This window comes from Trinickia sp., from assembly GCF_036503415.1.
In the GTDB taxonomy this organism is placed as follows: domain Bacteria; phylum Pseudomonadota; class Gammaproteobacteria; order Burkholderiales; family Burkholderiaceae; genus Trinickia.
On sequence record NZ_DASXWY010000209.1, the window covers coordinates 1 to 46,455 of the forward strand.

At 63.1% G+C, this 46,455-nt stretch carries 30 protein-coding genes and 1 pseudogene; 16 read left to right on the forward strand and 15 right to left on the reverse strand.

Annotated features, from left to right (window positions below; genetic code table 11):
* The 3 genes from pbpC to VGL01_RS24165 all read right to left on the reverse strand — a co-directional run.
* A partial coding sequence (gene pbpC, locus VGL01_RS24155; RefSeq protein WP_331573892.1) for a penicillin-binding protein 1C occupies window positions 1-1,860 on the reverse strand: 1,860 nt, incomplete at its 3' end.
* Window positions 1,861-1,903: 43 nt separating this feature from the next.
* Entirely contained in the window at window positions 1,904-8,059 is a 6,156-nt protein-coding gene (locus VGL01_RS24160) for an MG2 domain-containing protein (protein WP_331573894.1), read from the reverse strand.
* 248 nt (window positions 8,060-8,307) lie between these two features.
* Window positions 8,308-8,742 carry a hypothetical protein gene (locus VGL01_RS24165; RefSeq protein ID WP_331573896.1) on the reverse strand — a complete coding sequence of 145 codons (435 nt, stop codon included), beginning with the start codon at window positions 8,740-8,742 and terminating at the stop codon, window positions 8,308-8,310.
* 184 nt (window positions 8,743-8,926) lie between these two features.
* Here VGL01_RS24165 and VGL01_RS24170 point away from each other — a divergent pair, with 184 nt between their 5' ends.
* Together VGL01_RS24170 and VGL01_RS24175 are read left to right on the forward strand one after the other, a co-directional pair.
* Entirely contained in the window at window positions 8,927-10,054 is a 1,128-nt protein-coding gene (locus VGL01_RS24170; RefSeq protein WP_331573898.1) for a hypothetical protein, read from the forward strand.
* A gap of 180 nt (window positions 10,055-10,234) precedes the next feature.
* The gene (locus tag VGL01_RS24175) at window positions 10,235-10,861 is read left to right on the forward strand and encodes a LysE family translocator (protein ID WP_331573900.1); all 627 of its coding nucleotides are present in this window, start codon (window positions 10,235-10,237) and stop codon (window positions 10,859-10,861) included.
* Window positions 10,862-10,925: 64 nt separating this feature from the next.
* Here VGL01_RS24175 and VGL01_RS24180 read toward each other — a convergent pair whose 3' ends face one another.
* A complete protein-coding gene (locus VGL01_RS24180; RefSeq protein ID WP_331573902.1) occupies window positions 10,926-11,213 on the reverse strand; it encodes a DUF1488 domain-containing protein in 288 nt (95 codons plus the stop codon).
* Between the two features lie 557 nt (window positions 11,214-11,770).
* Here VGL01_RS24180 and VGL01_RS24185 point away from each other — a divergent pair.
* The 3 genes from VGL01_RS24185 (at window position 11,771) to VGL01_RS24195 (ending at window position 16,140) form a co-directional block, all read left to right on the forward strand.
* Window positions 11,771-12,136 (forward strand): DUF2946 domain-containing protein, encoded by a 366-nt coding sequence (locus VGL01_RS24185; RefSeq protein ID WP_331573904.1) that lies wholly within the window; start codon window positions 11,771-11,773, stop codon window positions 12,134-12,136.
* A 78-nt stretch (window positions 12,137-12,214) separates the two neighbouring features.
* Window positions 12,215-14,620, forward strand: a complete 2,406-nt coding sequence (locus tag VGL01_RS24190; protein ID WP_331573906.1) for a TonB-dependent receptor — start codon at window positions 12,215-12,217, stop codon at window positions 14,618-14,620.
* Between the two features lie 11 nt (window positions 14,621-14,631).
* On the forward strand, window positions 14,632-16,140 hold the full coding sequence (locus VGL01_RS24195) for a PepSY domain-containing protein (protein ID WP_331573908.1): 1,509 nt from the start codon (window positions 14,632-14,634) through the stop codon (window positions 16,138-16,140).
* Window positions 16,141-16,167: 27 nt separating this feature from the next.
* Here the strand turns inward: VGL01_RS24195 and VGL01_RS24200 are convergent, their stop codons facing one another.
* The 3 genes from VGL01_RS24200 to VGL01_RS24210 form a co-directional block, all read right to left on the reverse strand.
* Complete coding sequence (locus tag VGL01_RS24200; protein ID WP_331573910.1) at window positions 16,168-17,460, reverse strand: HipA domain-containing protein; 1,293 nt, start codon at window positions 17,458-17,460, stop codon at window positions 16,168-16,170.
* Entirely contained in the window at window positions 17,450-17,737 is a 288-nt protein-coding gene (locus VGL01_RS24205) for a transcriptional regulator (RefSeq protein ID WP_331573912.1), read from the reverse strand. The genes VGL01_RS24200 and VGL01_RS24205 overlap by 11 nt, the downstream gene beginning before the upstream one ends.
* A 208-nt stretch (window positions 17,738-17,945) precedes the next feature.
* Window positions 17,946-18,596, reverse strand: a complete 651-nt coding sequence (locus VGL01_RS24210; protein ID WP_331573914.1) for an HD domain-containing protein — start codon at window positions 18,594-18,596, stop codon at window positions 17,946-17,948.
* A 101-nt stretch (window positions 18,597-18,697) separates the two neighbouring features.
* On the opposite strand from VGL01_RS24210, the gene VGL01_RS24215 reads away from it, so the two are divergent.
* From VGL01_RS24215 to VGL01_RS24235, 5 genes are all read left to right on the forward strand, one after another.
* A complete protein-coding gene (locus VGL01_RS24215; protein ID WP_331573915.1) occupies window positions 18,698-20,110 on the forward strand; it encodes a PLP-dependent aminotransferase family protein in 1,413 nt (470 codons plus the stop codon).
* A 116-nt stretch (window positions 20,111-20,226) separates the two neighbouring features.
* The gene (locus VGL01_RS24220; protein WP_331573917.1) at window positions 20,227-20,649 is read left to right on the forward strand and encodes a cupin domain-containing protein; all 423 of its coding nucleotides are present in this window, start codon (window positions 20,227-20,229) and stop codon (window positions 20,647-20,649) included.
* Between the two features lie 12 nt (window positions 20,650-20,661).
* The gene (locus VGL01_RS24225) at window positions 20,662-21,117 is read left to right on the forward strand and encodes a carboxymuconolactone decarboxylase family protein (protein WP_331573919.1); all 456 of its coding nucleotides are present in this window, start codon (window positions 20,662-20,664) and stop codon (window positions 21,115-21,117) included.
* 226 nt (window positions 21,118-21,343) lie between these two features.
* The gene (locus tag VGL01_RS24230; protein WP_331573949.1) at window positions 21,344-22,879 is read left to right on the forward strand and encodes an MFS transporter; all 1,536 of its coding nucleotides are present in this window, start codon (window positions 21,344-21,346) and stop codon (window positions 22,877-22,879) included.
* Between the two features lie 176 nt (window positions 22,880-23,055).
* On the forward strand, window positions 23,056-24,099 hold the full coding sequence (locus VGL01_RS24235) for a fatty acid desaturase (RefSeq protein WP_331573921.1): 1,044 nt from the start codon (window positions 23,056-23,058) through the stop codon (window positions 24,097-24,099).
* Between the two features lie 46 nt (window positions 24,100-24,145).
* Here VGL01_RS24235 and VGL01_RS24240 read toward each other — a convergent pair whose 3' ends face one another.
* Both VGL01_RS24240 and VGL01_RS24245 read right to left on the reverse strand, forming a co-directional pair.
* A complete protein-coding gene (locus tag VGL01_RS24240) occupies window positions 24,146-25,879 on the reverse strand; it encodes a bifunctional diguanylate cyclase/phosphodiesterase (RefSeq protein ID WP_331573923.1) in 1,734 nt (577 codons plus the stop codon).
* On the reverse strand, window positions 25,876-27,015 hold the full coding sequence (locus VGL01_RS24245) for an extracellular solute-binding protein (protein WP_414720340.1): 1,140 nt from the start codon (window positions 27,013-27,015) through the stop codon (window positions 25,876-25,878). The genes VGL01_RS24240 and VGL01_RS24245 overlap by 4 nt, the downstream gene beginning before the upstream one ends.
* A gap of 758 nt (window positions 27,016-27,773) precedes the next feature.
* On the opposite strand from VGL01_RS24245, the gene VGL01_RS24250 reads away from it, so the two are divergent.
* Window positions 27,774-28,496 carry a GlcG/HbpS family heme-binding protein gene (locus tag VGL01_RS24250; RefSeq protein WP_331573927.1) on the forward strand — a complete coding sequence of 241 codons (723 nt, stop codon included), beginning with the start codon at window positions 27,774-27,776 and terminating at the stop codon, window positions 28,494-28,496.
* Between the two features lie 861 nt (window positions 28,497-29,357).
* On the opposite strand, the gene VGL01_RS24255 is transcribed toward VGL01_RS24250, so the two are convergent.
* Complete coding sequence (locus VGL01_RS24255) at window positions 29,358-29,486, reverse strand: hypothetical protein (protein WP_331573929.1); 129 nt, start codon at window positions 29,484-29,486, stop codon at window positions 29,358-29,360.
* 1 nt (window position 29,487) lies between these two features.
* Here VGL01_RS24255 and VGL01_RS24260 point away from each other — a divergent pair, with 1 nt between their 5' ends.
* Together VGL01_RS24260 and VGL01_RS24265 are read left to right on the forward strand one after the other, a co-directional pair.
* On the forward strand, window positions 29,488-31,542 hold the full coding sequence (locus VGL01_RS24260) for a hypothetical protein (protein WP_331573931.1): 2,055 nt from the start codon (window positions 29,488-29,490) through the stop codon (window positions 31,540-31,542).
* Window positions 31,543-31,684: 142 nt separating this feature from the next.
* Entirely contained in the window at window positions 31,685-32,389 is a 705-nt protein-coding gene (locus VGL01_RS24265; protein WP_331573933.1) for a glutathione S-transferase N-terminal domain-containing protein, read from the forward strand.
* An 18-nt stretch (window positions 32,390-32,407) separates the two neighbouring features.
* Here the strand turns inward: VGL01_RS24265 and VGL01_RS24270 are convergent, their stop codons facing one another.
* Entirely contained in the window at window positions 32,408-32,917 is a 510-nt protein-coding gene (locus tag VGL01_RS24270; RefSeq protein WP_331573935.1) for a DUF1269 domain-containing protein, read from the reverse strand.
* A 231-nt stretch (window positions 32,918-33,148) separates the two neighbouring features.
* Here VGL01_RS24270 and VGL01_RS24275 point away from each other — a divergent pair, with 231 nt between their 5' ends.
* Both VGL01_RS24275 and VGL01_RS24280 read left to right on the forward strand, forming a co-directional pair.
* On the forward strand, window positions 33,149-33,589 hold the full coding sequence (locus tag VGL01_RS24275; protein ID WP_331573937.1) for a hypothetical protein: 441 nt from the start codon (window positions 33,149-33,151) through the stop codon (window positions 33,587-33,589).
* Window positions 33,590-34,126: 537 nt separating this feature from the next.
* Window positions 34,127-35,668, forward strand: coding sequence for a porin (locus VGL01_RS24280; RefSeq protein ID WP_331573939.1), 1,542 nt, complete (start codon window positions 34,127-34,129; stop codon window positions 35,666-35,668).
* On the opposite strand, the gene VGL01_RS24285 is transcribed toward VGL01_RS24280, so the two are convergent.
* The 3 genes from VGL01_RS24285 to VGL01_RS24295 form a co-directional block, all read right to left on the reverse strand.
* Window positions 35,656-37,500, reverse strand: a complete 1,845-nt coding sequence (locus tag VGL01_RS24285; protein ID WP_331573941.1) for an ABC transporter ATP-binding protein — start codon at window positions 37,498-37,500, stop codon at window positions 35,656-35,658. The genes VGL01_RS24280 and VGL01_RS24285 overlap by 13 nt on opposite strands.
* Before the next feature lie 414 nt (window positions 37,501-37,914).
* Window positions 37,915-41,685, reverse strand: coding sequence for a DUF748 domain-containing protein (locus VGL01_RS24290; RefSeq protein ID WP_331573943.1), 3,771 nt, complete (start codon window positions 41,683-41,685; stop codon window positions 37,915-37,917).
* Between the two features lie 12 nt (window positions 41,686-41,697).
* Window positions 41,698-43,161, reverse strand: a complete 1,464-nt coding sequence (locus tag VGL01_RS24295) for a DUF1254 domain-containing protein (protein WP_414720341.1) — start codon at window positions 43,159-43,161, stop codon at window positions 41,698-41,700.
* 396 nt (window positions 43,162-43,557) lie between these two features.
* On the opposite strand from VGL01_RS24295, the gene VGL01_RS24300 reads away from it, so the two are divergent.
* On the forward strand, window positions 43,558-45,873 hold the full coding sequence (locus tag VGL01_RS24300) for a heavy metal translocating P-type ATPase (RefSeq protein WP_331573947.1): 2,316 nt from the start codon (window positions 43,558-43,560) through the stop codon (window positions 45,871-45,873).
* A 39-nt stretch (window positions 45,874-45,912) separates the two neighbouring features.
* Here the strand turns inward: VGL01_RS24300 and VGL01_RS24305 are convergent.
* Window positions 45,913-46,455 (reverse strand): annotated as a pseudogene (locus tag VGL01_RS24305) (hypothetical protein); the annotation flags it as partial.

The following is a 46,455-nucleotide window of genomic DNA, read 5'->3' on the forward strand; positions in this document are numbered from 1 at the left end:
GGGCTCGATATTGCGCTCGAAGCTCACGCGCGCTTGCACGACGCCTTTCGGCGGACGAGGCGCCGCGCTCGGAACCCGTCGATGCAAATACCCGACAATCGCCGCCCAGATCGGCGAAGCGCCCGTCACACCGGATACGTCCCACATCGGCTCGCCATCGGCATTTCCGACCCAGACACCCACCGTATAACGCGACGTGAACCCGACGGTCCAGTTGTCACGCATGTCCTTGCTCGTGCCCGTCTTCACCGCCGAAAAAAACCGCGTATGCAGCGGACTGTCGAAGCCGAACGTGCGCGTCCTGGCATTGTTGTCGGACAGCACCGTCGTCACGACGTAGCTCGCCTCGGCGCTGAGCACCCGCGTTGCCGCCTGTGTCGAGCGCGGGTCCGGCGGTTGGGCGCAACCGGGCAAATCGCAGGTAGGCGCGACGATCCCACCGTTGGCCAGCGCGCGATAAGCGTTCGTCAGCGAGAGGAGCGTCACGTCCGCGCTGCCGAGCGCGAGCGAATAGCCGTAATAGTCGCCGCTTTCGGTGAGCGGCAAACCCAGCGCGCTCAGCGTCATGGCGAAGCGATGCGGCGTCACCATCACGAGCGTGCGAACGGCCGGCACGTTCAGCGAGGAACCGAGCGCAGTACGCACGCTGACCCAGCCTTTGAAATCCTTGTCGTAGTTTTGCGGGATATAAAGACCACCGCCCGCGGCCAGATCGAGCGGTGCGTCGTCGAGCAACGATGCCGTCGTGAGTCGCCGCTCGGCGATCGCCTGCGCATAGAGAAACGGCTTCAGGGTCGAGCCGGCCTGGCGCCTCGCCAGCACCGCATCGACGTCGCGCGCCCCCGAGAACGCACCCGACGAACCGACCCAGGCCAACACCGCGCCCGTCGCGTTATCGAGTACGACCGCCGCGGCATCGTGCACGTTGCGCGGGTGAGCCGGTGCATTGAGCTCGACGATCGTGCGCGTCAGTATCTCGTTCGTGAAGCGTTGAAGTTTCGCGTCGAGCGTCGTGACGATTCGGGCACCCGCGCCCGGATGCGTCTCATTGGCGACGCGACGCGCAAAATGCGGCGCAAGCATCTGCGTTTCGGGCGAAACCGACAGCACGGCCGGAGCCGGCCGCGCGAAGGCGAGTTGCACGAAGCCGCCGAGGGTAGCGCAGCCCGAGGGTGCCTTCATATCGCGCAGAATGCGGCAGGCGCGCGCGGCAACCTTGGCGGGCGAAGCATTCGGCGAGCGAATCAACGCGGCGGCAACGGCCGCCTCGCGTTCGTCGAGACCCGAAGGCGCCTTGCCGAACAGCGTGATCGAAAGCGCGGACAGCCCGATCGTCTCGCCCCGAAACGGCACGAGGTTCAGGTACGCCTCGAGAATCTGATCCTTGCGCCAGCTCCGTTCGAGCCAGAGCGCGCCGACTGCCTGCTTCGCCTTTTCCGTAACGTTTCGGTGTCCTGAACGTTGCCGTTCGTCATCGAGCAGCCCCGTGAGCTGCATCGTGACAGTGGAAGCCCCGCGCGTGCGCGTATTCCACAGATTGCCCCACGCGGCGGCCGCGGCACCGCGCCAATCGACGCCGCTATGTTCGTAAAAGCGCTTGTCCTCGGACACGACGATCGCCTCGCGCAAGGCGGGCGAGACGTCGGCGAGCGCCACCCACTCGCCGCGCCGCTCGGTATCGTCGATTCGCGTGCGCTGCAGCGGCACGCCGTCGCGCGATACGAGCACCCAATCCGAACTGCGCCACTGGCTGCGCACGGTCTCGAACGACGGGAGCGCGTGCGCGGCAAGCGGCATCGCGAGCGTCAGCACGACGAGCGGGCGAACCATCGCAACGCGCCACGCTTTCAACCTGAACATATTGCCCTCGATCGCGTGCCGACGCATCGTCCCTCGCTCCCCGTCATTTCGCCGGCGCGGGCGGTTGGACGACGACCGCTGCATTCGGCAAGACGCCAAAACTCGACGGCGCGTAAAGCGCTTCGACACGCGTCGGCGGCAGGCCGAACGTACCGACGTTGTTGAGCCGGACCGTGTATTCGACGGAGAACTTGCCCTTAGGCACATAGCTGTAATAGGCACGATAGCCATCGTAGCCACGTTCGACGAAATCAGGCCATGCGCCGCGTTGCGCCTTTTCTCCCACGGTGGCGGCCTCCGAATCGCGCCCGAGGCCCGAGCCGAGAATCGTCGCGCCGGCCGGAACGGGGTCATCGACGACAACCCATGTCATGTCCGTCTGGGCATCGATATCCAGATGCACCCGCACGATGTCGCCGCGAGTAGTGACGCCTTTGACCGCGGGATCGACAGGCGTCACCGTCTTCGCGATCCGATAGCCCGCGGCGAACGGCGCCTTCAGCTCGACGGCGGCCAGGCTCTCGACGGTGGCCCACGGCTTGCCGGTCCCCTCATGCGTGAGCGTCAACGGGACCGGTGCGCTGCGCGCCTCGGGCGGCCACGCCAACAGCTGAGCGCGCGTATCGGCCGTTTTGGTGGCAGCCGTAGCCGCCGAAGCCGTCGCTTGCACCGCCGATCGCGCCGAAACCGACGATCCCGCCGTTGCCGCGGCAGCGGGCTGGCCCCATGCGACGGTACTCGCGTTCGGCCCGAACTCCAGCTTCGTCTTCCCCGTCACGGCGACGCTTTCGAACGCGCGCGAAAACCGCTCGACGGCAAACGAGCCGAGCAGGTTCGCCGTCGTCGTCTGCCATGCCCCATGCTGTTGCAACGCAAGCAGACCGGCGAGAAGTCGCGGCATGTCGTCTTTCCAATCGGGTTTGTCGACGAACGTCAGCACCGTGCGTGCCGCATTGCTCTCGGGGCCCTCCATCAGCCACCAGAGGTCGTCGGTGTCGGCCGTCGAAAAAGTCAGGCGCGTGCCCTGGTAGGTGAGACGCGAGCGAACGATCTGCTCCACCTGCGCGAGCTTTTCGTCGCGCCGCGCGATGTCTTTCACCCGCGACAGGATCGCGTAGTAGTCGAGCACCGCGGACGTCGGCCATTGGTTCGGCGCGATCTCGATCGAATCGAGCATACCCGCCCGCGCGAACCCGTAACGGGACAGCGCTTCGATCGCCGCCAGCTTGCGCAGGTCGAGATCCTTGCGCGGCGCCCACGTATTGCGCTCGATCCGCCCTTCCACGAAATTGACGAGCCCGCCCTCGAGCTTGGCGCGCAGATCGTCGGGCAGCGCGAAACGCGCATCGAGCCTCGCTGCTTCGTCGCTCGCGTCGAGCAAGTAGGCCGTCAACGTCGTGCTGCCGGTATTACCGCTGTCGTCGCTAGGCGGGAAGTAGTTGGCAAGGCCGTCGCGGTCCAGGTAGACAGGCATCCTGGCCACGACAGCCTGCCATTGCGCCGCATCGCGCAGGCCGAGCGCGCGCGAGGTTTGCTGCTCCAGACACCTGTACGGATAACGCTCGAACCATCGGCGCACGCCGGGCATGCCGTCGGAAAGCTTCGATTGCAGCGACACGGCTATGCCGCCGCGCAACGCGCCCGCCTGCGTGGCGGTGGCATTCGGCGGCGCGGCGACCGGCAGCGAATAGGTACCGTCGATCTGAGCGAGCGTCGCCTGCTGCACCGTCACCGGTATCGCCGCATCCACCCGTTGCATCACTTTCAAGGCATCCGAAGCGTGCGGCCCGCCTTGTTCCGTGGCTCCGATACTCCATGTCAGCGCGGCAGGCGTCGCCTCGGCGGTGCCGTCCGGCGGCGTCACGAGCCACGCGACCTCGCGTGCCGAGTCGGGTCCGACCTGCACGGTCTGCGGGGGCAAATCGAGACCCTTCACGCTCGGCGTGACAACGACGCTCATCGCGCGCGTAGTCGTGTTGCGCACGGTGAACTGCGCACGAAAGCGGTCGCCCTCGCGCACGAGCGGCGGCAACCCTGAGATCAGCTGCAGATCCTGAGTACTCCTGATTGATGCGGCGCCCGTGCCGAACGTGCCGTCGCCCACGGCCGCGATTGCGACGATGCGAAAGCTCGTGAGCGAATCGTTGAGCGGCACGTCGACGAATGCCTCTCCGTTCGCATCGAGCGTCACGCGCGGATTCCACAGCAGCAGCGTATCGAAGAGCTCGCGCGTCGCGCCATGCCCCCCGCCTCCACCCGCGGGCACCGCCTTGCGTCCGAAATGGCGACGCCCGACGATCTCCATCTGCGCCGTGGCCGTCTCCACCCCGTATGCACGCCGCTGCAGCATGGCATCGAGCACGTCCCAGCTTTCGTTGGGCATCAACTCGAGCAGCGCTTCGTCCACGGCCGCAACGGCGATCTGCGTGCCCGCCGGCGCCGCCTTGCCGCCCGGCATCCGCACGCGCAGCTTCACATGCGCCTTGCCGCGCACCGTATAGGACTTCGCATCCGGCGTGACGGTGACCGCGAGCTTGTGAGCCGCGGTGCCGACCTTGATCTCGGTCAGGCCGTATCGGAATGCCGGTTTCGACAAATCGACGAGCGGCGTCGGCGCTTCATACCGCCTGCCTTCGTACCAGAACGCCCTCGCCCATTCGAGCGGCGCTTTCCAGCCCCACGTGAAAAACGAATACCAGGGCACTTCATGAATCCGCCCGCGCAGCGCCAAGACCGAGACGTAGACGTTCGGTCCCCATGCCGGATTCACTTTCAGCGTGACGGTCGGATCCTTGCCGTCGAGCTTCACGACGTGCGTTTCGATAATGCCTTCCCGCTCCACGGCAACGAGTGCCGTGGCGAAGCGAAACGGCATGCGCACTTGAAAGCGGGCCGTCTCGCCGGGTTCGTAAGCGGTCTTTTCCGGCAATACGTCGATGCGATCGGTGTTCTCTCCTCCGAACCAGAGTTCGTCTTCGCGCGTGACCCAGATCGATGTCGAGGCCGTCGACGCGTTGCCGTCGCCGTCTTTCGCCGTCACGACGAGATCGACATTGCCGGCTTCCTTGATCTTGGCATCGCAGCTCATGAGGCCATGGTCGTCGCTCTTGCCGCTGCAGAGCGTGCCGAGGTCCTTGGTCTCGGTGCGATTGTCATAGGCATAGAAGCCGCCGACCATGCGCTTGCGCGACGAGATCGTGATCCGCGCAATACCGCGTACCTCGAGCGGCACGCCGGCACGGGGCTTGCCTTGAAGGTCGACGGCGAGCGCCTTGATCGGCACCGCATTGCCGACGGACACCCATTGCCCGGACTTCACGCCCGCCACGACGGCGGCGGGCCAGAGCGTTGCATTGCCGCTGATCGTTTGGACCTCGCCATTCGGGTCCGCGAACGTGGCCTCCAAGACGAGGCTCTTCGGCCCATCGACGGACGGGATGTCCTTCAGCGCGAGACTGCCGGCGCCGTTGCGATCGAGCGTCACGGGTTGCTTGTCGGCAATCAGCTTCGAACCGTCGTCGCCCGAATCGCGTGCGCTGGCCTCGTCGTCCGACGATTCCGATGTGCCGGCATCGTTGCGGGGCACATAGGGCTCGAAGCTGAACTCCGGATAGGTGTCGGCAAATGTCGGCGACGTGCGCCGGGTCAACGCGGAGACCTGTACCGGCAAGCCCGATGCGCCGCCACCGGACGTGTACTCGATCTGCAAGGCAAGCGGTGCCGACTTGGCCGCCACGAGGGGATGAGACTTCTCGTCGCGCACGGCGATCGTGCCTTTGAATACCGGCAGCCGAAATTCCTCTACGCGGAAGCTGCCCGATGCGTAGCTGGGGCCAGCGTGCTCGCCCGAATCGTCGTCACTGTCTTCGCTATCGGTGGCTTCGTCGCTGTTCTCGCGGTTGCCGGCACTGTCGTCTTGGCCGTTCTTCTTGCCGGCATCTTTCGAGGCGTTTGCGGCGGGATCGACATCGTCCAGCGAGACGCTGTATTCCCCGAGCTTTGCCGAGGCCGGAATGGCGAACGTGGAATCCGCCGTATGATCGGCTGTCCATTTGAGCGGCATGCGCCACGTCTGTCCGCTGCCAAGATGACGAATCGTCACGCGCGACGGATAGCGCTTGGGAAAAGCGAGACCCTGCATGGTCTCCACGCGGATCATATGCTTCATCGAAACCGTCTCGCCCGCGCGCAGCAGCGTCCGATCGAAGACCGTATGGGCGCGTACCGTCTCTTGCGCGCTCGTATCGGTGGGCACGTTGAAGCGCCAGGCCTCGATGCCGCGATTCCAATCCGATCGAACGAAGGCCATATCGCGGCCTGTTTTCGGATCGTCGACGCGGGCCGATATGAACAGGCCCTCGAAGCTGTCGTCCCGGCATTTCGCGCGAGCGTCGAGCGGCCCATCGGTCTTCATGACTCCGTTGACATCGGTCCTGCCCGAAGCGAGTTCGTCGCCGTTGCAATCGCTCACGCGAATATCGGCATTGGGCACCGGCTGCCCACGATCGAGCGTGGTCACCCATACGACGCTGTTCGCGCGCCCACGCTTGAAATGCACGCCCAGATTCGTCACGAGCACCGCGGTACGCACGTACATCGGCGCCTTCTTGCCCAGGAGCGACGCCCCCAGTGCGGGCGAGGCCAGTTCGATGACGTAAAAGCCGGGCTTCGCCACGGGAATGCCGACTACTTCGAACGGACGCAACGTCTTCGGGTCCGCTTTAGGCAGCGTCAGCGTTTCGATGTTCTGTTGACCGGCAAGCAGCGAGAGCGAGCGCAGGTCGATTTGCGGATTCTTGCGATCCTGCTTGGCGTCGTCGGTGCCGCCGGTGCGCGGGATCGTGACCGGATGCGGATTGTGCGTCAGCAGCTCGGGCATATGCTCATCGATCCACTTGCGGTCTTCGGTGAAGCCGTCGAACCGGTCGACGTTGCGCATCCAGCGTCGAATGTCGCGATCGGCCTCGACGCGCATCTTCGCGAACTGCGCATTGCCCGCGTTGAGCCCATCGACGTGCAGGTCCGCCTCGACATTGCGCAGCGTGATCGGCACGAGCGCCGGCGTGTCCGGCTCCGCATAGCGCTCGATGATGCCGAATGTCCCCGATGAAAACTTCGCGAGCGGCGGCATGGGCGCCGTCATGGTTTTGAGCGGGAAAAGATCGGCGTTGGCCAGCGCCCGGCCGCTCACGTCCTTCAAATTGGAGGGCGCACGGATGATCAGCTCCGCTCGCTCGGGCAGCGGCGCCGCGAATTCGACCGTGTTCGTTTGCGGATCGTTGTTATCGGGCGAGAACGACGGCTTCATGTCGCCGTTCGGGCCTTTCATACGGAACGCCTCGGCATCGGCTCGCGAGATCGGCGCATTGAACTGCAGCCGGACCGGCCGCAAGGGAGTACAGGGTGCTTTGGCGTTTTCGCGCTCGCAGCTGAAGCCGGCCGAAAAAGGTTCGCGCACCGTATAGTCGAAGCGGCGTTCGACATCGTTGACGAGGCCGCTCAGGCTCGCGATCCCTTTGCCGTAGACGAGTTGCGCGTTCGTACCGGACGGCAGCGCCTGCTGGCATTGCAAGGTCAATACCTGCGCCGCTTCCTTTTGCAGCACAAATCGCTTCAGAAGCGCGGCGCGTGTCGCCGCATCGACGTTCTTGACCGGAATGCGGTTGCCCAGCCCGCTCGATTCGCACCAGATGTTCCGTTGCACCGAGTCCGCCGTCGCCGGGCCGTTGAGCCGCAGCACGAACGCCTGATCCTCTTCGATCTCGCCGCCCGACGGCTCGATCGATTTGACGGACGGCCCGCCCGTTTCGAACGTGAAGTGCTTGGGGCCTTTCAGCGCATTGCCTGCTGCCGATTTCAGTCCGTCGCCCAGATCGACGGTGCACGACACGCCCGGCGGCAAATCGGCGTTGAAATCCCAGGCCCAGGTCTTCTCGTCTATCCAGCGCGCGTGGCCGGCGCTGGCCGAGGGATCGTTGCACTTGACGCGTGCCGGCGCGGGTGCATCGGGCGAACCGAACGCCGCCATGGCTTCGTCGAACTTGACGACGACCTGCCGGGCCTGCGCCACCTTGCCTTGCGGCGTGACGCGCGTCACGCGGGCAGCCTCGGCCCGCCACCCCGCTGCCGCCATGAGCGCCAATGCCGCGACTGCCGCGGCGGCCCATCGGCACCCCATCCCGATCTTGTTGTTCTGCATCGACCGCGCTCCGTTTTACTTCTTCGATTTATCGATTGAGCCGCAAGACGAGCACTACCGCCATCCACAATTTGGTCGGTAGCGCTACGATGCGTGAGATTCTAAAAGACTATCGGGGAGACAAGGCTGTCCAGTGACAGGACAAAGCGGGCAAGGAGGAAGATAGCCGCCGGTCGGCCTGGTTCGCTTTCGACCGGCCAAATGCGACGACGGCCGCCCCTGCTGGGACAGCCGTCAGCGGCATGATGTCAGTCGCGGTAGTGGTGCTTGCGATGGTGCCGGCCGCGGTGAGCGCCGTAATCGTTGGAATACGAATTCGCGCGCGAGATGTGGCCGCCGAGCGCCGAGCCGGCTCCGCCGCCAGCGGCCGCACCGATGATGCCGCCGGTGCGCCCGCCCAGCGCATTGCCTGCCGCCGCGCCTGTGCCGCCGCCCAGCGCGCCGCCGACGATCGCACCCGTGCGTTCCCGGCGATTCGAAGTGATGGCCCCGCCTGCGCCGCCGCCCACGGCACCGCCGATGACCGAGCCGGTGCTGCCGCCGACTGCGCCGCCAACGGCAGCGCCGGCAGCGCCACCCAGTGCACCGCCGAGCGCATTGTTCAAATCGCCGGCGAATGCCGGCAGCGAGCTCAACGCAGCCAACGCCGCGAAGGCGGCAATCCGAACGTTTTTCTTCAACATATGAGGCCTTTCGTCTTTGTTTGAATAACGGCGCGCAGTATAGCGAGCCGCCGAAAGGCAAATGTTGCTCAACGGTCCGGAGTCCGTAAGAGATGTAACGAAATCCGGCAGGCCGCACGAGGTTATCCGTAATTATCCATTTCAGGTATAATTACCCACACTCTGGATAATTCTGGATAACTCCATGGAATTGACGGAACTGTGGCACTTCCCGCGGCCCGAGCTGGCGAGCGCCTATCTCGCCACGCTGGACGCCGGGCTCGTCACGTCGACGACGATTTTCGCGCCGCGCCGTACCGGCAAGACAGCGTTTCTCTTGCGGGACCTCAAACCGCTGGCCGAAAGCGCGGGCTACACGGTAGTGTACGCCGACCTCTGGCAAACGCGGCAAACGCCGGGCGCCGCCCTCGCGCGTTCGCTCGAAGAGGCGTTGGAACCGCATTCGCTGCTCGAAAAGGTCCTGGCGCGGCTGCAGGCGCCCGTCAAATCGCTCAAGGGTAAGGCCGAGTTCGGCGGCGCCACGCTCGAAGGCCACATCGAACTCGAAGACGATCACAAGCGGGAGATCGGGGATACGGCGCTTTTGATCGATGCGCTCGTTGCGGAGTTGACGAAGCGCCGGCCGGTGCTGTTTCTGATCGATGAGGCGCAATCGCTCGGCCGCAGCAAGGAGGGCGAGGAAATGGCGCGCGCGCTGCGCACGACGCTGACGAAGCATCAGCGCCGGCTTCGCATGTTGTTTACGGGTTCTTCGCGCACGAAGCTCGGTCATGTGTTCACGAATGCGAATGCACCGCTCTACTCGGCCGCGAGTACGGTGCAGGACTTCCCATTGCTCGGCGACGAGTTCGTCGATTACATTGCCCGGCGGTTCAGGGAATCGACGAAGCGCAAGCTCGATACAACGGCGGCGCGCGATGCCTTCGAGTTGTTCGGGCGGCGCCCGGAGCCTTTGATGGAAACCGTGCTTGCACTGATGATGAGTCCGGCGCTGACGTTTCCCGAAGCCATTGCGATGCAGCAGGAGAAGTTGGCGCGCACCGAGAATCACGAGGGGACCTGGAATTCGCTCGACGCGACCGAGCGCGTACTCGTGCGGATGTTCGCGGACGATCCTTCGATGAAACCCTTCGCGAAAGCGACGCTGATCAAAATCCGCAAGCGCGTGGGTATCGACGACTTGCAGCCGACCCACATTCAAAAGGCGTTGGGCCGGCTTGCGGAAAAGACGGTCGTGGCGAAGACTCCGCGCGATGTCTACGAATTCGAGAACGAGAGTTTTGCGGACTGGGTGCGCAATATCGTCGACTGAACGGCAACGCGCACCAGTGCGCTATGCGTGGCCCAACGATTCGAGCCACTTCAAGCTCTCAGGCCTACAGGCCTTCAGGCCAGTCGTTGCGTGTGGCAGGCGGCCAGGACAGCCGTTCGACATTGGAGCCTGGATCGTAGACAATCCTCGCATTCCTAACTGCTTAGGACAGGAGCCGCAATGTTCGACCTTTCCTCGTTGAGCACCTTCGTTGTCATCGTTCTCGGGCTGTTTCTCATTCCCGGTCCCGCGGTGCTGCTCGTATTGAGCCGCACGGCTCAGGGCGGCCGCAAGACGGGAGTCATGACAGGCCTCGGGATCGCAACCGGCGACTTCGTACATACCGTCTTCGCCGCGGTTGGCCTGTCGGCGGTGCTGATGACTTCCGCGCTCGCGTTCAACGCGGTCAAATTCATCGGAGCGGCTTATCTGATCTATCTCGGTGTTCGCGCGATCCTCGAAAAGCAGGGCGACCCCTCATTGCCGAAGGTGCCTGCCGTCACGCCTGCAAAAGCCTTCTTGCAGGCAGTGCCCGCCGAAGTACTCAACCCTAAGACCGCACTCTTCTTCCTCGCTTTCATGCCTCAGTTCGTGCATCCCGAACGAGGTTCGGTCTTTTTGCAGTTCACCGTTCTAGGACTTATTTTCGTCGTCTTGAGTTCGCTGTATACGACGCTTCTCGCACTTTCGATTCGACCATTGGGCCGAGTCGTGAAGCGACTGTCCTGGATTAGCCGTTGGCAAGGAAAAATCGTGGGCTCCATCTTCATATCGCTGGGCTTGAAAGTCGCTACCCAGCATCGATAGGCCATTGGCGAATGACCGCTCTCGGGACGTTATGGCAAGCGCATTCTTGCGAGAAGCGTGTAGCTCACGAAATCGAATATCGATTCTGAGGGCCGGCGACATACTGCTTCTGTGCCATCTCGAGAACCTTGTCGCGAAACTCGTCAAAGACACCCAGCACCGAGCGCTCGTCCGACCCGACGCCAGGCTGCAGGTTTCTGAGCATGGCGTCGTCGATCATGAAAGTAATTTCGCGCGAATTGTCGTAGCCCCAGAAACACACGCAATGCCGGGAGGCATCGTAGCTACGGCTCGGATTGGGAAACTGAAGCATGATGGTCAGGCTTTCGGGGGCACAGCCGAGTAGCGCCATTTACTTGCACTGGAGTCGATCGCAGCGTCACTGAGGCGTCGCTGCTCGGCTCTGGCTGCATCCGCAGTCTCGAGGGTACGCGCACGTGTGCTGCGTTCGATGGCGTCCTGGCTCGGTCTGGGAATTCCGGCCGGAGCACGTTTAAGTCGCGATTGCATGATGACGTCCTGAAGCAGAAGGCCACGCGTCGGCGGCCAGTCTCCCCACTGTATACCCTTTGGCTGACACCGACGTCTTTATTTGCCTGGTGGCGCTTCGGCCTGGCGATATCACTGACGCTTCGAAGCCTCCTTCTTCAGCTTCTTCGCGTCTTTCTTTTCTTTTGGCGTCTTGGTGGCCACTTTCTTCTCCGTCTTTTTGGCGTCGTGGGCTTTGCTCATGATGGCCTCCTTCTATATAGGTATCTCAGTGTACGGCGCGACGCGCTTTCCGTCCAACGAAACAGGGGCGGCAATGCCGGCGTCACCGGGCCCTGGAGCCGGGTATCAGGACGGTTTCATTTGAACCGCCGATTCAGCAGATGGTAAACTCGCCGCGCGTCGTCCAGCCTCCACACCATGACTTCACGATCCCGCAACCACCTGACCGCATGGCTTGGCCTCGTTGCCATGTGGCTCATCGTGCTCGCCCCAATCGTGAGCCAGTTGGTTGTCGCCGCGCATCGGGACGATCCGAATGCCGTGCTCTGCTCAGCGACGCAACCTGCAGCCGATTCCGCCCACGTCACACATGCCGATCCGCTGGCGGCCTGCGGCTATTGCGATTTGATGGCCAATCACACGGCGATACCGGCACCGCCGCAATCGCTACTCCTGTTTATTACGGTCGTCGCAATAGCGGCTATCCCCACGCTGTCCATCCGCTTTACCCCTCTCGGCGCGTTCCCTTCCGGTAGACCCCGCGCCCCACCCGTCCTCTCCTGACTTTCCGTTACTCGCAGCCCGTCCGACGCGCCTGTCGAAGGCGCGCGGCTGTTCGCTCAACGACTTCAGGAAAATTCCATGCGGTACTTCGCATCGCGAAGGCTGCGCGTTCGCGCGCGCCGCCATGCACGGTTCGTCACGTTCGGACTGTTGCCCATTTCGCTTGTCGCACCGTCGGCGTTTGCAGCAACAACCGACGTCAATCCGGGCCCGGCTTCAAACGCTGAGCAGGCCCACCCGACCCCATCCGCATCGCCCATGGAACGCGGCGCCACGGTCTTGCCCCCCATTACCGTCAGCGCAACGGCCGACAATGCTCGCCTGGGCCCCACTGCCCTTCCGAATGCTCCCGGTACGGTCGAATCCGTCACCCCCGAGCAGTTCGGAAACTGGAACGTCGTCAACACCGAGGACGTGCTGAAGCAGATGCCGAACCTCGCAGTGCGCAAGCGTTTCATCGGCGACTTGAACTCGATCATCGCAGTGCGCGGCACGAGCAATACGCAAAGCGCGCGCGGCCTCGTCTACGCGGATGGGCTGCTGCTATCGAATTTGCTCGGCAACAGCTACTCGTTTCCGCCCCGTTGGTCGATGGTGTATCCGGCGGAAATCCGCCAAGTCGATGTCGGCTATGGACCGTTTTCCGCGCTGTATCCGGGCAACTCGCTCGGCGCGACGGTGCTCATCACGACGCGCATGCCCTCTCGATTCGAGGCCGACGCCAACGTCAAAGCGTTCACGCAGCATTTCAGCCTCTACGGTGTGAATCGGAACTTCAACGGCAGCGAGGCAAGTACGTCGATCGGAAACCGCATCGGCAAGTTCTCGTTTTTCATCGGCGCGAATCACCTCGAAAATACCAGTCAACCCTTGCAGTTCGCGACGCTCGCGCAATCGACCACCCCGGCAAAGCCGGGCGATGTTCCGGTAACGGGCGCCTACTTCTACAACAATCAGACGAACGCGCCCACTACGGTGATCGGCGTGAACGGCGAAGGCATCGAGCACACCGTCCAGGATCAGCTCAAGCTCAAACTGCAATACGACTTCACGCCGACCTTGCAGGGAGCGTTCACGCTCGGCTACTGGCATCAGACGTACAGCAGCCAGACCTCCACGTTTCTCTTCGATGCGCATGGCAGCCCCATATATAGCGGGCGCGTCGACATCGGAGGATACGAATACAACGTCCCGGCATCCGCGCTTGCCCCCAGCCTCGGATGGAGCGAGAACTGGCTGTACGGCCTCTCGCTGAAAACGCGCAATGCAAGCGGCTGGAATGGCGAAGCGATCGCATCGTATTACGACGTATCGAACGCTGTCGCACGCCTGGCAAATGCAGGCGGCCCGGGTAATGGCCCGGGTACCGTGACGTTCGGCGACGGAACCGGCTGGAAAACGCTCGATTTGAAAGCGACATGGACGCCGCCATCCCCATTACCCGGTCTCGCGAATCATGCGCTCGCATTCGGTTATCACTACGACGACTATTTCCTCGATAACGAAACGTTCAATACCTCCAACTGGCGCGATGGCAGCGCCCAGAGCTTTGCCAACTCGTTCAAGGGGCGCACGCAAACGCAGGCCGTCTACGCGCAGGACGCATGGCGCTTTGCGCCGCGGTGGAAACTCGTCTCCGGCTTACGTTACGAAGACTGGCAGGCATACAACGGCGCACAAGCGCTAGCGGGCACCAGCGTTCCATACCCCGGTGCCGATCAACACCGTTTTTCGCCGAAAGCGTCGCTATCGTTCGATGTGACGGACGAGCTGACGCTGCGAGCTTCGATCGGGCGTGCCTATCGCTTTCCCACGGTCAGCGAGCTGTTTCAAGGAAAGATCAACGGCTCGTCGATCGTCAATAACAATCCGAATTTGCAACCCGAGGACGACCTATCGAAGGAGCTGGCCGCGGAATGGGCGCATTGGAACGGACTCTTCCGGCTGTCGCTCTTTCAGGACGATGTCAAAAACACGATCTTCAGTCAGACCGATACAACCGTCATTCCGAACGTCACGAGCTTCCAGAATATCGGCAAGGTTCGCTCCCGCGGTGTCGAGCTCGGTTATCAGGGAGAGGATGTCGTCGTGCACGGCCTCGATTTGATTGCCAGTGTGGCTTACACGCAATCGAAGATTCTGGCCAATGCGCAAAACCCGGCGACGGTCGGCAAGTACTTCTACCGGATTCCGCTCTGGCGCGCGAATCTCGCGGCGACCTATCGAATCGGCGAACGCTATGCCGTGACGCTTGCGGCCCGCTACTCGGGCCGCGAGTACAACACGCTGACCAACACCGATTCGAACCCGAACGTATTCGGCGGCACCAGCACTTATACCGTCGCGGACGCGAAGTTCGCGTTCCATCCGACCAAGCTCAGTGAAATCGGCGTCGGCGTCGACAACCTCTTCGACGCCCGCTACTTCGTCTATCACCCCTACCCCGGCCGTACCTTCTATATCGAAGGCCGGCTGCGCATGTAAAGGAGGCACCTATGTCCATTGTCCCAACCACCGTTCGCGCAATGCCAGCCTCCACGCAGTCCGGCCGTGGATACCGCACGCTGTGGCGCTGGCACTTCTATGCGGGCTTGTTCGTCATGCCGTTTCTCGTGGTGCTGGCCATCACCGGCACGATCTACTGTTTTCAGCCGCAGATCGAACCGTTGCTCTACCCGCATCGGCTCGTAGTGACGCCCGGCGCTTCGGCTCGCCTGAGCGAGGACGCTTTGCTTGCCAAGGCTCGCGCTGCCATGCCGCCCGAAGCGGTAGCGACGACCGCGCGCATCGCCGCAAGCGCCGAGCGCAGCGCCGAATTCATTTTCAGGCTGCCGAACGGCCGCAGCGAAAGCGTCTATGTGAACCCTTACGACGGGGTCGTGCTCGGCACGCTCGACGTCGACCGTCGCTTCATGCAGGTCGATCGCATGATTCACCGCAAGCTGCTGCTCGGCAAACCGGGCGAACTGCTGATGGAGCTCGTCGCATGCTGGACGCTCGTGATGATCGGCACGGGTATCGCGCTATGGTGGCCGCGCGAACGTGTGCGGGAGGGCACTGCCGCTGCCCTGCGCGCGGCGCTGGTACCTGACTTGACGCGCCGCGGACGGCCGCTATGGAAGACCATCCATGCGACGCTCGGTATCTGGCTGGCCATCGGCGCATTCGCGTTCATCGCGACCGGCCTGCCGTGGACCGGTTCGTGGGGCAAGCAGTTCAAGGCGCTGGCCACCAGCGCCAACCTTGGCTCCCCACCGGGGGCATGGGGTGGTATGCGATTGCGCTCGAATGTGCCGGGGCACTTGGCCGCTTCCGCGGCCGCCGTGCCTCGCGATGCATCTTCGTCCGGCATGGATTCGATGCCAGGCATGACGATGGACGATATGCCGTTACCGCGGGTGCCGTGGGCAGTCGGCGCTGTGCATGTGCCGAACGCGCCCAATGCCGGTGCGCCCGGCGCTAAGCCGCTATCGCTCGCCCGAATCGTTGCGCAGACGGCCGCCACGGGACTCACGGACGGCTACGACATTGCGCTGCCGCGCTCGCCCGAAGGTGTTTATACCGTGTCGTATTTTCCGGCCGACCCGAAACTCGAGCGCACGATTTATATCGATCAGTACAGTGGCGAAGTGCTGAAAGACATCCGCTACCGCGACTATGGCGCCATCGGCAAAGCCGTGTCGTACGGCACGTCACTGCATATGGGCCGCTACTTCGGTCTGGCGAATCAGGTCGTTTGCTCGGCCCTTTCGCTCGGGCTCGCCGCGCTGGCGCTGACGGGCTGCGTGATGTGGTGGAAGCGTCGGCCGTCGGGCACACTCGGTGCGCCGGCCCGCGAACTCGCGCGTGCGTCGATGCGCGGATGGTGCGCCGCGCTCGTCGTGCTTGGCGTCGTGTTTCCGCTGATGGGTGCGACGCTCGTCGTCGTTGCGCTGGTCGATCGTTTCGTGTTTGCGCGCGCGGCCGGCGCCGACTCGGAAGCGTCGATTGAACTACGCAACTGAGAGCGACTTGTTGCGATGCCTCGCCCCTCAGCGGGCGAGCGCCCGCGACATCTCGTCGATCGGCATGACACGTATCGAGTTGAGCAGGCGCATCTCTCCCGCATCGGGCGTCGCAACGCGCAGGACTGCGTTGAACGTTTCGTCGACACGCGCGCGCAACGATGCGAGCATTGCGTCGAGCAGGCGCTCAGCGCCCCGAGGGGGCAGTCCCAGCTCATCCGCGAGCTTCAACATGTTCCGCCTGGAGATGTCCGCGAAGTGCCTGGCATCGCCGACGGGCATGGTCAGTTCGCAGTTCGGCCACTGATCTCCGCGCTCGGGCTGATACGTCCTGGTGTGATACACGACCGTGCTCACGATGTCATAAAACGGCGCCAGCATGTAGCCGAGCGGCGTCACGAAGAACGACAAGTTCTTCAAGTGCGCGTCGCCGTTACCGACAAGCACATTGAAGACAGCCCACCGAAAAATCTCGAGGCGGGCATTGGCGCGAGTGTTGGTGCTTTCTATGGCCTCCCGCAGTCTTTGTGCATTGGCGCCCTCGTACTTGAAATCCTTGGCGACGTTCAGCAACTGGGCAGCGTCGATGACGTGTAGTCTTCGTGTGGGCCGCGTCGTCGTATCCCGATCGAAACGGTCGACAACGTAGCACGGTGTCGGAACACGAACGAAGTATGTCGTGGGTACCGGCAATTCGACAGCGCGCGCAAGGCGCATGCAGAAAAATTCGTTGATCGCCGAGTGCGGATAGCCCGCCGCGCGGGAGTCGGGCTTGAGCAGCTGCATCGATGGTTCACTGCCCTCGGGTTCGAAGAGTTCGCATGCGGGCGGCTCGCCGTGCATCGCCACGAGCAGCTTCGGCTGTGCCCCTGCTGCCGACATACGCTTGGGCGCGGCTGCCGTCAGCGGCCTTTGCGGCATCTCGCGAATACGACTCTCGAGATCATCGAAAGACAGCGGCCTCAATCCGCCAGGCGGCTCATTTTCGTCGGGTGCGAGCAGCGTAAGCGCACCGGCCGACTCGCGCCCGTAGTAGGCAAGGAGGCCCCAAGCGTCGCTCCGGTCGAGCTTCGCCTCGCGCGCAAGTGCTAATCGCATGCCTTCCTCGGGAAGGAGATTGTCGAAGAACCACTGCACCGGACGATTGCTCGATCCATCTACGAAGGGCTCCTCGCGCAGCGGAAACGCGGGCGACAGCTGGAATGCGTTTTTGGAAGCGAGCCATGCCGGGTCGTAGGCGAAAGACCAGATATCGTCCCGATCTTCCAGGACCCCCATGCGCTCACGATTGGCCCATGCCACGAGTCGTCTATTTGGCATGCGGGCTCCGGCGGGTGCGACGGGCTCGCTCCGCTACCTTCGGCGAAATGGCAACCGATGTCTGAGCACGCAGCATGATGCCCAGTTCGGAGAGCAGGACGAGGACCTTGCCTATCTGAGCTGTCGGCTTTCCTGACTCGACGTGGGTAATGAACTTCGGCGACAGTCCCGTCACGTTGACAAGGTCGTCGCGCGTGAGCCCCTGCGCCATGCGCGCCGCCCGCACGACGTTGGCAAGCGCCCCAATGTCGGTAATGGGAAAATCCGATTGTTCCATGACGGGCTCTCGCTTCGTATCCGATCGGGTACATGATAGCAAAGAGCTCCGCCCAAGGTCACTGAAAAGAACCGAGCGGGTACGAACGTCGTTCCGTCTCGCCGGCGAGGCCCGTCCGTACCCGATCGGATACGAAATCGGCTCGACAAGCGCTAACCTGCAGGTTTCGTATCCGATCGGGTACGAACGCGCAACGCGCACCCGCTAATCAGCCCCCGCGTTCCCAACGCGAGTTCAACATGACGCTGCACACGTTTACGCGTTCGAAGCTCGGATCGCGATAGGCCAGAAAATCATCGTTGAAAGTGCCGAACGTACTACCGGGGCGATGCTTCATGCCGTGATAGAACGCGTCGATCATCTTGTCGACGAAATCAGCGCCTCGGGGATACGCCGCAATCACCGCGTGACGTTCTTCGTCCGTCAACTCGTCGAATCCACGTCCGGCCACGTCCATCCCCGCTCCGGCCTGGACCAGGGCAATTTCTCCGTGCATGTGCTCCGGAATCCCTGGCGTCGTATGGAGGGCAACGGCGGTCCATACCTTATCGATGTCGGACTCCGAAATGCGATGGCTTCGCAGAAAATCGCGCGCAGCGTTCGCGCCGTCCACTTCGAACCGAAGCTGGCTTTCGCGATAGTTCGATGTGAGTCCGATGTCGTGGAACATCGCCGCGACGTAAAGCAACTCCGGATCGAACTCCACGTTCTTTCGGCTTCCGAGCAGCGCGCCCCAGAGATACACCCGAGTGGAGTGCATGAACAACAATTCGCTCTCGGTGTCGCGAATGAGTTCCGTGACTTCTCGCGCCAATTTGCTTTCGGGGATCGCGATGCCGGACATCCCGTTCGCTGACATAGTTACCTCCGTCGCTCGATTACCCATGGGTCGCAATCTACGCTTCACTCGGGCCATCAAACAGTGCCAAGATTGGACATCCGGAATGCACCATCATCGACATGACACGCCTCCCCATTGGCCTCGATCGTTCGGCAAGTACTCCGCTGTCTGCGCAGATCCATCGCGCGATTCGTCATGCGATAGAGTCGGGACAACTCCCGGCCGGCGCGCGTCTGCCCTCCTGGATCGATTTGGCCGCGAAGCTAGGCGTTTCCCGAGGCACGGTACGCGCAGCCTACGATCGGCTCATCGATGAGCAGTTCGCAGTCGCTTTGGGCGCAGCCGGTACGCGCGTAGCGGACCGCCCGCCCCTCGCCCCAACGCCCGGCTGGACCCCGGATGCACCGCCGCTTCCCGATCTGTTCCACGAATTCGGCGCGGCGCCCGCGGCATTTCAAATGGGCGTCCCGTCGCAGGAAGCCTTCCCGTTCAAGCTATGGTCGCGCGTGCTCACGCGCGCGGCACGGCAAACGGCGGTGGCGCCCGTCGGATACCCCGATCCTCGCGGCGATCCCGACCTTCGAAGGGAAATCGCAGCTTATCTCGGTGTCGCACGAGGCCTCCGGTGCAATCCGTCTCAGGTTTTCGTCACGGCAGGGTTTTCCGGTGCGCTCGGCCTCGCGATACGCGGACTCGGTGTCGAGGGCAAGGATGCATGGATGGAGGATCCCGGCTTTCCGCTGACGCGCACCGCATTGGGCCTGGCGGGGATGACCGTGACAGCCGTTCCCGTCGATGCCGATGGGCTCGATGTCGATGCGGGCATTCGACAGTCGGCGCAATCCGCTCTCGCGGTCGTCACACCGGGCCAACACGCGCCGCTCGGAATGGCAATGTCGCTTCCCCGTCGGCTCGCGTTGCTCGCATGGGCTCGGCGAAACGATGCCTGGATCATCGAGGACGATTATCTGAGCGAGTTGCAGTTGCAGGGCCGAGCCGCGCCCGCCCTTGCATCGCTGGACCAGGACGGACGGGTGCTGCATGTCGGCACGTTCAGCAAGACCATCAGCCCGGTGCTTCGTCTGGGCTTTCTCGTCGTCCCACTTGAAACGGTGCGTCGATTCGGCGATATCACGGCGTGCCTGACGCCGGCTCCCGCGGCGTTCATGCAGCACGCGGTAGCGGAATTCTTGCGCGAGGGCCACTATCTTCGCCACATTCGCCGTATGAAGCGCCTTTACGCAGCGCAACGCGACGCCCTGCTTCGTTGCCTGAACGAGGTGGCGCCCAGCTCGGTGAAAATCCGGGCGGCCGCGGGCACCGCCGTCGTGATGTCCGTTCCCGATTCCGCGTCCGACGTGGATATCGCTGTACACGCTCTGCAATTCGGCTTGGCGCCCGCCCCTCTTTCCCCCTGGTTCATGAACCCTCCGCGGCAGCAAGGGCTGCTACTGGGCGTGACCAATCTCAATGAACGGACGATGGTCGCCCACTGTCGCCGGCTCGTGGAGTTGGTTCATGAGCGACGCTGACGAACTCGCCAACGGGCTCGCGCATCGCATCATGGTTCATAAAAAATGTTCGTTTTTGGTTCTTCCCGATGGTCCAGCGCGCAATCACAATGCAAGCACTTCAAGGAGAACTCGTTATGAAAATACGATCAATCGTCGCTGCGATGTGCGCTGGCCTCGCGCTCACTTTTGCCATCGCCATGCCGGCTACCGCTCGTGACGCGGGCGTGACCGTGACGCCGAACTTCCAGCATGCCATCCCCAATATCCCCGGCAAATCGGTGACCGCCGTCGTCGTCGACTATGCCCCCGGCGCGGCGTCGTCGGCGCACGTGCATGCCAAGTCCGCTTTCATTTATGCCTATGTCGTATCCGGCGCCATCGAGTCTCAGGTCAACGACGGCCCGAAGCGCGTCTACCACGCCGGCGAAAGTTTCTTCGAAGAGCCTGGCGCCGTTCATCGTGTGAGCCGCAATGCGAGCAGCACCGAGCCCGCCAAATTGCTTGCGGTGTTCGTGGTGGACAGCGGCGACAAGGCACTTACCACCCCTCTCAAGTAAAAGGAGTCACAGATGAGCAAACGCCTCGACTACGCCCAAATCGCACCGGCAGGCGTCAAAGCCCTCGGCGGTGTCTACAGCTACATCATGCAGAGCAGCCTCTCGCCTGTTCTCGTCGACCTCGTCTATCTTCGCGTTTCGCAGATCAACAACTGTGCGTATTGCCTCGATATGCATACCCGTGACCTGCTGAAAAAGGGTGTAAAGGTCGAAAAGCTCGCGCTGGTACAGGCGTGGGCCGAAGCCGGCAATCTATTCGACGAACGTGAGCGCGCCGCCCTTGCGTGGGCCGAATCGGTCACACGCGTCGCCCAGACCGGCGTACCCGCGCAGGATTACCAGGCCGCCCGTGCGGTGTTCGACGAACGCGAACTCGTCGATCTGACGATCGCCATCGGCTTGATGAACACTTATAACCGCATGGCAATCAGCTTCCGGAATACGCCTCAGGCGGTGCTGGAGCAATGAAACGCGTGGCTGGGTTGCGTGGCGCCCGTCTTCCAGGCCGCCATGAAACCCCCGCGGCAAAACCCCGTTACGCTCGAAAAAAGGGGCGCCGGCAACGCAATGGAACCGGTTGCAACCGGGCCCGCGCCGGGCTATCGTCACGTTTTCCCGTACGCACGTGACGCCGCCCCCGCCTGCCTTGAATCCCTCCGCCACCCCCTTGCCCTTCCGGGACGCACTGTTCGCGATGCTCGGCATCGGTCTCGTCAACATGCTCGTCGCCCTGGATCAGACCGTCGTCAGCACCGCCTTGCCATCGATCGTCGCGGAACTGCAGGGATTCCAGTTCTACGCGTGGATCGCCAGCGCCTATCTGCTCGCATCGGTCGTTACTGTTCCCGTATTCGGCCGCCTCGGCGATTATTTCGGCCGCAAGCGGTTCGTCATCGCCGCAGTGCTCGTCTTCACCGGTGCGTCCGTCCTTTGCGGGCTTGCCACAGACATGCGCATGCTCGCCATCGCCCGCGCGCTGCAAGGGATCGGCGGCGGGATGATGGTCGGCACCGCGTTCGCCTCCATCCCCGATCTGTTTCCCGACCCGCACGCACGCGTACGATGGCAAGTCGTCATGGCGGCCGCGTATGGAATCGGCACCGCCGCGGGGCCATCGCTGGGCGGCTGGCTCAGCCAGCATTTCGGCTGGCGCTCGACGTTCTACGTGAATCTTCCTGTGGGCGCACTCGCGCTTTACTTCATCTGGCGTCACTTGCCTTATTACCGCCGCGAGCGTCACGGCGCAGTCAAGATCGATTGGAGCGGCGCGCTGCTCGTAGCGCTCGTGCTCGGCGGATTCCAGACGCTCATCGAAGCGCTTCCCAAGGACGGCCTGACAACGGGTAATCTCGCGCTAGCCGGTGCGGTCGCCGTGCTCGCGGCGGCCCTGCTGATTTGCGAGCGCCGCGCGACGCATCCCATCGTGCCGCTCGATCTGTTTCGCGATCCGCAGCTCGTCACGCTCTTCACGCTCTCGACGCTGTCCGGCTTCGTGATGTTCTCACTGATCTTTTTTGCACCGCTGTTGCTGCAAGGCGGCTTCGGGCTTTCGCCGCAATCGGCGGGGCTGCTCGCCACGCCGATTGCCGCATGCATCGCAATCGGCAGCGTCATCAACACGCGGATCGTGGTCCGTTTGCCGCGCCCGACACTCGTGCTGACGATCGGTTACAGCCTGCTGGTGGCGGCATCCGCCGCCCTCGCGTTCGCTACGCCCCGCACGCCGCATTTGTGGCTTGAAATCGCGATGTCTGCCGTGGGTATCGGGCTGGGGTTCATCTTGAACAACCTCAACATCTTCGCCCAGGAAATCGCTGGGCGCGATCGCCTAGGCATTACGACGGCGCTCCTGCAATCGACGCGCATGGTAGGCGGCATGCTCGGCACGAGCATTCTGGCGACGATCGTCACTCACAGCTATGCGTCAGGCGTGAGCGATGCGTTGCAGACGCTGGGCCCGAAGGTCGCGACGCAATGGCTGCCGCGTCTATCGGACCCCCGCGTTCTGGTCGATGCCAACCTGCGCGAGGCGATGCTAGGCGAACTTCATGCGGCCGGACTCGATGGCGGCGCGCTCGTCGATGCCACGCGCCGCGTGCTCGTGCACGCGCTCCATATCGGCATCGGCATTGCCGGCTGCGCCGCATTGTGTGCGGTGTATTTGGTCAAGCGAATCGCGCACATCCGATTCAGGCGTGCGGCGACGGCGCCGAATCGCCAGGCCGCATGAGCGATCGAGTTCCAACTGGCGCGCTGGCTCGCTGCGGCAGCCGGAATTCGGAACCCGTAGACGGCCCGGTATAGTCCAAGCGCCTCCTACGCCTTCTCGCCAAGAGACAGAAGTGCCGATCTCATACAGTTCACATGCCTGCTTTGATGCTCGCGTGCTGTTCCCAGGAGATCGAAATGTCCAGCGTTCACGAGTACGGTCTGCCGCGCATCGCGCCCGCCACGTCGATGGCGAAACGCGTGTTGCGCGCGGTACTCGATACAGTGGTCATCGTCTATACGATGGGAGGCTTCGCCTTCGGTCTTTATTGCATTACGCGGCCGGCGTTCGTCACCGCGCTGGCCGGCTCGTTACTGATCGCCCATACGATGACGCTCAGCGCATTGCTAACGCACGAGCTGATGCATCAAACCGTGTTTCGCCGCAGGGAGTGGAACGATGCGCTGGCCCGCGTGCTTTCGCTGATCAGCGGCGGCTGCTATTACAGCTACTCGGGCCTCAAACGCCAGCATTTCAAACACCATCGCGTCAAAGCCGGCTATGACGGGTTCTCGATCACGGCCTGGATCGTCTCGCTGCCCGCCATGCCGCGCCGCATCATCGTTCTGATGGAATTTTTCTATATCCCCGCGTTGAGCGTCATCTCTCGCATCCGCTCGCTGGCCCTGCCGTTTTTCTCGCAGCGCCTGCGTCCTTTGCGCCTGCGCATCGCCCTGGTGCTCGGTGCCCGTCTCGTTTGCTACGTCCTGCTATGGTGCTATGCTCCGGCCGCCGTGCTTTGGCTTTTCGTCGGCTGGCTCGGCATGTTGAACATGCTGCGCGTCTACGATTGCTTTCATCATACGTTTTCGATTTACCCGCCCGGAACGCCCCTTCCGCCGCTCGATCGCGACTACGAACAACGCAACACCTACTCGTCGCTCTTCAGCCGCCGGCACGCGTGGCTCAACTGGCTATTCCTCAATTACGGCTATCACAACGCTCATCACGCGGAGCCTTCCGCACACTGGCTCGATTTGCCGCGCATCCACGAAACGCTCGCGCCGGACATTCGCGAACACTGCATCCTTTTTCGCAATCTCGTGAGCGCCTATCATCGCCATCGCATTCATCGAATCTATCGCGGCTTGGGACAGCCGGAGATCGTGGACGGCGGCGTCGTCATGGATCGCTTCTGGGGGGTGATCATGAATATTTCGTTCATCACCTACGACTTCTGAACGGTACATTCCGAATCGATCGACGACCGATCCCGAGCGACTGGCCTCAAGACACTGCGCCGGGCGAGGCGAGTTCCTGATAACGGCGATGCATCCCGCACCGCGATGACTTTGCGGCGTACATGGCCGCATCCGCTTTGAGCAGCAACTCCTCGGCCGTCAATCCGTCGGCGGGGAACTCGCTGATGCCGACACTCGCTCCAATCTTCAGCCGTTGGTCTCCAAGCTGCAGGTCTTCGTTCATCGCCTCGGCAATACGCATGGCGATCTCCTCGACCACCCCCGCCGACTGCATATCGACGATCAGCACGATGAACTCGTCGCCCCCTAAGCGCGCCGCCATGTCGCTGGCGCGAAGCACGCTGGCCAACCGCTCGGCGACGACGGTCAGCGCACGATCGCCGGCCCAGTGCCCGAGCTGATCGTTGATCTGCTTGAAGCGGTCGAGATCGATGAAGATCACGGCGAGCCGCTGGCCCGTTCGCGTCGCCGTGTCGATTGCAACCGCAAGCTTTTCCATGAACAGCATACGGTTCGGCAAGCCCGTCAACGCATCGTGTCCGGCCAGATGGGCGAGCTCGCGCTGCTTGCTGTGCAGCTCGCTCATCTGCAAGCGAATCTCCCGGCACATGCTGTCGAAACATCTCGCGAGAATACCGATCTCATCTGAGCGTTCGGTCGGCAACCGCGCATCGGGGGGATGATCGAATACGCGTAGTGCGGCACTCGCGAGTGTATGCAACGGTTTGGTCAGCGCACGGGCAAACAGGATGGCGAGCACGAGTGCAAACACACTGAAGACGATGACCATTCGCGTGATGCGCCCGCCTAGCGCGTCGGCCGGAACGAGCACAGTCGTCAGCGGCCTGGCGAGACCGAGCACGACGAAGCGGTTACCCTCCACGGCGCCGAACGGCGTCCGCGCAAACGCATAGATGCGCCCGTCGCGCCGGTGCTCGTAGCCGCTGATCGTCATCTGAGCGCCCGATTCGTCGAAGAGCGGCTTCGTCACGGGGAAAGTCTCCTGCATCAGCACGCGTTGTCCACGATCGAAACCGAATGCCAATGCGGGATCCGGATGGATCAGGAAGTCTCCCCACTGATTGGCCATATAGACTTGATCGCGCTGGGGCAGGTCCCGCGCGAGACGTGCGAAGACCCTCGTCAGATCGACGTCGATCACGAGCACGCCGACATTCGCACCATTCGCTCCGACAATCGGAGTCCCCACCCGGACGATCGGCCGACCCGAAGCGGCGTGCGTGCCGGCTTCATGATTGATGACGATCGGCGACAGATAGATATGTCCCGCCGGCACAGCCAACGTATCGAAAACATAGGCAAAGTGCCCCTTTTCTTGCAACCCGGCTTCCGGCACCGCGATCACCCCGTTCGGACCGCGGTCGACACGCACGCGCTCGAGGCCGTAATGCGCGCGCGAGATCAAGCGCAGCTGAAGATAGTCGGAGTGATACTGCATGAAACTCATGAACACCTGCTCGAGGCGCTCGCGCCCGTCTGGCGGCGCATGCTCGACGGACTCCGAGATCTTGCGCGCGGAAGGCATGACGGCCAGAACCAGCGCGTCCTCGGCGACATCGTGCAACGCGGACGAAAAACGCTGATCGAGCAGCCGCGTCGATGTGAGCAGGCTCTGCTGCGCCTCGTTGACCAGCATTGTCCGATTGGCACGATATGCGTAATAGCCGGTCGCACCCGACGACACCACACCGATCGTGGCGAGCAAGATGATGAGCTGGGAAGTCAGACCGAGCTTCATCGTGGGAACCGTTCCGGTGGTTCGCCGGAGACAATGCGCCGCCACAACGACTCGCGCTGCGCGATGTCCTCCACCGGCTGAATCCAGAAAAGATGTTTGCCATTGTCGGCAGCATGGCCGGATGCGGGTCCCAATGTGCTCGCCAGCCCTTGACGCTGAGGCAGCAGCCCACTTACCTCGGGCTCGAGCATGTAGTTGATCCAGGACAATGCCAGAGCCCGATTACGCGCGCCGCGCGTGATGGCCCAGCAGTCGAGCCACGCGAGCGCGCCCTCGTCCGGGATGACATAGCCGACGTCCACTCCCGCTCGTCGCAACAGCTCGATCTGCTGCGTTCCATAGTTACCGAACATCATGGCAGCATGGTGTTGAACAAAGAGCGCCGTCGCCTCTTCAGGCAGTGTGTACAGCGTCAGCAGATTGCGCCGTAACTCGATGAGCTTGTGTGTGACCGTGCGCATCTGCGCCGGTGTCAAATGGAACGGGTCGCGGTAGCCGAGCGCCAGCGCGGCAAACGAAAAATTATGCTGCGCACTGTTGAAATCGAGCGTGCGGCCGCGGTATTGCGGGTTCCAAAGTTCGAGCATCGAACGAGGCTCGACCGGCACCTGCTTGCGGTCGTATATCAATCCCATCGATGAATAGGTGAAGGGAATGGCGTATACGGTGCCGTCGTGCTCGATGCCCCCGATCGTCGAGCGCTGCCTGAACATTGGCAACTGCAGGCGCGTGTTGGGAATCTTCGATACGTCCAGCGGAGCGAGGAGGTTGTGCTGGGTATAACGCTGAATTTCCGCGGTGTTAGCGGCGAGCACGTCGAAGGCCGGGGGCGAGCCCCGATGCATTTGCTCCCATAACGTCTCGTCGGAATCGACGAACGTCACCTGGACCTTCGCGTGAAAGCGCGTCTCGAATTGCTTGACGACATCGGCATCGGCATAGCCCGGCCATGCGAGTACGCGCAGCAGATTCTGAGGGACCGCATCGGAGGCACCCAACGAGATGCCGGAGATCGGCACGAGTGCGACGAATGCGGCGATTCCCCGCAAGAGGACTCGCGTTGGAAGCCGACCGCTAGTTATTCGTCCAATGAATCCCCGTAGATCGATACGCAGCCAGTTAGAACTTATTCGCATTCGACTGCCTTTTTTCACATCGACGCTGTCGCGCGAACAATGCCATAAAACCAATGCACGCGCAATTAGGGGACGATAGCTGTCGTTGCACCGTGTTGTCGGACAAAAACCCGCCAAATCGACCAGGATATATTGGTTCCGACGGCGCGCTGAGCCGCGATACCCGTTCGTTCGGTTTGCGGCGTACCACCCGGGAACCTGGTCGCTTCGCCACGCCTCGCCCGACATTTCGTGCGACCGTGTACCCGATCGGCCCTCCGGCGGACGATTCGGCAGCGCGCCCGGAAGCAAATTGCAGTAAGCGCCCCAATAGATAATGGTAATGGACCGCCCGATGCAATGTACGCGAAAAACTCCGCGACGCAATGGCTCCGATCTGTCTTTCTCGTCGTGAACTTTTCAGCTTTGGCCGATAGCGCGTCTCATTCTATTTGAGCAAGCTTTTACAAGCGACGGTTCATGTCACATCACAATCCGCCACACCTTTGTCCGCCGATGATCTTTACTGCTGACTATGATGCATCCTGCAATCCGACCAGAAGCCGTTGCCAGCGCTCCATTCGCTTGCGTGGCGCTCTTTTGCGCCTGCATGGTGAATATCGCCGGAAATCAATGTCATTCGCCAGGCAGGGCTTCGCTCGCCCTGAGATAAATCGAAAGGTTAGCCTGTTTTCTGGCCGGTATCATTTGACATTTTATTCAAATCGAATACCTCAATTCGAATCCGAATTGCCAGCAACGCTCTTCAGGAGGCCATCATGAACGCGCGCTATTCCCGCGGTGCATTTGCCGCTCTGCTAACCATTGCGGGGACATCCCCTCTACTTGCGGATGACGGTACCGACGTATCCGGGCGTTGTACCCTGCCGGCCGGCACGGTCGCGCTCGTGCAAAAACAGCTCGCTGCCGTCGTGAATCTGGGCGACGGAAACGGCGGCATTTTCAAACCCAATCGCATGTGGTCCGCCGTCGTCGATCGGGATGGACGCCTTTGCTCAGTCACCAAGCTCGGCGATGCGTGGCCCGGCTCTCGCGCTATCGCGATTGCGAAAGCCTATACAGCAAACGGATTCAGTAATGACAAGCTCGCGCTCTCAACGGCGAATCTCTACGGTGCGACGCAACCCGGCGGCTCGCTTTACGGACTCAACAACAGCAATCCGTTCGACGCGCGGTTTTTGGCGGACGGCACCGGCCAGGGGCGAGTCCTCGGCGGTGTCATCACGTTCGGTGGTGGCGTAGCACTGTATGTGGGCGGCAAAGTGATCGGCGGGCTTGGCGTCAGCGGCGATAGCGCATGTGCGGACCATGCGATCGCTTATCGAATGCGCAAACTAGCCGGCTTGGACGGTATTCCCGCGGGGGTTGGAGCAGGCAATACCGACAACATCCTCTATGCGACGAACCCGGTTCCCGTCGGTTTCGAGCATCCCCACTGCTTTCCCAGCGACCTGAGCGCCCAGCAAATCGCTCATCCCTGAGCGCAAGCGGACACACGCACACCGGGTCCCGCGCGCGATAGGTCCTCGCGTGGCCCCGGTTCTCTCGGCACGCTCGAGCGCGCCCGTCACTGCATTTCCCCTTTGCCGTCACGCCCTCCGCCTTCGAAGCGTAATATCGGGGTCGCATAATTATTGCGCCTCGATAGTAAAACTATTTCGCGCAATATTTACGCGAGATATTTGCATGACAAGAAATTCGCGGAATCGTTAATTAGTGCTTTCCGGACACGCCCTACATGGGGGTCGGCAGAGAAAGACTACGTATAGTCTGATAGTGGCACGGGTGATTTTCGCCCCGTTGCCAGGTAATCCTTACATCGGACCGCGCGGGGACGTTTTTTTCGACCCGGATCCAGTGAAAATAAGCATATCCTCCTGCGATAACCGCCATTTCAGGGCTATCTTCATTTCATATTAGCCCCATTTCCTCACTTGATAACACGAGAAATCTCGGTAGCATACGCCGGGCCCGAGCCACCCCCGTCCGCAAACTACCCGAGGTCCCGCAGTGCAATATCGCCTACTTTTCCGCCAGCTCTTTTCCGCCATCGTTTCCTGGCGTATTAACGCTAGAACATTATTTACCGGCTTCTTAGTCATATCAATCTCGATTCCCGCAGCGCTTTGGGCACCTAATGCGCTCGCTCAAAGCACGCTCACGATCAATGGTGTGAACTACACCTATTGCGCTAGCGAAGACAACCGCTGCTCTTTCAGCGGTACCGCAAACGTTGTCTTCGGCACCGCGAGCCCGCTTCAGTACACGCTCAATGGGCCGTTCACGAACGGCGTGACCTGCTCGAACGGCGTCGTGTCCCAAACCGATCCGGCCTACGGCTATCAAAAAAGCTGCTGGTACAGCGCGGGAACATCGAGCACGACGACGAGCACCTCTTCGACCTCGACGACTTCGACGACCTCGTGGACGAAATGTGCGGTTGAAAACGGCACTTGCTCGTTCAGCGGCACGATGACCGTCCTTTATGGCGGCAGCACGACCGCCAACAACGTGAAGAAGACGTTCACGAATGGGACCGCGTGCACGAACACGGCGTTCGGCACGGATCCCGACTACGGCGCCAACAAGAGCTGCTGGATTCCTTCGTCGGGAACGACGAGCACGAGTTCCGGCACGACCTCGACCAGCTCTCCGAGCACCTCGACGACGTCGACGGGCACGAGCAGCACGGGCACCACGAGCACTTCCACCGGCAGCACCGGCACGACGAGTACGACATCGACGTCGACGTCGAGCGGCAAGATCACCTGTGCCGCACCGGTCGCCAGCGCGGGTGGAACGCCAAAGGGCCTGATCTCCGCGGATACGCCCACTGCCGACGGTACACGCCTCTTCGCGCAGGGCAGCACGTTCAAACTGTCGTTCGTCACGTCCGCACCGGCGGCCGACTCCGTCGTCTGGTCGGTTCAGGACTACGTCGGCAACATCAAGGGCAGCGGCACGTTTGCGGTTGCCAGCGGTACCCAGACGAGTACGCTGTCGTGCCAGGCCTCGCTCGGCGGTTACTTCGCCGTCACGGCGACGCTGACCCACGCTGGCGGCACGCTACCGCAAGCTGGCACGCGTCCGACCGGGATCGCGACGTTCGGCGTCCTGCCGAACGAGTCGGGTGTCATTCCGGCAGTCACGTTCGCGCATCAGGACCAGCATCGTTTCGGCATGCAAGGCTTCAACAGCAACGCGGCAGCGCTCGCGGCGCTGGGCATCTCGCAAACGATCGACGATCGCGAGCTTTCGGCCATGGAGCCCAACGGCCCGAACACGTGGTCGCCCTCGGTGAGCGGGTTGGACCCGGCCTATACGAACGGCAAGGTCATGCGTCTCGTGCGCCTCGATGGCATTCCGGGATGGGCCAGCCCGACGGGCGGATTCCAGGACGACACGAACGCGCCGAAGGATCTCACCTACTATCGCAACTTCATGTCGCGCGTCGGCTCGGACACGTCTGCGATCCGGCAAACGTACTTCCCGAACCAGCAGAACAACTATTACCAAGTGACGTGGGAGCCGCAGTGGACGGATTCGCAATCGAATTTCGTGCAGATGTATGCGGCCGTCTACGCCGGATTGCACGCGAGCGATCCTAACGCTGTCGTCATGGGCACGACCAATCCGCTGGTCGCCAACTGCCAGACGCAGTGCACGAGCGGGTATCTGCAAACGTACGCGGCGCTGGGGCTGGGTCAATACATCGACGGCATCACCACGCACGGTTACTACAACGCCGGCACCTACCCGTCGCATCCGCCCGAGCTCTATGACACGGACCCGAACCCCGCCAACGTCGCCAATGCGCTCGACAAGCAGATGCAGGCCCTGCGCGCGCAGATGCAATCGGTCAAACCGAACATGCGTCTCTGGTCGACCGAGCTCGGCATCAGCTACGATCCGGGCGTGGCGTACGGACCGAACTCCCCGTCGTCGAATCAGCTCTACGCGCAAGCCGCCGTTGCAGCGCGCGCACACCTGATCATCCTCGGCGAGGGCGCGCAGGTCACGTACTTCTTCTATGGGCCCGACTATCCGGATGAGGTGGGATACGGCACGTTCTTCGACGTGACCAATCCCCAAGGACAGTACGGTGCGAACAATCTGAGTCCGAAGCCGCAAGCGATGGCATTCGCCGCGATGACGCGCATCATCGACGGCACGCAAACGCTCGGACGCCTGAAGAATCTGCCGACGATGGTGTATGGCTACGCGTTCCAGCAACTGGGTGGCGGCAAAGTGATCACGGCATTGTGGACGCACAACAATGCACAGTGGCCCACGTCATCCGGCGCGTACAGTCCGACGTACAGCACGTCTTACGCGCTGCCCGTCGACGCGAGCGGCACGAGCGGCAACGTGACGGTGCTCGACGTCATGGGCAATGCGACGACCGTGCCCTATTCGAATGGTGTCGCCAACCTGACGCTGACCGAATCGCCGATCTACGTCGTATCGTCGAACGCGACGGTGACGAAGGCCAACGCGACCCTGCCGGTGGGCTACACCGGTCAATAAACACGCGGCTCACCAAGCTGTTCCGCCACCCGATGCAGGTCCCGGTTGACGGGTAAAATGCGGCGAGTTGTTCGTAGTGCCGGCGACATGCCGGCGCGACCGAACAACTCGCCGTCGACTTTCCCGCCTATCGAGGACTAGCGTGAACGATCTATCCGCCTTCCCCATTACCCGCAAATGGCCCGCAACGCATCCCGAACACATCCAACTCTATTCGCTGCCCACGCCGAACGGCGTCAAGGTGTCGCTCATGCTCGAAGAAACGGGACTGCCCTATGAGCCGCACCTCGTCCGTTTCGACACGAACGACCAGGGGTCGCCGGAATTTCTCTCGCTCAATCCGAATGGCAAAATTCCGGCCATCATCGATCCGCAAGGTCCGGGCGGCAAGCCGCTCGCGCTGTTCGAATCAGGCGCGATTCTGATCTATCTGGCCGACAAAAGCGGCAAATTCATACCTCGCGACGAGGCGCGCCGCTACGAGACGATTCAGTGGCTGATGTTCCAGATGGGCGGCATCGGCCCCATGTTCGGCCAACTCGGTTTCTTCAACAAATTCGCGGGCAAGGACTACGAGGACAAGCGACCGCGCGATCGCTACGTCGCAGAAGCGCGTCGCCTGCTGGGCGTGCTCGACGGGGTGCTGGCCCACCGCGAATGGATCATGGGCGACGACTACACGATCGCCGATATGGCTACGTTGCCATGGGTGCGCAATCTCGTCGGCTTTTACGAAGCGGGCGAGCTCGTCGGGTTCGACGACTTCGTTCACGTCAGGCGAGCGCTCGAGACATTCGTCGCGCGGCCGGCTGTCGTTCGAGCGCTCGACATCCCCAGCCGGGGGTAACGCATCACGGCAACACCGTCAGGGAAATATGGGCGTCTTGGGCTCCCCGCCTTCGATGTCCACCTGCGGAAAATGCTCGTGCACCATCTGTTGGATTTCCTGCTCACGTGCCTGCGGCACGTCGACCATCAGCAATAGCTGCCCCGCCTTGATCGCGGCTTGAAACCGCTCGAGACGCCGACTGGGTTCGTCGACGCCGATCATCGTGGCCGTCCACGCACCGAACCCCGCGCCGGCGAGTGTCAATGCAACGACGGCACCCCCCGCAATCGCGAGCTGCGCCGGCGGAAAAACGAGTGCGACGAGCCCCGCAAGCGCGCCGGTCGCGCCACCAAACGCCGTACCGCGCGCCAGTGCGGCGACGACGTCGCTGGTTTGCAGCAAGGAGGCTTCGGGCAGCGCATCCAGGGTGACGCTGTGGTTGGCCAGGACGTGAATATGCCGCCAGATGATCCGCGCGCGCAGCAGATCTTCGACGATGGCTTTCGCCGAGCTCGCGTCCGATACGAGGAAATAGAGGCGCCGCATGTCGGGTCCTCCTTTGAGGTGGTGCAGATTTCAGTTATAGACGATAGCGCGGCCGCACGATGCGGCCACTCCCTCACATCTGCCTGAAAAGACCTACGGGGGCGGCCATTGTGTCCGCCGCACCGTAATACCGCTTACGTTTTGTCACCAGAGCGGCGTCAACTCGTGTCGTCGACGTGGCGTTAAACGGGCAGCGCTGAACATTTTCAGCTGCCCAACAAGGAGTCACCTATGAAGACGATTTTCGCTGCTCTCGCTTCCGCTCTCATCGTTTCGACGGCTTTCGCACAGACGACCGCGCCCGCGCCGGCGACCGGCGCCTCCGCTGCCGCGCAGACAGGCCAGGCCAATCTGAAGGCCGGCGCCGGAGCGTCGACGAGCGGGTTGAAGGCCGATGCGTCGACCAACGACGCTGCCACCGCAACCAACAAGGCGAGCACGGACGTTCATACGACTAAGAAGTCGGCGACACACGCTAAGAAAACGCACGCGCACAAGATGAGCAAGAAGCACGACACGAGCGCAAGTGCAGACAAGACCAGCACGAAAGCCGGCAACGAAGCGGCCGTCACGACGCCCGTGAAGACGGATGCGAAGGCCCCGGTCAAGGCCGGCGCCGATGCCGACACGAAGGCTGATGTCAAAACCGATTCGACGGTCAAGACACAATAAGTCCGACCGTCTCGGACGTGCATCGGCTCAGCTGACGCGAAGCCGGGCACACCGCTGAAGGCGAGCGCTCGCGCTCGCCTTTTTTTATCTGCGTCGCCCGGGACCCGGGAAGCGGCCGGGAAGCAATTCTCAGCGCTTCTAATAGAAACGATAAAAACAAAAGATTTTTCAAAAAACTGCATCAATCCCAGACTAGCGGAGCCATTTGGACTAATCACGGCAAATCACCCCCGCCGTCGTCCCCAACGCTTGCACCGCGAACCGGTGCGCGCATCTGGTACTGCCGCATACCCGCCTATAAAAAAGCTTTCGCTTCGTAATATACATTCCATTTTGTAAAGATCGCATTTTTACGGAGTGTAATAAATCTAAAAGAGTAATTAGCAGTCCTAATTAAAGGAGGAGATGTTGAAAGCCTTTCGATCCGCGCCGCTTCTTGCGGCTCCAAGCTTGTTGGCGATCGCCGCAGGTATGACAGTTTCCGGGAGCGTTGCGGCACAGGCGCTCCCGGCAAGCAGCCAATCTCAGGAAATACGGTTGCTCAAGGAGCAAATCGACAGTTTGAACAAGAAGCTCGACGCGCTCGCGGCAAGTCAGGCGCGAACCGAAGCCGCTCAAAGGGCACAGCAACCGTCACCGGCCGTCCCGGCCGCGAATACAGCTGCCTATGCGGGCGTCGATACCGTAGCGCCGAAATCGAGCTGGACCGATAATCTGCCGCCGCGCCTGAAGTCCTTGCTGGAAGTGCTGGGCGAGATCGACTTCTACGGCAATCTGGATCTCTCGGTCGATTACGCAACGAAAGGCCTTGCCAGCTCGTACACGTTGCCGGACGGCACCGTCGTCAGCCCACGCGGCCATATGGGATGGCAGCCGGACATCTCGACGAATCTTTCGTATTTCGGCTTGAGAGGCAAGCGCTCGCTCGGCTCGTCGAAGGATCTGTCATTCGTCTATCAGTTCGAAACGCAGCTCGACGTCTCGGCAACGTCCGGTACCGGCAATTCGAACTCGGCACAGGATTCGACCGTCAAGGGTGCGCTGACTTCGCGCAACAGCTACATCGGTATCGCCTCGTCGAAGTGGGGGGCGTTCAAGGTCGGCAAAACCGATGCGCCCTACAAGAACTCCACGGCAAGACTGAATCCATTTTCAGGAACGCTCGGCGACTACGGCGCCATTATGGGCAACACGGGCGGCGACAATCGTGTCGAATTCGGAACCCGCCTCGATCATGCGCTCTGGTATGAATCCCCGAACTTCCACGGATGGTCGTTCAACGCGCTCGTTTCGCCCGGGCAGAACCGCGGTTACGAAAACTCCACGCAGGCTTCGGGCGAATCGAACTGTACGGGCGGCAACATACCAGGCAGCGGCGGCGGCCCCGTGGCCTGTAACGACGGCAGCTACGGCTCCGCATATAGCGCCAACATCGCCTATCAGGGTGGTCCGTTTTATTTCACGACCGCGTACGAACTTCACAAAGCGGTCAACCGATCAGGGGACGTGACCTCCACGCCCGCTGCACTCGCATCGTTGGACGGAACGGACCCCAACGATATCGGCAACGAATGGGCTTGGAAGGTCGGCATGCAGTACAAGCTGCCCACCCATACGACGCTCAACGGCGTCTATGAGGTGATGCGCCGGAAGATTCCGGCGTATCTCGAGGTACAAAACGAACGCAGCCGAAACGGGCTCTGGCTTGCAGTAACCCAGGACTTCACGCCGAAGGACAGCGTGAGCCTGGGCTGGGCGCATGCGTTCCACACACCAGGCGATCCGGGGCAGCACAACACGCCGCCTGTCGATCCGACCGCGCTTGGCACGGCTAATCCGCACAATGCGGCTAACCTGTTCGCCGCGATCATCCGACACAAGATCGACAAGCATACGACGGTGTATGCCGACTACGCGCTCATGCTCAATCAGCCCGCTGCGCACTATGCGCTGGGCGCGGGCGGCCGCGCGGTGACGGTGGACTGCCATGACGGCAGCTCCGTTTCGCAGGGCGCGCCGTTCTGCTATGCCGGTGGGCGCGAAATGGGCGTATCGGTAGGCCTCAACTACAAGTTCTGAGCGAGCACCACCGGCGGCTCATGCAGCGATGCGTCGAGCCCTTGCGTCATCCCGAGCGCCTGGCGTTCGAAAAGCCGCCGGTAAATACCGCGTTCGATGCGAATCAGCGCATCATGATCTCCTTGCTCGACGATGCGGCCACGGTCGAGCACGAGAAGGCGATCCAGCGCTCGCACGGTCGACAAGCGGTGCGCAATGACGATCGTCGTGCGTCCCACCATCAGCCTCTCCATCGCCTGCTGGATCAGCGCCTCGCTTTCGCTGTCGAGGCTCGAGGTGGCTTCGTCGAAGATCAGAATCGGCGCATCGGCAAGAAATGCCCGGGCGATCGCGACACGCTGACGCTCGCCGCCGGACAGCTTGATGCCACGTTCGCCAACGAGCGTTTCATAGCCTTTGGGCAACGCGGCGATGAACTCATGCGCATTCGCCAGCCGGGCCGCGCGTTCGATTTCGGCGCGTGTCGCGCCGGGGCGCGCATAGGCGATGTTCTCCGAGAGCGTCCGATGAAAGAGCAACGGCTCTTGTTGGACGATCGCGATTTGCGCACGCAGCGAGGCTTGCCTGACCTGCGCGATGTCTTGACCGTCGATCAGAATCGCGCCGCTTTGCACGTCATAAAGCCGTTGAATCAGCTTGATGAACGTGGTCTTGCCCGAACCCGAATGGCCGATCAGGCCAATGCGCTCGCCCGGTGCGATGCGCATCGAGAAACCGGCGTAAAGCGGCGCGGCGTGTGCATCGTAGCGGAACGTCACGTGCTCGAAGCGAATTTCGCCGCGCTCGATCGCGATCGCCGGCGCATCGGGCTTGTCGTCGATGCCAAGCGGATGGTTTTCGAGCGCGACGAGCTCTTCCATGTCATTGACCGAGCGCTGCAGATTGCGCACGAGCATCCCCACGTCGCGCAGGTAGCCTTGCAAGACGAGGAACATCGTCAGCGCAAATGTAATGTCGCCCACGCTGGCTTCGTCCCGCATCCACAAAACGAGCGCCGCCCCGAGCATCGCTGCCTGCATGGCCGCAAGCATCGCATTTTGTGCTCCGCCGTTGGCCGTGCCTCGCATCCAGGCCCGCCGGGTGCGGCTGCGCCATTTGCCGACGACGCGCGATAGACGCTCTTCCTCGCGCAGCTCCGCGCCGAATGCCTTGACGACAGAGTTGCAGGTCACCGCGTCGGCCAACGCGCCGCCCATGCGCGTATCCCACGCGTTGCCGAGCCGCGCGGCCGGTGCGACGAAGCCGACTGAAAGCCCCGCCGTGACGACGACGTAGACGAGCGCGCCCACGCCGACGACGGCTCCCATGGCCGGCCAATGCATGCCGAGCAGCACGGTCGCGCCGACGAGCATGGCGAGCGAGGGCAACAGGCCGATCAGCAGCGTATCGTTGAGCAGATCGAGCGCCCACATGCCGCGCGTGATCTTGCGTACGGTCGAGCCTGCGAAGCTGTTGGCGTGCCAGTCGGACGAAAAGCGCTGCACGCGGTGGAACGCATTGCCCGCGATCTCGCTCATCATGCGCAGCGTGAGCGCGATGATGTCGAGGAACATCAGGTAGCGCAGCAGCGCGGCCGCGACGCCCAGCGCGATCAACGCGGCAAATGCGCTCAGCGCCGCGTCGAAGGCAGCCGCCTTGGCGTGCGCAGCCGTCGCGAGGGCGTTGACGAGGCGGCCTGCGAAGTACGGCGTCAACACATCGGCCAGCGCGCCCGCCAACGAAAGCAGCACGATGGTGCCGATTCGCCACGGCTGCTTGCGCCAGTGAGCAAAGGTATAGCCGAACACGCTCTTGAATGCACGGCCGCCGAAATCCAGTTTCTTGCGGGTCATAAGTGCTCCGCCCCGGGGACGCCGAAGCGGACCGGGGAATCGAAATCGAAAAAGAATGCGTCTACAGCGCCAGGCGTTCGCCTGCGCGCGCAAACCGCGAGTGATTGGTTGGGACGTTCAGCCGGGAAATACGATGCCCGGGTGCGGCAAAGCTAGCTGTGCCGCGGAGGTACCGCGACCGCGAAGGCCGGGAGTGGGGCCACGTAAAGGACGGCTGAAAGCGTTGTCGACACCATTTGGACGCCTCCTTTGCGTGTGGACGAAGTGAACGGAACGAATGAACCGGACTGCGATTGCGAGATTGTAGCAGCGGATGCGGCAACGCGTGGCCCGTCCGAGAATATCCCGCGGAACGAGCGGGCTATTTTCGGGGAGGGGGGCCCACAACGCTTCGCCCCCCCCGGCAATGCCGATTCAACCCAGTCCAAAGTCGACCCGAGTAGTCGGTCCGGTATCGTTCAGATCCTTCGCATCCAGCTTCGGCGTCGCGATGGATACCCGCTGGGCATCGACTTTCAAATACTGGCGAACCGCCTGAGCGCGACGCTGCGCCAGATCGCGAAGGCTCGCCTCGTCGATGGGAGCATGGGCGGCCAGTATCCGCTTCATGTCGTCGTCGGGCAGCGTCTTCGTGAGGCCGATGAAGTTGCGCTGCTTCTTGAAATCGGCGTCCTTGTAGGCCTTCGTCAAATACTCGCTGTATTCGCCCGGTGCGAACGTCACCGACGACACATCGGCATCCTGCGCGCTCCCACCCTGCGATTTGAGCTTCTCCTTGCGCACCAGATCGTCCACATACGCCAGCCTCAACGCGGGCGTATCGATGGCGGGATCGGCGCGGCCCGTCAGGTCCAGTTTGATTTCCGGTTTCTCGGCGAGCAGCTTCGCAATCGTATCGAGCTTGCTGCGCGTCGAGTCGGTCAGCTCGGCCGATCCCGGCGCAAACGCGACGTAGCGAAGCTCCCGTGCACCGCTCTCCCCGCTACCGCCCAACGCGTTCGCGAGCAGCGTGAACGGTGCCGTCACCGCACGCTCGACGAGATGCAGAATCGCGCCCCAAATGAGACTGCCCAGGCTGAACTGCGGATTCGAGAGGGAGCCCGAGACCGGGACGTTCACATCGATCTGTCCGCGCGAGTTCTTCAACAGCGAAATGGCAAGGCGCACCGGCAGCTTCGTTGCGGTGTCGTTCTCGACATGGTCGCCGAATGTCAGCTGATCGATGAACAGGTGATTGTTGGCCGTCAGCAGATCGTTTTCGAGCTTGTAGTGCAGATCGACATTGAGCGTGCCCTTCGTGATCGGATAGCCGGCATATTTGACCGAGTAGGGCGTAAGGTTCGTGAGCTCGATGTCGTGCGCGCTCGCGCTCAAATCGAGCGACGGTTTCTCGGCGAGCGGATTGACCGTACCGCGGATTGCGATCGGGCCGTTGCCGGCCAGGCTCGCGCCGACATCCACGGGGGCCGGCGTGGTCGAATCCGTGCCGAATGCGCCGATCGTTCCCGTAATGTCGACGAGGTTCGCGTTGTAGTTCGGTTTCACGAAGTTGTCCGTGTATCGGACGTGCCCTTGCTGCAAGACGACTTCGCCGACATGAACATGGACCGGATTCGACGGCGTGGACGGCGCGTTGTGTGCCACCACCACTTCGCTCGTGTGCCCTCGATGCGTGGCGGCGTCCGTCGCCGCCGCGTCGCTCTTCTCGCGCGCGAGCACATCGTCGAGATTGAGCTTGCCCTGTGCGCTCAGCAACACGCTGCCGAAGAACTGCGCGAACGTCACACGGCCGATGTCGATATCGGTGGCCCGGCCGTCGTAACGCACATTCGTACGCGCCAGCACCAGTGAACGCCATCCCGCGAGCGGGGCCGAAGTGACGCGGTCGAGCAGCCGTACATCGACGAGCGCCGCACCGCCCCGGTAACTCGCCTTGACGCCATCTTTGGCCGTCGACAACTTCAGTTCGCCCCCGGCATTGACGAACGCGCTCTTGACGGCGGCGTTCAAGCTATCGCCGAAGTACGGCTCGAACGCCGCCACGTCGAGACGGTTCGCATGGAGCTTCAGCGACGCGTCGAGCGGGCTCGGCACTACGCTTCCCGAGGCTTCGAGCATGCCCTTGCCGTTCAGCGTCGCATCGAGCTTGATGGGCAGCGGACGGCTCATGTCGTCGCTGACGTTTTGCGCCTCCAACTGAATGGACGAAAAGTGCACGGTCGCCGGCCGGGCCGGCACCTGATCGACGATATCGGCCGACGCGTCTTTCAAACGCAATTCGCCGATCGAGTAATGCCACGCGGGGGAGTCGCCCGCGGGCTGACCACCGTTGGCCGCGCGTGCGTCGCGAGACTTGCGTGCGACGGCCGGCCGCTGAGCGTGGTCGGCCTCGTGCTCGCTCGCGCGCGCATCCGCGGGCGCTTGTGCCGGTTTCGGCGCTTCGGCCCACGCCGCAAGATCGATGCGGCCGTCCTTCAAGCGCGTCGCCTTGACCGCGAGGCCGGTCGCCTCGACGCTCGATAGTTCCGCCTTGCGTCCCGCAAGGTCGATCTGCTTGACGCCGATGCGCGCGTCGCCGAGCGCAACGTCTCCCGAGCCGCTGGAACTGGCCAGTTTCAATGACTTGAGCGTCAAGTCGCCATCGCTCACATGCACATTCACCGGCGCCTTCGACCAATCGACCTTCACCGGCAAGTTCGCCCCGAGCGTGCCAGCCGAAACCTTCGCAGCCGTGGCGTCGGCCAGATACGGCTGGGCCAGCGCGAGCGGCAACGCCTCGGCCGCGAGCTTTGCATCGGCGGTTTTGGCGTCGAGATCGAACGAGCCGGTCGCCGCAAGCGTGCCGCCCTGGGCGAGCGCCGTGCGCACCGCGTAGCGCACCGGGCGCTTGGCGAGCGTCGAAAAATCGTCGACCGCGACCGTCAGATGGTTGAGCCCAAGCGCCACGGGCCGAGCGGGCGTGCGGTCTTCGAGTGCGATGTCGCCGTCGTTGAGCGCCAAACGCTTGATCGAGAGATCGAGCGGCGTCGCGGTGACGGTCGCGCCGGATGCCGCGGCCGGCACCGATGCGGCCGAGGCTTCCGTGGCCGATGCGGCCGAGCCTGCGGACGCACCCTCCGGCGCGGCGGCAAACGTACGCGCCACGCTGAGTTCGCCCGAACGCTCGCGCACCAGATGCAATGACGGCTGATCGAGCCGAATTTCGTCGAAGCGGAACACGCGCTGGAACGGTTCGAGCGAAGCGGCCGCAACATGCAGCGCATGTGCCGAAAAAAGCGGCGCGCTGCGTTCGTCGACGACGCGCGCATCGGCCAGATCGGCGGTGCCTGTCACAGTGAGCGCCGGCGCATCGCCGGTCATCACGAAGTGCAGCTTCAGATCGCCGGCAAGCCTGCCGTTTTGCACGGTGACAGGCAGCTTGACCGGCGCGTACGACAGCAGGCGCGGCACGTCCAGATCGGCAAACTTCAACGCGATTTCCGATTCGCGCGACGCCGCGAACGGTTTCGTCTTGCCGCCAATGCTGATGGGGCTGCCGTCCACACGTGCGACAAAACGAGGATCGACGAAGATATCGGTCTTCGAAGGCAGCGTGGCGACGAACGGCACGCCCAGCGAGAGCTGATCGATCACATGCCGCGCGCCGAGCAATCGGTCGTCGAAATCGATGCGGCCGTTGTCGACATCGATGTTCGAGACGGAAAAACGCGCCGGCCCCGTTTGCGGCTTGGAAGGCGTCGAGAACTTTTCGACGATATCCGTGAAATTGAAGCGCTGCGCATCGAGCCGCACGATGTTCGCGTGCGGCGAATCGATCGTCAACTCGTCGACGATCGGCGCGAAGCGCAGGATCGTGAGCCATGACAGGCGCACGACGAGGCGCTCGGCGCTGAAGAAATCGCCTGGCGCCGCCTTTTCGCCGATCCGGATGCGATCGGCTTCGAGCCGCAGCGTGTAAGGATTGAGCGTGACACGCCCGATCGTCACCGGCCGCGCCAGTTGGGCGCTCAGTTGCTGTTCGGCTACGTGCCGCAGAAGCGGCGGCGCGGCGAAAAATCCCAGCAGCCCGAAAAGGGCGACGACGACGACGATCGAAATCGCCCACCGACGCGCACCGCGCGAGCGCACCACGCCGAGTAGCCGGGTCAGCGCGCCTTCATTGCCGGCATTAGAACTGCTCGTCATCCACCCTCCGGTTTACTTGCGCACGAGCGCAGGCGGTTGCCAATTGCCATCCGCGGCGCCGGTTTGCGGGGCGTAAAGCCGCAAAACGAGCTCAAAGGGGCCCTTCGGTGCCGGAACCCAATTCACCTGTCGCGCACGCCCGGGCGACGCGCTCTGGACATAAATGTCGACCGAACCGTCGCGGTTGCGCCGCAGACCGTCGCGCGACGCGACCGAGAGATGCGGCAGCCGGCCATCGGCCAGGGCGCCATCCGCGGTATAGGCGGTCAGTGTCCAGAACCCGCGCACCGGCGGCAAGGCCTTGGCCGAAAAATGCAGGATATAGCGGTTATCGCCGTCGAGCGGCTCCCCCTGCGCGTCGACGGACGTGGTCGCCACGATATCGTCCTCCTTCGTTCCACTGCCGGGGCGCGTAAACGTAGCGTACGCCCGCAGCGCGTAATCGTCGGCGTAGTGTCCGACGCCATCGGCAAGCCACGTCCAGCCGTTGCCCGACAGCGCGTTGACGGGCGCGCTGGCAAGCCGTGCATGCGCATCGGCGATGCCGTCCTTGATCGCATCGGCCGCGTCGCGCGGCAAATGCGCGGCTTCGCCCGGTTTCACACCGAGATCGGCGAGGATCTCGATCTCATGCGCCTCGGCCGCGGAAGGCGGATTGTCGCGCAAGGCATCGGCAAGACGCCCGAAGAAAGCATCTGGGTCGAGTGCGGCTACCGCCCTGGTTTGTGCGGCGGGTGTGTCGGCAAGCACGATCGATTCGCCGTCGCTGTCCGATTCCGCGCGTTTGCCCGGCTTGAGCCGTTTGCCGCCTTTCGCGCGTTTGCCGTGCTCCTCGACGAAAGCCGAAAGCGGTTCGAGACGCACGAGGCTTTGCAGTCTTCGCGCGGCTGGCACCTCGCGAGGCCCCGTCGCCGCGAAACGCACCGAGAGCCACAGGCTCATGCCCGGCGCATCGACACGTTCGACGTCAGCAGGCAACTGCCGGTCCCAGCCCGGCGCCACGAAGGCGATAGCGCTCGGCTTGGTGAAACCGCGCGCATTGGCAAACTTGCCCGTCGACCAGACGACGTTCGTCCACATATCGAGCGCCCGGGCGTCGAGGTATTCGCCGCGCGTATTCGGCAGTAAGAGCACCATCGGCTCGGCGCTCAGATCGAGCCACGCCGTCGATGCCAGCGTGTCCACATCGGCGTGCGGCAACACGCCGGCATCGTCCGCTGCCGGTAACGTGTCCTGGCGTTGCAGCGTGTTCACTCCCGCTCCGGGCGCCTGCCCCGCCGCGGCCGCCGCGCGGGCACTCGTCATCACGACGAGCGGGTAACCGAATACATAAGAGTCGGAGACTTCGTCCTTGGTCCAGCCAGGGTTACGAGGCGTGCTGGTCGTGTGCATCGGCGCGGCACATCCGGCCAGCACGAGCACGGCAACGCCGACGATCCATGATGCAGCCCCGGCGGGTGAGAATGCGTGTCGCATTGTTGTTGTCTTTTTCATTTAGGAGTCGATGAAATATCCGCAAAACGGCATCGAGGATCCGACACATGGCACGCCGTCCGGCAAAGACGGCGCTCCCGGCTTCGTGTCGGATCGCGAAAGGGTTTTATCGTATCCTCAGGCGGTAAGCAAGGACAACTCCGAAGCGAGGCCCGGATATACGTTTTGTTCGCTTTTTCCCGCTCCGACCGCACGACGCCGCCCGAAACCCATAATGTGCCCACGCGAAGCCCTTCATCACGCGAGCCGCAGCGGCGCCGCGGCCGGATGGACGGGGTTTGCGGCGTGCGCGAAACTGCCGCTTGACCTTCCAATGATGGGAAGGTCAAAACTGTCGTTCATCGCGGCAGTGTCCGCTTGCCTATGCCGATTCCCATCATGACCGATCTCGCCTCTCCCCCAGCCGCGGCGGCCTCAGCGGCCGCGACCGCCGAACTCGATATCGGCGGCATGAGCTGTGCCTCGTGCGTGCGGCGCGTCGAAAAAGCGCTCTCGCGCGTTCCCGGCGTCGTCGACGTCTCGGTGAACCTCGCAACCGAGCGGGCCAGTGTCGGGCTCGCCACCGCCGCCGCGCCTGCGACGCTCGAGGCGCTCGTCGCGGCTGTCGCGGGGGCCGGCTACGAGGCGCGGCCCGTCGTGGAGGCGCCACGTGGATCGGACCGCGATTCGGGCACTGCGGCCGCAGGCACCGATGCCGATCGCGATGCCGCGCGCCATCGGCAATCGCAGCGCGAACTGGCTGCGGTGGCCGTCGCCGCCGCTTTCTCTTTGCCACTGATGTTGCCGATGCTCGCCGAAGCCGTCGGCGGTCACTGGATGCTGCCGGCATGGCTGCAGTTGATATTGGCAAGCGTCGTGCAGTTCGCCTGCGGTGCGAGGTTTTATGTCGGGGCCTGGCATGCCGTGCGCGCTCGCACCGGCAACATGGATTTGCTCGTCGCCCTCGGCACTTCCGCCGCCTATGGGCTCAGCGTGTGGCAGATGAGCGTGCATCCTGGCGACACGATGCACCTGTACTTCGAAGCCTCGGCCGTCGTCATTGCGCTCGTGCGGCTCGGCAAATGGCTCGAGACGCGCGCCAAGCGCGAGACCACTGCCGCGATCCGTGCCCTGAACGCGCTTCGGCCCGACCGCGCGCGGCTGCGGCAAGCTGACGGCAGCGAGCGCGAAGTGCCGCTCGACGAGGTGCGCGTCGGCATGGTCGTTCTCGTGCGGCCCGGCGAACGCGTGCCCGTCGACGGCTCGATTCTCGAAGGGCGCACCCACGTGGACGAAGCCCTGATCACGGGCGAAAGCCTGCCCGTCGCGAAAGCGCCCGGCGACCGGCTGACGGCCGGTTCGATCAACGGCGAGGGGCTCGTGGCCGTCACCACCACCGCGATCGGCGCGGAAACCACGCTCGCGCGCATCGTGCGGCTCGTCGAGACGGCGCAGGCCCACAAGGCGCCGATCCAGCGGCTCGTGGATCGCGTGAGTGCCGTATTCGTACCGGCGATCCTGCTGATCGCCGCGGCGACGTTCGCCGGTTGGCTGCTCTCGGGCGCATCGGCCGAGACCGCCATCCTCAACGCGGTGTCAGTGCTCGTCATTGCCTGCCCTTGCGCGCTCGGCCTGGCCACGCCCGCGGCCATCATGGCGGGCACGGGCGTCGCGGCACGGCACGGCGTGCTGATCAAGGACGCCGAAGCGCTCGAACTCGCGCAACGCGTCACGGTCGTCGCATTCGACAAGACCGGCACGCTCACGCTCGGCAAGCCGCGAGTCGTCGCATTCGAAAGCATCGGGATCGAGCGGGACCGGGCATGGATGCTCGCTGCCGCGCTCGAACGCGGCAGCGAGCACCCGCTCGCGCGTGCGCTCCTCACCGCATCCGAAGCGCAAATGCCGACGGAAACGGGCGGCAACGTACCGGCGGCAGCACCGCTGCGGGCGCTTCACGTCCAGGCAGTGCCGGGCCGGGGCGTGCAAGGGGAAGTCGAAAGCACTACGCTCATGCTCGGCAATGGCGGCTGGCTCGACGCGCTCGGCATCGCCCCGCCAGCACCCGTGCTCGCGCGGGCTCGCGAACTCGAGGCCGCCGGCAATACCGTATCGTGGCTCATGCGCGCCGAAGGGTCGGGTGCGAGCGCAACCGCGCTCGCACTGATCGCATTCGGTGACACGGTCAAGCCCGATGCACGCGCTGCCGTCGAACGTCTCGCAGCGCGCGGAATCGAGAGCGTGCTCGTGACCGGCGATAACCGCGGCGCCGCAGCTTCGGTGGCCGCTGCGCTCGGCATCGAAACGTTCCACGCCGGGGTGCTGCCCGCGGACAAAGCGCGCGTGGTGCGCGAAATCAAGGCGCAAAGCGGCGGCATCGTCGCGATGGCGGGTGACGGCATCAACGACGCGCCCGCGCTTGCGGCAGCCGATATCGGCCTCGCGTTCGCGAGCGGCACCGACATCGCGATGCATGCGGCCGGGATCACGCTCATGCGCGGCGAACCGTCGCTCGTCGCCGATGCGATCGACATCTCGCGGCGGACCTATCGCAAGATTCAGCAGAATTTGTTTTGGGCGTTCGTCTATAACCTGATCGGCATTCCGCTCGCCGCGCTCGGTTGGCTCAACCCGATGCTCGCGGGCGCCGCAATGGCGTTTTCGAGCGTCAGCGTCGTCACGAACGCATTGCTGCTCAAGCGTTGGAAACGGTAAACGGGAGCGGCTGGCGCATGGGTCCGTGGCAGCCGCCGGTCAACCGCCCCTGTGCGTGTGAGCGGTGCGCGCATGCCTGGCCGATGGCGTCAGCGTCGAAACGGATGCCGAAGGTGCGCCCGGCGCTGCGCCTTGGCGCGACGGCAGCGCGGCAAGCCTCCCAGCCATCGCGTCGGCCGTGCCGCGGATATCCGCCGCCGCACCGGAGGCCGTGTCGAGAAACGCCGCGAGCGCCAACTGCTGGCTGCGCAGCAGCGCCTCGGTTTTTTGCTGTGCGGCGGCGCTTTCGCGCGCTACGCGTGCGAGGACGACGAACTGTGCGATCGCGAGCGCCAGCATCAGGACACTCGCGCACGCCATGATAGTCAGCAGGCGCGCGCTACGTCGGCGGCTGGCGGCCGAGGCCCGACGCTCTTCAGCGAGCGAGCGCGACAGCGCAGCGACGGTCTCGGCCAATGCCGCCGTCGATGCGGTTTGTGCGACCTGCGCCGCGCCGATGGCATCAGCGGAACCGGAAGCGGGCGAGTCGGCCGATGGCGGTGCCAATGACGATGATGATGAAGACCCCTGCGCGGCGCCCGA

Bases quoted from the DNA above. Each gene is read 5' to 3' on its own strand.
- VGL01_RS24160 (WP_331573894.1), bottom strand. From the start codon at position 8,059: ATGCAGAACAACAAGATCGGGATGGGGTGCCGATGGGCCGCCGCGGCA.
- VGL01_RS24165 (WP_331573896.1), bottom strand. From the start codon at position 8,742: ATGTTGAAGAAAAACGTTCGGATTGCCGCCTTCGCGGCGTTGGCTGCG.
- VGL01_RS24170 (WP_331573898.1), top strand. From the start codon at position 8,927: ATGGAATTGACGGAACTGTGGCACTTCCCGCGGCCCGAGCTGGCGAGC.
- VGL01_RS24175 (WP_331573900.1), top strand. From the start codon at position 10,235: ATGTTCGACCTTTCCTCGTTGAGCACCTTCGTTGTCATCGTTCTCGGG.
- VGL01_RS24180 (WP_331573902.1), bottom strand. From the start codon at position 11,213: ATGGCGCTACTCGGCTGTGCCCCCGAAAGCCTGACCATCATGCTTCAG.
- VGL01_RS24185 (WP_331573904.1), top strand. From the start codon at position 11,771: ATGACTTCACGATCCCGCAACCACCTGACCGCATGGCTTGGCCTCGTT.
- VGL01_RS24190 (WP_331573906.1), top strand. From the start codon at position 12,215: ATGCGGTACTTCGCATCGCGAAGGCTGCGCGTTCGCGCGCGCCGCCAT.
- VGL01_RS24195 (WP_331573908.1), top strand. From the start codon at position 14,632: ATGTCCATTGTCCCAACCACCGTTCGCGCAATGCCAGCCTCCACGCAG.
- VGL01_RS24200 (WP_331573910.1), bottom strand. From the start codon at position 17,460: ATGCCAAATAGACGACTCGTGGCATGGGCCAATCGTGAGCGCATGGGG.
- VGL01_RS24205 (WP_331573912.1), bottom strand. From the start codon at position 17,737: ATGGAACAATCGGATTTTCCCATTACCGACATTGGGGCGCTTGCCAAC.
- VGL01_RS24210 (WP_331573914.1), bottom strand. From the start codon at position 18,596: ATGTCAGCGAACGGGATGTCCGGCATCGCGATCCCCGAAAGCAAATTG.
- VGL01_RS24215 (WP_331573915.1), top strand. From the start codon at position 18,698: ATGACACGCCTCCCCATTGGCCTCGATCGTTCGGCAAGTACTCCGCTG.
- VGL01_RS24220 (WP_331573917.1), top strand. From the start codon at position 20,227: ATGAAAATACGATCAATCGTCGCTGCGATGTGCGCTGGCCTCGCGCTC.
- VGL01_RS24225 (WP_331573919.1), top strand. From the start codon at position 20,662: ATGAGCAAACGCCTCGACTACGCCCAAATCGCACCGGCAGGCGTCAAA.
- VGL01_RS24230 (WP_331573949.1), top strand. From the start codon at position 21,344: ATGCTCGGCATCGGTCTCGTCAACATGCTCGTCGCCCTGGATCAGACC.
- VGL01_RS24235 (WP_331573921.1), top strand. From the start codon at position 23,056: ATGTCCAGCGTTCACGAGTACGGTCTGCCGCGCATCGCGCCCGCCACG.
- VGL01_RS24240 (WP_331573923.1), bottom strand. From the start codon at position 25,879: ATGAAGCTCGGTCTGACTTCCCAGCTCATCATCTTGCTCGCCACGATC.
- VGL01_RS24245 (WP_414720340.1), bottom strand. From the start codon at position 27,015: ATGCGAATAAGTTCTAACTGGCTGCGTATCGATCTACGGGGATTCATT.
- VGL01_RS24250 (WP_331573927.1), top strand. From the start codon at position 27,774: ATGAACGCGCGCTATTCCCGCGGTGCATTTGCCGCTCTGCTAACCATT.
- VGL01_RS24260 (WP_331573931.1), top strand. From the start codon at position 29,488: ATGACCGTCCTTTATGGCGGCAGCACGACCGCCAACAACGTGAAGAAG.
- VGL01_RS24270 (WP_331573935.1), bottom strand. From the start codon at position 32,917: ATGCGGCGCCTCTATTTCCTCGTATCGGACGCGAGCTCGGCGAAAGCC.
- VGL01_RS24275 (WP_331573937.1), top strand. From the start codon at position 33,149: ATGAAGACGATTTTCGCTGCTCTCGCTTCCGCTCTCATCGTTTCGACG.
- VGL01_RS24285 (WP_331573941.1), bottom strand. From the start codon at position 37,500: ATGACCCGCAAGAAACTGGATTTCGGCGGCCGTGCATTCAAGAGCGTG.
- VGL01_RS24290 (WP_331573943.1), bottom strand. From the start codon at position 41,685: ATGACGAGCAGTTCTAATGCCGGCAATGAAGGCGCGCTGACCCGGCTA.
- VGL01_RS24295 (WP_414720341.1), bottom strand. From the start codon at position 43,161: ATGCGACACGCATTCTCACCCGCCGGGGCTGCATCATGGATCGTCGGC.
- VGL01_RS24300 (WP_331573947.1), top strand. From the start codon at position 43,558: ATGACCGATCTCGCCTCTCCCCCAGCCGCGGCGGCCTCAGCGGCCGCG.